Source organism: Sphaerisporangium sp. NPDC049002 (assembly GCF_040649355.1).
Taxonomy (GTDB): Bacteria; Actinomycetota; Actinomycetes; order Streptosporangiales; family Streptosporangiaceae; genus Sphaerisporangium.
In genome coordinates this window covers 1-56,977 of sequence record NZ_JBEZFH010000009.1, presented here as the reverse complement: position 1 = coordinate 56,977, position 56,977 = coordinate 1, and the positions used below count along the sequence as shown (strand labels likewise).

The following is a 56,977-nucleotide window of genomic DNA, read 5'->3' as shown; positions in this document are numbered from 1 at the left end:
CGTTCCGTCAAGGACTGGCGTTCCCTGGTACGAGGCCTATTGTGGCCATTGCCCGGCTATTTCGCTCGTTAATAACGATCTTTAGTATTTGAACGGGTACCCGCGCTCGTGATGTTTCCGGGTTGTGTGTCAACCAAAGAGACGCAACGGCCGTCTGTTATCTGCACGGTCTGGCAGGAGCAGGTCAGTGGTAGGGGTAGGTAGGCATGAGGGTGGGGTTGGAGGAGCGCGGTGCCGCGCTTCTCGAAACGGGCCCGCTGACGGCGTCCAGCATTTGGACGCGCTCCTATATGCGGGCTCTTCTCGCGGGCGACATGGCATGCGCCATGATCGCGTGCGAGGCGGTAATGGGGTTCAGGCTCTGGGTGGGCGCCTTCATCCCCTGGTCGGAGTTGCTGTTCGGGTTCGGCCTCGGACTCGCCTGGCCCGGCGCCATGGCACTGGCCGGGGTCTACCGTGAGAGGAGCCACGGAGAGGGAAGCGAGGAGTTCCGCGCGGTCTTCGACGGCGGGGTGGGGCTGACGGCCGCCGTGGCGATCGGCGCCTATGCCACCCAGACCATGATCGCGCGCAGCTACGTCATGGCGATGCTGCCGCTCGCGACGATCCTCACCCTGGTGTTCCGCCACCGCATGCGAAAGCGCCTGCACCGGCGCCGCGCCGAGGGCGAGTATCTGCGCCGCGTGCTGGCCGTCGGTCACAGGACCGCCGTGCTCGACCTGGTGATGCAGTTCCGGCGCCAGCCGTACCACGGCATGCGGGTCGTGGCGGCGTGCCTGCCGCCCGGGCAGTTCCCGGGCAACGGGCTCGACGTCGACGGCATCCCGGTCTACGGCGACTTCGGCGACGTCGCGGCCGTGGCCGACAAGGTCTCGGCGGACGCGGTGGCCGTGCTGGCCTGCCCCGAGCTGGACGGCGCCGCGCTGCGCCGCCTCGCGTGGAGCATCGAGAGCAAGGGCACCGAGCTGTTCGTCGCCCCCGCGCTCATGGACGTCGCCGGCCCCCGTACGAGCATCCGCCCGGTCGCGGGGATGCCGCTGCTCCACGTCGAGCACCCCGAGTTCGACGGGACGCGCCAGGTCGTCAAGAGCTTGTTCGACCGGCTCGTGGCGACGGCCGTGCTGACCGTGCTCGCGATCCCCATGCTGGTGATCGCGGTGCTGGTCAGGACCACCAGCCCGGGTCCCGCGCTGTTCAAGCAGACCCGGGTGGGCCGCGACGGGCGCGAGTTCAGGGTCTTCAAGTTCCGCACGATGGTGCGGAACGCCGAGAAGCTGAAACTCGACCTCGTCGAGGACAACGAGTTCGACGGCGTGCTCTTCAAGATGAGGAACGATCCACGGATCACCCGTGTGGGCGGTTTTTTGCGGCGTTACTCCCTTGACGAGCTGCCGCAGCTGCTCAACGTCCTACGCGGTGAGATGTCGCTGGTCGGGCCGCGCCCGCCGCTTCCCGACGAGGTCGCGCAGTACGGCACCGACGTGCGCCGGCGGCTCGTGGTCAAGCCGGGCATGACAGGTCTGTGGCAGGTGAGCGGCCGGTCCGACCTGTCGTGGGAGGAGTCGGTACGGCTCGACCTGCGCTACGTCGAGAACTGGTCCCTCATCCTCGACCTGCAGATCCTGTGGAAGACCTGGTCCGCCGTCACCCGTGGCGGAGGGGCTTACTAGTGAAGGCGCTCGTGCTCGCCGGCGGGTCCGGCACACGGCTCCGGCCCATCACCCACACCTCCGCCAAGCAACTGGTGCCGGTGGCCAACAAGCCCGTGCTGTTCTACGGCCTGGAGGCCATCGCGGCGGCGGGCATCAGCGAGGTCGGCATGGTGGTCGGCGACACCCACGCGGAGATCGAGGGCGCCGTCGGCGACGGGTCGGCGTTCGGCCTGGAGGTGACCTACCTGCGGCAGGAGGCGCCGCTCGGGCTGGCCCACGCGGTGCTGATCGCCCGCGACTACCTTGGCGAGGATGACTTCGTCATGTACCTCGGCGACAACTTCATCGTCGGCGGCATCGAGCCGCTGGTGAGGCGGTTCCACGAGGAGCGTCCCTCGGCCCAGATCATGCTCACCCGCGTCGCCGACCCCCGGCAGTTTGGGGTGGCGGAGCTGGACGCCGCCGGGCGGGTGGTCGGGCTGGAAGAGAAACCCCATTCGCCCAAGAGCGACCTCGCGCTGGTCGGGGTCTACCTCTTCACTCCCGCGGTTCACGAGGGGGTCTCCGCGCTCAAGCCCTCCTGGCGCGGCGAGCTGGAGATCACCGACGCGATCCAGTGGCTTCTCGACGCCGGGCACCGGGTGGACTCCACCCTCATCTCCGGCTACTGGAAGGACACCGGCAACGTCACCGACATGCTGGAGGTGAACAGGATTCTCCTGGAGGAACTGGACCAGAGGCTCGACGGCACGGTGGACGACGCCAGCGAGATCATCGGCAGGGTCGTCGTCGAGGCGGGGGCCGAGGTCGCCCGCTCGCGCATCGTCGGGCCGGTCGTCATCGGCGCAGGCGCCGTGGTGAGGGACTCCTACATCGGGCCCTTCACCTCCGTGGCGGAGGACTGTCACGTAGTGGACAGCGAGATCGAGTACTCGATTCTGCTGCGGCGTGCGTCCATTCACGGGGTTCGCCGGATCGAGGCGTCCCTGATCGGGCATGACGTCGAGGTCACGCCCGCTCCCAACACACCCAGAGCCCACCGGCTGGTGCTCGGCGATCACAGCAAGGTGCAGATCAGCTCATGAGGATTCTCGTAACCGGCGGCGCCGGTTTCATCGGGTCGCACTATGTCCGCACGCTGCTCTCGGGAGGCTATCCGGCGTTCGCAGGAGCGAGCGTCACGGTGCTGGACCTGCTCACGTACGCCGGAAATCTCGCCAACCTGGAGCCCGTCGAGGGGCGCTACGACCTCGTGCACGGTGACATCTGCGACGCCGCGCTGCTCTCCAAGGTCGTTCCAGGCCACGACGTGGTCGTCAACTTCGCCGCCGAGTCGCACGTCGACCGGTCGATCGACGGTCCCGCCGCCTTCGTGCGCACCAATGTGCTCGGCGCGCAGACGGTGCTGCAGGCCTGTCTGGAGGCGGGCGTGCCGAAGGTGGTCCACGTGTCCACCGACGAGGTCTACGGGACCATCGACGAGGGCTCGTGGGCCGAGGACGCCCCCCTCCAGCCCCGCTCGCCGTACGCCGCCGCCAAGGCGGGCAGCGATCTGATCGCCCGGGCCTACGCCGTCACCCACGGCCTGCCGGTGTCGATCACCCGCTGCGGCAACAACTACGGGCCGTACCAGTTCCCCGAGAAGGTCGTCCCGCTCTTCGTGACTAACATTCTCGAAGGCCTGAAAGTCCCGCTTTATGGTGATGGCGGCAACGTGCGCGACTGGGTCCACGTCGACGACCACTGCCGGGGCATCCAGCTCGTGGCGGAGCGGGGCGAGCCGGGCGAGGTCTACCACATCGCCGGCACGGCCGAGCTGACCAACCTGGAGCTCACCCAGCGCATCCTCGACGAGCTCGACGCCGACTGGAGCGCGGTCGAGCCCGTGCCCGACCGCAAGGGGCACGACCGGCGCTACTCCCTGGACGATTCCAAGCTGCGGAGCATGGGGTACGCCCCGGGCACGGGCTTCGACGAGGGCATCGCCGCCACCGTCCGGTGGTACGTCGACAACCCCACCTGGTGGAAGCACCTCAAGGGTGATCAGTGAACCGGCTGCTGGTCACCGGCGCCGCCGGCATGCTCGGAAGCGCACTGGTGGCCGAGCTGGCGAACGACCCCGCCTCGCCGGACGTCCTGCCGTACGGCCGTGACCGCCTCGACCTGCGCTATCCCGACGGTGTGCGCGAGGTCGTCAGGCAGGAGAAGCCGGACGTCGTGGTCAACTGCGCCGCCTGGACGGCCGTGGACGACGCCGAGGAGCACGAGGCCGACGCCCTCGCGGTCAACGGCGGCGGCGTGCGCGCCCTTGCCACCGCCTGCGCCGAGGTGGGCGCCCGCCTGTTCCACATCTCCACCGACTACGTCTTCGACGGGACGGCGAGCGCGCCGTACGCCGAGGACGCCCCGACGCGGCCGGTCAACGCCTACGGGCGCGGCAAGCTCGCCGGCGAGCGGGCCGTACTCGGGCTGCTCCCCGAAGCCGGGTACGTCGTGCGGTCCGCCTGGCTCTACGGCGCGTCAGGGAAGAACTTCGTCCAGACGATGATCGCCTTGGAGGGCGGTCGCGAGACCGTCGGCGTGGTGGACGACCAGCTCGGCCAGCCGACGTGGACCACCGACCTCGCCGCTCAGCTCTTACGGCTGGCGCGTGCCGACGCGCCTCCCGGCGTCTATCACGGCACCAGTTCCGGCCAGGTGACGTGGTACGGCCTGGCCCGCGAGATCTTCAGGCTCCTCGGCGCCGATCCCGGCCGGGTGAGGCCCGTCGGCAGCGCGGACTTCGCCCGCCCGGCGGCCAGACCCGCCTACAGCGTGCTCGGCCACGACCGATGGGCCCTCGCGGGCATGCCCCCGATCCGCCACTGGCGCGACGCGCTCCACGAGGCATGGCCCTCCATGGTCGGAGGCCCGGCCTGATGTACCTGTCGGAGACGCGCCGGGCCGACTCCCAGAAGCGGCCGTCGCCGGGCGCATCGGGCGAGGACGGCGGATCCCCGCCGAGCGGAGGCGAGGGGCCCCACGGCCGGGGCTCGGGCGGGGTGGGACGCGTCCTCACGGGCAACGTCGTCGCGCTCGGGGCGGTCAGCCTGTTCACCGACGTCTCCTCGGAGATGGTGACGGCGATCCTGCCGCTCTACCTGATCTACCAGCTCGGGCTCAGCCCGATGCAGTTCGGCTTCCTGGACGGCGTCTACACCGGGGCGACGGCCGTGCTCCGGCTCGTGGGCGGGCACGTCGCCGACCGCTTCCGCCGCCGCAAGCTGGTGGCGGGCGTCGGGTACGGCCTGTCGGCCGTCTGCAAGCTCGGTTACGTGCTCGTGGGCCGTTCCGTGCCGCTGATCGGCCTGGTGATCGGCCTCGACCGGGCGGGCAAGGGGCTGCGCACCGCTCCCCGGGACGCGATGATCTCGCTGAGCGCCCCGCCGGAGGCGCAGGGCCGCGCCTTCGGGCTGCACCGCGCCATGGACACCGCCGGCGCGCTCATGGGCCCGCTCGCCGCCTTCGGCGTGGTGGCGGCCGTCGGCAGCGCCAACGACTACGACCCGGTGTTCGTGGTGAGCTGCTGCGTGGCCATGGTGGGCGTGCTCATCATGGTCCTTTTCGTCCACGAGCCTGGCGGCCCGGCGGGCGGACGTACACCGCCCGCGGCGGGTGAGGATTCAGGGTCCGACGGGGGCGCTTCACGGGGCGACGGGGGCGGGGCTTCACGGGCCGACGGGAGTGGGCCTTCACGGGCCGCCGGGGGTGGGCCTTCACGGGCCGGTGGGCGTGAGCGGCCGAAGGTGTCGCTGCGGGGGGCGCTGGAACTGCTCAGGGAGAGGCCGTTCCGCCGCGTGCTCTTCGCGATGCTGCCGCTGTCGCTCGCGACCATCAGCGACTCCTTCCTGTACTTCATGTTGCAGAGCAGGCTCGACATCGAGGCGAGCTGGCTTCCCCTGTTCCCCGTCGGCGTCTCGGCCGCCTACCTCGTCGCCGCCGTGCCGTTCGGGCGGCTGGCCGACCGGGTGGGGCGTTCCACGGTCGTGATCGGCGGATACGTCGCCCTGCTCGCCTGTTACGCGCTGCTCCTGCTCCCGCCCGGTCCTGCGGTCCTCGTCGCGGCGCTGGTGCTGCGCGGCCTGTCGTACGCTTCCACCGACGGAGTGGTCAGCGCGCTCGCGGGGCCCCTGCTGCCGGAGGAGCGGCGGGCCACGGGGCTCGCGGTCGTGCAGACCGGCCAGGCGCTCGGCGCGATGGCCGCCTCGTGGGTCTTCGGCGTGCTGTGGACGGCGCGCGGGCCGCAGGCCGCCGTGGTCGCGATGGCGGCGGGCCTCGGCGTCGCGCTCGCCGTCGCCGTTCCTCTGCTGAGAAGGGCACGCGCGTGAAGCTGTCTGTGATCATCGTCACCTACCGCAGCGCCGGGTACATCGCCCGCTGTCTCGCGGCGGTGGAGAGCGCGGCCAAGGCCACGGACGCCGAGGTGATCGTCGTCGACAACAACTCCCCGGACGACACGGTGGAGGTGGCGAGGGCCGCCGCGCCGTGGGCCAGGGTCGTCGCCCGTGGTGTGAACGGCGGGTTCGCCGAGGGATGCGTGGCCGGAGCGGAGGTGGCGGCGGGCCGGTACCTCGTCTTCGTGAACCCCGACGCGGAGGTCTGGCCCGAGGCGTTCACGCGGTTGCTGGAGTGCGCGGAGCGCCATCCCCGGGCGGGGATCGTCGGCGGGCGCTGCGTCACCGAGACGGGCGAGAACGACCCCCGTTCCTGGTGGGGGAGGCCCACGCCGTGGTCGGTGTTCTGCTTCGCCTCGGGCCTGTCCACGGTCTTCCCGGGCCGCGCGCTGTTCGACCCCGAGTCCCCGACGACCTGGACCGGTGAGCGACGGGTGCCCATCGTCACCGGGGCGATGATGCTCGTCGCCCGCGACGTCTGGGACGAGGTGGGCGGGTTCGACACCGCGATCTTCATGTACGGGGAGGACGCCGACCTGTGCCTGCGGGCCGGGGCCGCCGGTTACCGGCCGATGGTGACAGACCGCGCCGTGTTCGTGCATCCCGGAGGCATGTCCTCCTCCAGCCTGAACAAGCTGGTGCTGCTGTTCACCGGAAAGATCACGGTGATCCGGCGCCACTTCCCGCGCGGCCTGCGCGGACTGGGCGCCGCCATGCTGCTGTTCGGCGTCTGGCTCAGGGCGGCGCTCAGTCGTCGCGTGGCACCTCCGGACACCGATCGGCAGGGCCGTCCCACGGCCGAGCGCGGCGACTGGGCCGAGCTGTGGGCCGCCCGCGGCAGGTGGCGCGGTGGCTGGGATGCCTGAAAACCATGACAATGCCGTCTTCTACTGATCACAAGTTTGGGGGGTGAGCGATGACTCGCCATGAGGGTCGTCTCGGTGCGCTCGCCGAAATCGACGCACCCGCGGCCGCGCTCGTCGACCGCATGGTCGACCTGTCGGTCCGCGGGCTTCCTCCCGGTTACGCCAACGGTGAGTTCGTCTTCACCAGGCGCGGCAGGCGCGGCGACGACGGGCGCTGGACGGCCGTCCCCGAGGGGCGGAGCGTGCGCTACAGCGCCATCGTGGCCCTCGGCGTGGCCACCCTGCCGGAGGGCACGCAGCGAGCCGCCCTGGCGGGGGACACCGTCGTCGATCTGGTCGGAAACCTGATCAAGGGGCTTCCCGACATCGCCAACCTCGGCGACGTGGCCCTCATCACGTGGGCGGCGGCCGAGACCGGCCACCCGGAGCTCGACAGGGGCCTCCACCGGCTGGCGGAGCTCGAAGGCGCGCTGAACACGGGCGACCCGGTTTACACGGTCGAGGCGTCGTGGGCGCTGGCCGCCCTGACCGCCGCGCACCGGGTGCAGGCGGGGGCTCCAGAGCTGGAAAGGCGGCTGGAGCACGCCGGGCAGAGGCTGCTCACCGGCCTGGGGGACGACCGGCTCTACCGGCACGTCCTCGGCCCCGCCTCCTGGTACCGCGCCCACGTCGGCTGCTTCGCTGACCAGGTCTATCCCCTCCAGGCCCTCGCGCGCCTGCACGCCCACACCGGCGACGACGCGGCGCTCAGGGCGGCCGAGCAGATCGCGGCGGGCATCTGCGCGGCGCAGGGGCCGGAGGGCCAGTGGTGGTGGCACTACGACGCCCGTACGGGCGGGGTGGTCGAGGGCTACCCGGTCTACAGCGTCCACCAGCTCTCGATGGCCCCGATGGCCCTGCTCGACCTCGCCGACGCCGGCGGCACCTCCTATATGAAGGACATCGCCCTCGGCCTCCACTGGATGACCTCCAGGCCCGAGATCGACGACGAGCTGATCGTCGAGGAGCTCGACCTGACGTGGCGCAAGGCCGCCAGGGACGACCCGAAGAAGATCGTCCGAGGCGTGCGCGCCGTGGCCACCGCGATCAACCAGGGCTCGCGCATCGGGGTGCTCGACCGCATCTACCCGCCGCTCGCCGTCGACCGCGAGTGCCGCCCGTACGAGCTGGGGTGGCTGCTCTACGCGTGGCTGTTCTCGCTGCCCCGCGACACGCGCGGGAAGCACGGGTGAACGGCGCCGCCCCGCCCCGCAGGGCGCTGCTGGGGCTGTCGCTCGACGCTCTCACCATGGAGCAGACCGTCGCCCGGTGCGTGGCGGCGGTCGACCGACGGGAGAACCTCACCATCGGCGTGGTGAACGCGGCCAAGGCCGTCCGCATGAGCGAGGACGAGCTGCTGCGCGACTCGGTGACCTCGTGCGACCTCGTCGTGGCCGACGGGCAGGCCATCGTGTGGGCCTCCCGGTTCCTCGGCCGTCCGCTGCCCGAGCGGGTCGCAGGCATCGACCTGTTCACCTCCCTGATGGAGGAGGGCGCGAGGCGGTCGTACCGCGCGTACTTCCTCGGGGCCAGGCCCGAGGTGCTCGAACGGGTGGTCGCCGAGGTGCGCGCTCGCTATCCGGGGCTGGAGGTTGCGGGGGCGCGCGACGGCTACTTCACCGACGAGCAGGCCCCCGAGGTGGCGGCGCGCATCGGGGAGGCCAAGCCCGACCTGCTGTTCCTCGGCATGACCTCGCCGAAGAAGGAGATCTTCCTCGCGCGGTTCGCCGAGGACGTCCAGGCAGGGGTGATCCACGGCGTCGGCGGCTCGTTCGACGTCTTCGCTGGAAAGGTGCGCCGGGCCCCCGTCCTGTGGCAGAGGCTCGGCCTGGAGTGGTTCTACCGGTTCCTCCAGGAGCCCCTCCGGCTGGGGCCGCGTTACCTGTCGACCAACACCCGGTTCGCCTGGATGGTGGTGAAGGAGTACGTCCAGGGCCGCAGGCGGGCCTGACAGCTCAGGTCCTGCTGCTCTCGTCCCGCAGCCAGGTCGTGTAGTCCTTCGCCCGCACGGCGCGGCGCGCCCGGGCGCGGGCGGCCACCGTGACGGCGAGGAACACCCCGAGGTGCGGCAGGAGCCAGGGCGCGCGTGCGCCGATGGCGATCAGGTCGCGAAGGCCCGTGCGGGCCTCCTGCCCCGCCATAGGGCCCTGCTCGATCTCCGCGACGACCGTCACGGCGCGCACCCGGCGCCGCATCAGGTCGCCGAGGGTCCTCGGCGGGTGGATGACCGCGTGCGCCGTGCGCACCACCTGCCGCTCGGCGGGCGTGAAGGCGAGCGAGGCCGCGAGGTCGTCGCCCATCACCGGGGGAAGATCCATGATGCGGCGGTTGCCCTCCTCGGACACCGCGATCACGCCCCTGCCGAACAGCCCCTCGCGCACGGCGGGAAGCCTGCTCCACACCGCGTAGTAGGCGCGTACCGTCCACGGGCGGTCGCGCAGCACCAGGGCCCTCTCGGGCGCGGCGGCGAGGCTGCCGCCCAGGAGGGCGTCGCGGAGGGCGCGGACGTCGGCGGTGCCCATCTCGACGTCGCCGTCCACGTAGACGCGGGGATGCGCGCGGGCGGCCTCGTCGCCGAGCCGCAGGGCCTCGCGCTTGGAGGGCACCGGCGTCTCGATCACGGTGACGCCAAAGCCGCGCGCGACCGACGCGGTGTCGTCGTCACAGCCGTTGGCCACGACCACGATGTCGAACTCGCCGGGGGCGGCCTCCTCCAGGAGGCGCGCGAGGAGCCGGCCGACTACGCGGCCCTCGTTGTGCGCCGGGATGATGACGCTCGCGCTTGGCATACTTCCGAAGTATTCACCCTCAATGGGAGCTCCCGATGACCGAACCGCGAATAGCGCCCACCGCCGACGTGGACCCGAGCGCCAAGATCGGCGCGGGCAGCCAGATCTGGCACCTCGCCCAGGTCCGCGAGCAGGCCGTGCTGGGCCAGGGGTGCATCCTCGGGCGGGGCGCCTATGTCGGGCCGGGCGTCCAGATCGGCGACCGGGTCAAGCTACAGAACTACTCCCTGGTGTACGAGCCTGCGGTGCTGGAGGACGGCGTCTTCGTCGGGCCCGCCGCCGTGCTGACCAACGACGTCTACCCTCGCTCGACCGACGTCGACGGCGGGTTGAAGCGTGACGGCGACTGGACCGCCGAGGGCGTGGTCGTACGGGCGGGCGCCTCCATCGGGGCGCGGGCCGTGGTCGTCGCGGGGCGCACGATCGGGCGGCACGCGCTGGTCGCGGCCGGGGCCGTGGTGACCCGGGACGTTCCCGACTTCGCCCTGGTGGCGGGGGTCCCCGCGCGCCGGATCGGCTGGGTCGGCCGCGCGGGCGTGACGTTACGGCAGGACGCGCCCGGCCTGTGGCGCTGCCCCGAGACCGGCGAGACGTACACCGAGATCGACGGCCACCTGAGTGGGCCCGCGTGAACGTCTCGGCGCTGTCCGGGCGCGCGCGGGTCGTGATCCTCGTGGTCGCGGTCCTGCTGTTCGGCGCGGTCGGGGTGGTCTACGTCCTGCGGGCGAGGCCGGAGGTGCAGGCGCCCGAGCGGGCCGCGGCGAGCGCCGGCCCGGCGCTCCGGCAGACCTCCCTGGAGCCGGGCGAGCTTCTCATGGTGCGCGCGGGCGCCTCGCCGGACAGCGGTACGGTCCTCGCGGTGCCCGCGAGCGGAGAGGGGCAGCCGCGCTCCACGGGCCTGCGCTGCAAGCGCTTCTACGCGGCGGCGGGCACCGGACTTTGCCTGCGCGTCACCAACGGCGTGGTCACCAAGTCGGAGGCCATCGTGGTCGACGACCACCTGCGCGAGGTGCGGCGGATCTCGCTCTCGGGCATTCCGAGCAGGGCGCGGGTCTCGGCGAGCGGGCGCATGGCGGCCTGGACCTTCTTCGTGGCGGGTGACTCCTATCTCAGCGTCGGCTTCTCCACGCGCGCGGGCATCCTCGACACCCGTACGGGCACGCTCGTCAAGAGCCTGGAGGACCTGACGCTTGAGAAGGACGGACGCGTCTTCAGGGCACCCGACCTGAACTACTGGGGTGTCACCTTCGCGGCCGACGACAACCGCTTCTACGCAACGGTGTCGAGCGAGGGCAGGACCTACCTGGTGCAGGGCGACTTCGCCGAGCGCCGGATGCGCGTGCTCCGCGAGAACGCCGAGTGCCCGTCGCTCTCACCGGACGGCACTCTTGTGGCGTACAAGAAGAGGATGGGCGGCAGCGGCGATCCGTGGCGGCTGTACACGCTGGACCTGCGATCGGGCCGGGAGACCGCGCTCGCCGAGCCCGCGAACGTGGACGACCAGGTGGCCTGGCTCGACGCGCGCACGGTGATGTACAGCAGGCTGCGGGGCGACAGCTCGGACGTGTGGACGGTGCCCTCCGACGGCTCGGGACGTCCGCGGCTCCTGCTGCGGGACGCCTACTCGCCCGCCGCGACGTGAGCCTGGTCCGGTCAGGGGGCGACGGGCTCGCCGGTGGTCTCCCACACGTTGCCCTCGAAGCGGTTGCCCTTGCCCTTGGTGTCGAAGTAGGTCAGGGGCCCCCAGAAGCCGCCCTTCGGGAACAGGCGCCGGGTGAAGACGTTGCCGATGATCCGGATATCGGTGGGAGTGCCGAACTTGCCGGCCCCGCCGTAGATCGCGTAGCCACCGCCGCCGAGCAGGTTGCGCTCGATGAGCACGTCGTGTGCCCTGCTGAAGTCCTGATAGATCGAGATGGCGGAGGTCTGGGCGATCTGGTTGAGGATGGTGTTGTGGCGGATCGTCAGGGTCAGGCCCTTCTGGGGAGACCCGTTGATCTGGGGCCCGGTCACGTGGTCGCCGGGATACTCCTTGAAGTCGTGCATGTAGGAGTCCTCGATGAGACCGTGGTCGGTGCCCACGGAGTTCGAGACGGTGTGGATGTTCGCGCGCCGCACCGTGATGTCGCCACCCTGGTTCAGCACGCCCCACTGCGCCTTGACGACGCCGTCGCCGGAGATCTCGCAGTCCTCGACGACCGCGCCGGAAGCGCCCTCCGCCTGGATGATCGACCAGTCGCCCTCGCCGATCACCCGCACGTTGCGGACCGTCACGTTGTCAGCCTTGATGTTGAGCTTGCCGTGCACTTCGAGGTTCTCGACGACGGCCCCCGGTTTCATGACGGTGACCTCGCCGACCTTCTTGAGCGGGCTCCCGGGCCGCACCCCCGTGGTCGCGGCGGAGGGGAAGCCGTTGTTCTCCGGGGAGGGCCGGACCTCGGGCTGGGGAGTGTGCCCGGGGATGGGCTCGCGCCCGTCGTCCGCCGTGCCGCTCGCGCCGCAGCCGGCCGCGGCAACGCCGCCGATCACGAGGGAGACGACGAGCGGGGCACAACGGCGCGGCAGCGATGAGGACACCGAAAGCTCCAGGTCATAGGTCTTCGGAACGCTCCACAGCGGGCTCGCGGGAAGCGCTGTCACCTTTCGTGGATCTCAACTACAGATTGGTGCCGGCCCCGACGCGGGACGGCCGTGCTCGTCTCACAGGGCCTGGAGAGGCCGTCGGGCGTGGTGCGGGTGACGTGCCGGGCGAGCCGCCACTGCGGTCACGGGTGAGGGACATGGCCACGACCGACATCAGGACGGTGATGAGGCCGATGCCCACGGTGGCACGGCTCTTCTGGAGGCCCTGCCGCTCCGGTCCGATGATGCCGCCGATGGGCTCATACTTGATCATCACCCGCCCCGTGGCTCCCGCCGAGGTCTGCAGGCGCTGGAGTTTCTGGGTGAGAAGTTGGAGCGCCAGGTTGAGCGTGTCGATCGACTCTTTGGGGTTGTCGGACAGGGCCTGCATGGAGGCGTACGGCTGGCCGTACACCGGGAGCTCCTCGTTGCCCCAGTGCGCCACCGCGTAGTGGAAGGAGGCGGTGCCTCCCATGGAGCGGAGCCGCTCCTGGGTGCTGGGGTTGTCGAAGAAACGGGCCGTGGCCAGGGCCATATAGATGTGGTTGTCGGTGAAGTGGTCGTAGACCTCACCTTGAAAGTGGTTGGTCTTGGTTATGAAGGCGACCGTGACCGAACTCTGGTAAAGAGGTGACCTATAACGGACCCACAGCACCGCACAGGCGGCGACCAGGAAGATCAGCGCCAGGCAGCAGCTCCGCACAACCACTCGCCTTCGCACCGACACATCGTGGCACAGGCGTATGGAGTTTTGGGACGGGCCTGGTAAAGAAAGCACTCAGAGGAAACACTTGAGGGCGATGACAACGCGCCGATGTGTTCGCGCGTCCTACCTCGGCGACTCGGCGGGGTGGGAATCACAGATGTGGCCGGCCGGGCGGGGGTGAAGGGACACTATGGACCTGCTTGATTCGCTGCGTGCGCTGCTCCGGCGGTGGCCAGTGACGCTGGCATTGCTGGCCGTCACGATCGCGGCGACGGTCGGGGCGCTCATAGCGATTCCCTGGCAGTACGAGTCGAAGGCCACCGTGGTCTTCCTGTCGTCGAGGAAGGGCTCTCAGCCGGTGGGAGGCAACCCCTGGCTGGCGTTCGACGCCTCGCTGACCATCACGGCCGAGGTCATCTCCCGTGGCATGAGCGACGAGCGCACCCTGCAGAAGCTCAAGGACGAGGGCAAGACCGCCGACTTCACCGTGGGCCTCGCGCAGGACTCGCGGGGTCCGCTCCTCGACATCACGGCCACGGGGGCCGACCCCAAGGTCGCCCAGGCCACGATGGAGACGCTCGCGACGCTCAGCCAGGAGCGGCTGACCGAGATGCAGCAGAAGTCGTCCATCCTCCCGGACGCGACGATCCGGGCCGAGCTGGTCACCTCCAGCGACAAGGCCGAGCTGACCCCTGAGAAGAAGATCCGCCTGCTGGTGATCATCTTCGCGGGCGGCATGCTGCTGACCATCGGGGTTCCGCTGTTCCTGGAGTCGGTGGCGCAGAAGCGCCGCCGGTCGTCCCAGCCCGACGTGGTGACCGCCAGGGCCGGGCAGCCTCCGGTGGGCCCGCCTCAGCAGCGCGTGCAACGTTCCGCCGGCGGCGCCCCTCAACGGCCCGCGAACGGCGTCGCGCCGCGCAGCAGGCCCCCGGCGCGGCCTCCGAGGCCCATCGAGCCGCCCGAGCCGCGCTTGCACGACCGGCGCGCGAACTCCGCGTCCTCCTCTGCCAAGCCCGGGTCGCCCTCCGAGCCCCGCGACCCCTGGGCGCACCAGCACAGCATCGACGAGGGCTACACCGTCCCGCTCCCGGCCATCAAGGTCGACGACGACCTCTATGTCTGGTCCGACGACAAGGATCGTCCGAGGGGCGCCCCTCCCTCGGGCTCGGGGTCCCCGTCGAGGGACGCCGCGGGCAACGGCGCCAGACAGGGGCGGCCCGTCGGTCAGGCGCCTGAGTCCAACGGGCTGCGTTCCCGGCAGACCCCCGGCTCGCACTCCGCCGGGGGTGACTCCGACGACGAGCCGTACGTCGTGTTCGACCCCACCAGGCCAGGTCGGTGACCAGCACGTCGGAGGCCGCGCGGGTCCGCCCCCCCACCCGCCGGCCGCCTGAACGCCGGTCCATCCTGCCGAAGGCGCGCGTCGACCCGGTGACGATCATGACGTTCTTCTTGATCGTCCTGTTCGTGATGCCCGCCCGGTACGTGGTCGGCCCCCTCGGCGGAGCGGGCTCGCCCTCCTCGATGGTGGCCGTGCTGCTGCTGGTCTGGTACCTGCTGTCCACGCTCTCGCCGCGGTGGACCCCGATCCGGGGGCGGCAACCGGTACGTCCGGTCATCGTCTTCTTCGCCCTGGCCGTCCTCGCCAGCTACGTCGCGGCGGCCACCCGGCCGCTCTCGGCGGACGAGGTGAACGCCGCCGACCTCGGCCTCGTGCTCGTCGGAGGCTGGGCGGGCATCTCCCTGGTCACCGCCGACGGCGTCAACAGCATGGAGCGCCTGGAGACGCTGCGGCAGCGCATCGTGCTGGGGGCGTCTTTTCCGGCGTTCGTCGCGATGATCCAGTTCTTCACCGGCATCGAGGTGACCCGCTACCTCGCCCTGCCGGGCCTCGTCGAGAAGGGGTCGGCCGTGCTGTTCGAGCGCGAGGGCTTCTTCCGCCCGGCCGGCACCGCCACGCACCCCATCGAGCTCGGCGTGGTCCTCGCCGCCGTGCTGCCGCTCGCGCTGCATGGAGCGATCTACTGCCGCATCCCCGAGCAGCGCCGCAAGCGGTGGCTGATGGTCGCGCTCATCGCCAGCGCGCTGCCGATGAGCGTGTCGCGCTCGGCCATCCTCGGCCTGTTCGTCGTGATGGTGGTGCTGCTGCCGACCTGGCCTTCCGAGTGGCGGCTGCGGGCGATCCTGATCTTCGGCGTCGCCTCGATCGTGATGCGCCTGGTCATCCCCGGGCTCATCGGCACCGTGCTGAACCTCGTCTCCGTGATCGGCTCCGACGAGAACTCCACCACGCGCACCGGCGACTACGACGCGGTCGTCCAGGCGGTGACGCAACGCCCGCTGTTCGGCCAGGGCTTCGCGACCTACCTCCCGCGCATCTACCGCGTGATCGACAATCAGTACCTGATGTCGGCCCTGGAGACCGGCCTCGTCGGCGTGCTGGCCCTGATCGTGTTCCTGCTGTCCGGTTGGGTGCTCGCCCGGCAGGCGAGGAAGGCCGCGACCGACGAGGAGACCCGCCACCTCGCCCAGTGCTTCGCCGCCTCGATGGCCGTGGCCATCTTCGGCTTCGGCACCTTCGACGCCTTCAGCTTCCCCATGATCACCAACGTGATGTTCCTGATCCTGGGCTGCTGCGGCGCCCTGTGGCGCCTCCAGACCCAGCCGGCCCGCGAGCCGTACGAGCCGGGAATCTAGCGAGATCGCATCCTGTGGAACAAGCCTGGCCCCTGCCAGCCGGAAATATCGGCAGTTTAACTGTTAAGTTGAACTGTGTACTCTGGTGGCGTGGTTGACCAAGCGCAGGCGGAGACGGTGGCCGAGGAGTTGCGGACGGCGCTCGGCCGGGTGGTGCGCCGCCTCCGGCGAGAGTCGGGCATGCCGTACCAGCACGCCACCGCGCTGGGGTGGCTACGACGCGGCGGCCCCATGACGGCGAGTGGTCTCGCGGCCGCCGAGCACATCACGCCGCAGTCGATGGCGGTCACCCTGGCGGCGCTGCACGAGCAAGGACTGGTGGAGCGCGCCCCCGACCCGGACGACCGGCGGCAGATCCTCTGGTCGGTCACTCCGCGCGGGCAGAAGGTCATCGCCGAGCAGCGCGCCCGGCGGGCCCGATGGCTCGTCACCGCCATCGAGGAGCTCAGCGACGAGGACACCTCGCGGTTGCGCGAGGCGGCCGGTCTGCTCAACGACATCATGGACAGGAGTGAGGCAAATGGCGCCTGAACGATCCGCCTCCGGGTGTGCGGCTCCGGCGGAGCGCCGCCGGAGTGAGACGATCCACTCCCAGAGCGAGACGATCCGCCGCCGGCGTGGGACGATCCGCCGCCGGCGTGGGACGGTCCGCCTCGGGAGTAGGACGGTCCGCGCCCACTTCCGCGACCTGTGGTGAGCGGCGACCGCTACAAGTGGATCGCCCTGTCGAACACCACCCTGGGCGTGCTGATGGCCACGCTGGACGCGTCCATCGTGATCATCTCGCTTCCGGCGATCTTCAGGGGGATCGGCCTCGACCCGCTTGATCCGGGGAACATCGGCTATCTGCTGTGGATGATCCTCGGCTACCTGCTGGCGCAGGCGGTGCTGGTCGTGGCGCTCGGGCGGCTGGGTGACATGTTCGGCCGGGTCCGGCTGTACAACCTCGGCTTCGCGATCTTCAGCGTCGCCTCGCTCGCGCTGTCGGTGGACCCCTTCACCAAGAGCGGCGGAGCGCTCTGGCTGATCGGCTGGCGCTTCGTCCAGGCCTTCGGCGGCGCGATGCTCACCGCCAACTCCGCGGCCATCCTGACCGACGCGTTCCCGGCCTCGCAGCGGGGCATGGCGCTCGGCGTCAACCAGGTCACCGCGCTGGCCGGGCAGTTCCTCGGCCTGGTCGCGGGAGGGCTGCTGGCCGTGATCGACTGGCGGGCGGTGTTCTGGGTGAGCGTGCCCTTCGGCGTCCTCGGCACCATCTGGTCGTACCGCAGCCTGCGCGAGGTCGGCAGCCCGAAGAGGGCCAGGATCGACTGGGCGGGCAACCTGACCTTCGTGGCGGGCACCAGCGCGATCCTCGCCGCGATCACCTACGGCATCCAGCCGTACGGAGGGAGCCCGACCGGCTGGGGCAACCCGCTGGTCCTCACCGGGCTGGGCGCGGGGATCCTGGTGCTCGTCGTCTTCTGCGTGGTCGAGACCAAGGTGGCCGAACCCATGCTGGACCTTCGGCTGATGCGGATCCGATCGTTCATGGCCGGCAACCTCGCCACGCTGCTGACATCGATCTCTCGGGGCGGGCTGCAGTTCATGCTGATCATCTGGCTGCAGGGCATCTGGCTGCCGCTGCGCGGGTACGACTTCGAGGACACCCCGCTGTGGGCGGGCATCTACATCCTCCCGCTCACCGTCGGCTTCCTGATCGCCGGACCGCTTTCGGGCCACCTGTCCGACCGGTACGGCTCGCGGGTCTTCGCCACCGGCGGGCTGATGATCACAGCGCTGTCCTTCGTCGGGCTCATGCTGCTGCCCGTGCGCTTCACCTACCCGCCGTTCGCCCTGTTGCTGCTGGCCTGCGGCATCGGCATGGGGATGTTCTCGGCGCCGAACACCTCCTCCATCATGAGCAGCGTGCCGCCCGGCCGGCGCGGGGTCGCCTCGGGCATGCGGGCCACCTTCCAGAACTCCGGCAGCGCCCTGTCCATCGGCGTCTTCTTCTCCCTGATGGTCGCGGGGCTGTCGGGCACGCTGCCCGGGGCCCTCACCTCGGGCCTGGAGAGCCACGGTGTGCCCGCCTCGGCCGCCGCCCACGTGGCGAGCCTGCCGCCGGTGAGTACGCTGTTCGCGGCCTTCCTGGGTGACAACCCGATCGGCCACCTGCTCTCCTCGACCGGTGTGATGGGCACGCTGCCGGCGCAGGACGTGGCGGTCCTCACCGGGAAGCGGTTCTTCCCTGAGCTGATCTCCGGTCCGTTCCACCATGGGCTGGTGACCGTGTTCATCAGCGCCGCGGTGATGGCCACCATCGCCGCCATGGCCTCCGCCCTGCGCGGCGGCCGGTACGACTACACAGACCAGGCTCCCGTGGAGCACAAGGAGGCACGCATATGAACGACGCGATATGGGCAGGCACGGTCTCCGTCGCCGGGCACGAGGGGGCCGAGCTGGAGGCCTATCTGGCCCGGCCGCTCGGTGAGGGTCCGCGCGGCGGTGTGGTGGTCATCCACCACCTGCCCGGGTACGACCTGGCGACCAAGGAGATCGTGCGGCGGTTCGCGGTGAACGGGTACGCGGCGATCTGCCCGAACCTGTACTCGCGGGAGGGAGCCGGGGTCAGCCCCGACGACCAGGCCGCCGCCACGCGGGCGAAGGGCGGTGTCAAGGACGAGCAGCTCGTCGGCGACGTCGCCGGGGCCGCCGCGTACCTCAACTCGCTCGACCACGCCAACGGCAAGATCGGCGTGATCGGGTACTGCTCGGGCGGCCGGCAGGCGTTCCTGGCGGCCTGCTCGCTCCAGCTCGACGCGGCGGTCGACTGCTACGGCGCCTTCGTGGTGAACGACCCGCCCGCGGAGTTCCCGCTCAAGGTCTCTCCGCTGATCTCCAAGGCTCCCGGCCTGTCCTGCCCGCTGCTCGGGCTGTTCGGCGAGCAGGACTCGTATCCGGGGCCGGAGGAGGTCGCGGTGCTGGCCGCCGAGCTGGAGAAGCTCGGCAAGGACCACGAGTTCCACCTCTTCGCGGACGCGGGGCACGGGTTCTTCTCCGTCGACCGGCCCGCCTACCGCCCGGCCGCCGCGACGGAGGGCTGGAAGAAGATCTTCAACTTCTACGGCCGTCACCTCAGCGCCTGACAGGAGAGATCAGTATGTGCACCTACCTCACCGAGAAGATCGAGCTCGACGGCGCCGGCAAGGGAAGCACCGGCTGGTTCACGGTCAGGGAGGGCCTGGTCTACGTCGACCACCCCTTCCACGCCTGCCACGAGCACACGGTGAACATCGACTTCACCAACCCGTCCGAGGGCCCCTCGGCCCGGGTGGCGGTCGAGCTCACCGAGGAGTCGGCCCTCGCCCTGGTGGAGGCCATCCAGAAGGCCCTCGCCGCGGCTCCACCCGGCCTCGCCTCCGCCCGCCCCCGCTAAAGCTCGCGAAGGACCTCGCCGGAAGCCGCGACCACCTGGCCCTGGTAGACGGGGCCAGGTGGCGCGAGGTGTCCGCACCCGGTCGAGCAGTAACCGGTCCGCAGGAAGCCTCTTTCCGAGGGCTGGCCGAGGTCCAATTCGATGTCGATGTGGCTCGGGAGCGCGTCGAAGTTCATGTTCGGCACGATGAACTCCCTGCCCGTGTACTTCTGCCGTACCGACTGCTTGAAGGCGGGTGCGCAGACGAACGGATTCGCATAGGTGTTGTAGCCGAGCGCGACGCCGGTGTTGAGGAACCCCAGGTCCTGACATTGGTACAGCACAGCCCGCATCGCGGCTGCGTTCCTCGGGCCGTGGTATCCCGAGGCGAAGTTCTGGAAGCACGACCTCGACTCACCGGTTTCGTAAGGAGAAGGCCCGGCGGCCGCCAGCGCGCGAAGGAAGGAGGCGTCGCAGCCGATTCGCGCCGACGGCTCCTTCCCCTTGAGCAGCGCGGACCGCCTGCAGCCGGTCACGGTCTGGAATGCTCCGACGACGTCCTCGTGCGGGCCGAGACGGGAGTACGCGAGAACAAGGTCGACCTGGGCCGAGAGCGGGTAGGCGGCGGAGGCGCCGAATTCCTCGTCGAGCAGGCGGAACCACGTCTCAAAGCTCGGCACCCGGGCCTGGACGCCGGCCGGGAGGGTGTACACGGCGAGGTCCGTCGGGATGGACCAGTCGTTGAGGCCGGGATACCCGGCATAGGAGAGGATTCCGATGCCGACCTTCGGAGGCTCGTCGCCGTAGGCGTCGCGCAACGCCAGGTAACGCTCAAGGTTGGTGCTGGAGCCCGCCCACGCGTACCAGAAGCCGCTGGGATAAGGCGAAGTGCTGCCGCGGGTGTGCGGCAGGCGGCGGCGCTGGACATGACCGGGACCGGGCCGGTCCGGGTAGACGCGGGCTGGCGTGCCTGCTCATGACTCCTGTTGTGCGCGGTCTTCGCAGCCAGGGAGTGACAGCCCGCCGAACACCTCTTGTTTCGAACGTGTGGTCTACTCCGTACGACGTGCGGACCGCGGCCGGCGGAGAACGCCTATCCACGGAGATCGTTCCGGACGGCCCCCCGGGGTCCATCCCGCCGGTGGAGGGGCCGGTCTCGCCGGACGGGAGTACGCCCCCGACCTCGGGCAAGGTGTTCTTCATCGGCAGCGACCTCCAGCCGCACTGGTGTACCGGCACGGCTGTGCAGACGCGCTACCGGAACATCGTCGCGACGGCGGGTCACTGCCTGCTGGACACCGAGGCCCCGGCCGGCCCGCTCTTCAAGTGGGTCTTCGTCCCCGGCTACTCCGAGGGCACGACTCCCTTCGGCCTGTACGTCGGGAAGCAGGCCGTCGTCCACTATGCCTTCGACGACGTCCGGGACCACGACCGCGACTACGCCTTCGTCAACGTGTACAACGGTGTCGTCTCGTCTGCTCCGGACGTGCTGACCAATGTCGGGAGGCTGGCCGACAACGTCGGCGGCCAGGGGCTTGAGTTCAACCAGCCGCTCGCGCCCACTGTCGACGTCCTCGGCTATCCCGCCGGCCCCAACCCCGACGGCAGTCTGCCCTACACGGGGGAGACCCTCGAACGGTCGACCGGATCGACGTTCGCGATGAAGGTCACGGGCCTCCCCGCCGACCGGCCCATCGGCGTGGACTCACCGTTCACCGGTGAGGGCTCTCTCGGATCCTCGTGGCTGACCCATTACACGAGCGACAGCGGCCTGGGCTATCTCAACGGCATCACGATCAGCGTTTCCGACACCGATGGCGACGATCGGTACGATGCCGGCGTCTCACCGTACTTCGACGGTGAGTTGTACGCGATCTACCGGTCCGCCGCCGGCCTCTGGACCGGCTCCATCGCCTAGACGGCCCCGTTTCCCGCCGCGTCCGCCCACCGGCATCCGGTCAGAGTTGGCGGAGGACCTTGTCCAACGTCTCGGCGACCTGTTCCTGCTGGGTGGGCGTCAGGTGGGGGTGCATGGGGAGCGAGAGGATCTCGGTGGCCGCCCTCTCGGTCACCGGGAAGTCGCCGGGACCGTGGCCGAGGTGGCGGAACGCCGGCTGGAGGTGGACCGGCACCGGGTAGTGGATCTGGGCCTGCACCCCGGCCTCCTGGAGCCCGGCCACCACCTTGTCGCGTTCGGGCACCCTGATGACGTACAGGTGCCAGACATGGACGTTGCCCGGCGCCGTGCGCGGCAGCCGTACCCCTTCGATGCCGGACAGGAGGGCCTCGTAGCGGTCGGCCGCCGCGCGGCGCAGTTCGTTCCACCGGGCCAGGCGCTTCAGCTTGGCCCGCAGCACCACCGCCTGGAGGGTGTCCAGCCGGGAGTTGAAGCCGAGTGTCTCGTGCTGGTACTTGACCTCGCTGCCGTGGCTGGTCAGCAGCCGGACGGAGCGGGCCGACTCCGGTGAGGAGGTGAGCACGGCTCCCGCCTCGCCGTACGCTCCGAGGTTCTTGCCCGGGTAGAAGCTCGTCGCGGCCAGGCCGACCGGCGGGCGTCCCGCCTGGTCCGAGCCCTGGGACTGCGCGGCGTCCTCGACGACGGTGAGGCCGTGCCGCTCGGCGAGCCGGCGCACGGCGGCCATGGGGGCCTGCTGGCCGTACAGGTGGACCGGGAGGATCGCCGAGGTGCCGGGGCCGGCGACGGCGGCCGCGGACTCGGGGTCGAGCAGGAGGTGGTCGTCGTCGCAGTCGGCCAGGACCGGTCGCAGGCCGGCCCGTACGACGGCCTCGGCGGTGGCGACGAAGGTGTTGGCGGGGAGCACGGCCCCGGAGCCGGGCGGCAGGTCGCACGCCCGCAGGGCCAGCTCGATGGCGTCGGTGCCGTTGCCCACGCCCACGCAGTGCGGCACACCGGAGAAGGCCGCGAACTCCTTCTCGAAGGCGGCGACGTCCGGCCCCTGGACGAAGGCGGTGTTCTGGAGAACCCGGTCGAAGCCCTGGAGCACCTCCTCGGCCACCTCGGCATGGGCGGCTTTCAGGTCGACGAACGGGATCATGTCAGTGCTCCATCATCAACGGTGCTTGCTCGGATGAAACGGGCGGGTACGCCGGCCCAGATCTCATGGGCCGGGATGTCCTGGAGGACCACGGAGCCCATGCCGACGAGGGCGTAGGAGCCGATGGTGAGGGTCTCGCGCACGAGGGCGCCGGAGCCGACGTAGGCCCCGCGTCCGACGTGGACGCCCCCGGCCAGCCGGGCGCCCGCGGCCAGCGTGGCGTAGTCGCCGACCACGTCGTCGTGGGTGAGCGTCACGTGGGGCATCACGCTCACGTGGGCCCCCACCGTGACCGAGGCGGTCAGCACCACCTGGGCGAGCACGACCGATCCCGGGCCGATCGCGCACGACCGGGACACGCTCGCGCCGGGGTGGACCAGGGTCGCGTACCGCTCCGGGGGCAGGCCGAGACGGGCGACGATGCGCGCGCGGCTGGCGTAGTCGCGGGAGTTTCCCGTGCAGACCACGATGCGCGCGTCGTCGCGCTCCAGCGCCTCGCCGGAACCGCCCAGTACGGGCACGCCGTCCACGACGGTGCCGTGCCTGCGGGGATCGTCGTCCAGAAAGCCGAGCAGCTCCCAGGTGGGGGAGACGTCGTTGACCGCGTGGACGGCCTGCGCGGTCTCGCGGGCGAAACCGCCGGCCCCGACGATCAGCAAGGGGGCCATGCGATCTCCCTGATCATGCGATCTCCATGGTCATGCCGTCTCCTTGATGTCCTGCAGCACCCGGCGCTTGCGGTAGCCGTACAGGGCCACGACCAGCATCCCGACCGTACCGGCGGCGGCGAGCACCCCGAGGTCGGGGCCGATGGCCCGCCGCGCCAGCACGGCGAAGCCGCCGACGGCGAGCGCGGCGAGCAGGGCCGGCCACAGCTCGCGCGCGAGGTCGGCGACGCGGACGCCGGAGCGGCCGAGCTGCCACAGATAGGCGGGCAGGACCACGACACCCGCGACGGCGACCAGCGCGATGGCGGCGCCCCGCAGGCCGTCCGCGTTGACGCCGATCCACATCGCCGGGACGAGGGCGACCAGCCAGAGGCCCTGTACGGCGAGCACCGCGCGCGACCGTTCGAGGACCACGAGGTAGTCGTAGACCAGCTCGAAGAAGATCCGTAGGCCGACGAGGACGCCCAGACCGGCGAGGGCGATCGCGGCGGGCTCCCACTGGTCCCCGTAGACGAACCGGATGATCGCGGGCGCGGCCCCGCTGAGAAGGAGGCAGACCGGAAGCGTCAGGCCGACGAGCAGCGCCGCGACGGCGACGAACGACCGGTTGAGCGTGGGGCGGTCATGCTGGAGCCGCGAGAAGGCGGCGGGAGCGACCGCGCGCACCGGCTGGGAGAACACCGCCACCGGCCACCCGGACAGGTTGACGGCGAGGACGTAGAAGCCGAGGGCCGTGGACCCGAGCACGTGGCCGACGACGATCTGGTCCGCGTAGCCGACGGCGAAGACCAGCAGCGACGCCCCGGCGAGCGGCAGGCCGAACCTGACGAGCCGCCGCGCCACCTCACGGTCGAAGCCGAACCGCAGCCGTTCGGGCGCGAAGGAGACCAGCAGGATCCCGCCCGCCAGCGAGCCGCAGACCCGCCCGACCGCCAGGCTCATCGCCCCCCACCCGAGGAAGGCGAGCGTGAGCGAGATCAGCGCGCCGAGCCAGTTGTCCACCTGGTCGGCGATCATCTTGCGGCCCTGCATGAAGTTGCGCTGCATCAGCGCCGCCGAGGTCGAGACCAGGCCGTTGGTCACGACGCTGAGGGCGAGCACCCGTACCGGGCCGGTCGCGGCGGGGTTGCCCATCGCCTCGGCGAACGCGGGGGCGCCGAGCATGAAGCCCGCGCAGACCAGCACGCTGAACCCGGCCGAGAGCGTGGCGACCGTGGGCACGATCGCGCGGGGGTCGTCGGGCCAGCGGACGATGGCGAGGCTCACGCCCAGCTCGTTGATGCTCAGCATGGCGAGCAGCGCGACGAGCGCGACGGCGAACGTGCCGAACTCGGTGGGACCGAGGACCCGGGCCAGCGTGATGCCGATCGCCAGCGTGCCGAAGCGGGCGGCCAGGGTGCTGATGAAGCTCCACCCGAGCGCCCTGCCCGCCTTGGCCCGCAGCGAGGAGGTCTCGACGTCGGTCACGATCGACTCCCCGTCACAGCGCCGAGGCGGTGGCCTGGGTGTCTCGCGGTGCCGGCATGGGGACGGCGGTCTGGGCGGGTCATCCGCGGGCCTTGGCGACGGTGTTGAAGTCGTCGCGGGCGTGGGTGCCGCGCAGGCGGTCGTAGCGGCGGCGGAGTTTGTAGTTCAGGACGCCCGCCGCGGTGCCCAGGGCGTCGAGGGCGGCCGGGCGTTCGGTGACCGCCCGCTCGTAGATCTCCACCTGGACGCGTGCCGCGCGCTCCAGGCTGAAGCGTTCCACGACCAGGCGCCTGCCGTACTCGCCCAGCTCGTGGCGCAGGCCGGGGCCGGCGTGCAGTCTGCGGAGCAGGGCCTCAAGGCGGGGCCCGCCCGTCTCGCGCCCGTCGCCGAGGCCGTACCAGCCCTGGCCAAGGAACGTCTTCTCGGTCTCCGGCGTCAGCAGCTCGAAGAAGCCGTGCTCGCCCTGCACGATGAGGGGCTTGGCGAACGCCAGGGACCGCAGCGCGGAGCCGCCCATGCCGAGGCAGACGGACGCCGCGGCGTAGGCGGGTCTCGGGTCGAGGAGCTGCCCCGTCAGCACGACCACGCGGCGCCCGGCCGCCGCGTTGGCCGCGGCGGCGCGCTCCTCCACCTCGGCCCTCGCCGGGCCGTCGCCGACCACGACGAGCCGCACGTCCAGCTCGCCCGCCAGGCGGCCGGTCACGTCGATCGCGGTGAGCAGCCCCTCCAGCTTGAGCTCCGGCACCAGCCGCCCGACGACGACGACGTCGAGCGGACCCTCGCCGAGGACGTGGCCGGAAAGGCCGAACTCGTGGCGGAAGGCCTCCACCGGATGGCCCGGGGCGTTGGCCGCCACGTCGACCGGCGGCTCGATGAGGTGGACGTGCCGCCGACCGGGGGCGGCCCGCTCCTGGATCTCACGGGTTCCCACGACCAGGGGCAGCGAGGACGGCAGGAACGGCGCCACCGACATCGACATGATCGTGCAGACGGCGGCGGCCGGGCCGCGCAGGCTCGCGTAGAAGGCCTCCACCCCCGGCGGCCACTCGTACCCGTGGACCACGTCGAGACCGCGCTGGACGGCGAGGTCGCGCAGCAGCCGTACCGTCGTGGGGGACGGCCTCCGCCGCTCCGGGCTCAGCGGCAGGTGCTCCAGGCCCGCGTCAGTGACGTGGCCGACGAGCGGGCCCGGCTCGCCGATCACGCTCACCTCGTGGCCCAGCCGCTGGACGGCGGCGGCCAGCTCGACGGCGTTGAGCTGGCTGCCGCCGACCTCCATGGCGTGGGGGTACACCAGAATGCGCACGGTCAGGTCTCCATGGCGAGGGGATGCACCGGTCAGAGTGCCGCGGCGGTGTGCAGGGCCTCGACGACCTGGTCCTGCTCGGACTCGGTCATCGCGTGGAAGAGCGGGAGGATCAGCGAGTTGCGGGTCAGCCACTCGGTCGCCGGAAGCTCGGCGGCCAGTACGTCCGCGTAGGCGGGCTCCAGATGCGCGGCCATGATGCCACGGCGGGCCGAGATCCCCCGCTCGGCGAGGAAGCCCAGCAGCTCGTTGCGGCCCATCGGGAAGTCGTCGGGGAGCGCGATCCAGAACGACTGGAAGTTCGACCTCCCGTACGCGGGGTCGCGGACCGTGGCGAGGCCAGGGATGTCGGCCAGCAGCTCCTGGTAGCGCGCCGCCAGCGCCCGGCGGCGGGCGATCAGCTCGGGGAGCCTGCGCAGCTGCACGAGCCCCACGGCGGCCTGCAGATCGGTCATCCGGTAGTTGAACCCGACCTCGGTGTACTCCTCGGGCGCGGTGGAGCCGCTGGCGTGACGCTCCGCGGCGCTCACGCTCATGGCGTGCTCGCGCAGCCGGCGCGCCCGGGTCGTCCACTCGGGATCGTCGGTGGTGAGCATCCCGCCCTCGCCGGTCGTGAGCAGCTTGCGCGGGTGGAAGGACCAGGCGGACACGGCCGAGCCCGCGCCCACGGGCCGGTCGCGGTAGATCGAGCCGGCGGCGCAGGCGGCGTCCTCGACCAGCGTCAGCCCCTCGTGGGCGGCGCGGATCTCCTCGACGTCGGCGGGCACGCCCGCCTGGTGTACGACGATCACCGCACGGGTGCGGGGCGAGCGCGCGGCGTCGACGGTCTTGGCGGTGAGGTTCCCCGTCGCCGCGTCGACGTCGGCGAACACCGGCGTGGCGCCGGTGTACCGGACCACGTTCGCGGTCGCGATGAACGACAGCGACGGCACCACCACCTCGTCGCCCGGCCCCACACCCGCCAGCACCAGCGCGAGGTGCAGGGCGGTCGTACAGGACGAGGCGGCCACCCCGTGACCCGCCTCGACGCTCGCCGCGAAGGCCCGCTCGAACTCGGCCACCTTCGGCCCCTGCGCGACCCAGCCGGAGGCGATGACCTCGCCCACGGCGGCTTCCTCCTCCGGGCCGAACCACGGCCGCATCACCGGGATCATCGCCCGGCCACCTCCTTGATCTCCAAGTCGAGAAGGCCCGCCAACCGGCGGACCCTTTGGGTCCAGTCGTGCCGCGCCGCGAAGGCCCGCCGGCGCTCGGCGAGCGCGGCCGTACGGGGAGCGCGCAGCTCCGCCGTCACGGCGGCGGCGAACTCCTCAGGGGTCCTGGCGACGGGTATCAGCGGCCCGGCGTCCAGCCAGGCGGTCGCCGGCAGCTCCGTGGAGACCACCCCGCGCCCCGCCGCGAGGTACTCCAGCGTCTTCAGCGGGAAGCTCGCCCTGTTGAACGCGCTGTCGGCGTACGGCGTCAGGCCGACGTCGATGAGCCGCAGGTAGGACGGCAGCTCCTCGTAAGGCTTGCGCCCCACCCAGTACACGTTGGGCCGCCCGGCGAGCCGGGGCCACCGCTCGGGCTCGTAGTCGCCCGCCTTAGGGCCGACCAGCACCAGCGGCACCCCGGTGCCGGCGACGGCCTCAAGAAGGGCGATGTCGATGCGGGCGTTGATGTGCCCCACGAACCCGGCGACCGGTGTCCCCGCCAGCTCGGCGGGAAGATCGGCGGGAAGCGGCGCGCCGTCCACGGCGGCGTACGCCGCGACGTCGCACCCGTTGGGCACCAGGGTCGCCGCGCGCCCGAGCCCCGCGACGCGCTCCACCAGGTCGGGGGAGACGACGGCGACCGCGCCGGCCCGGGACGTCATGCTGCTCTCGGCCCGTGCCAGCCGTGTGGCCGACATGCGGATCAGCGAGGCGCCCGCCACCAGGTCGTCGGTGACGTACCTCAGCGTCCGGGCCCCCCGTGCCACGTCCAGCAGGTCGGTCGTGCCCGCCACGACGACGGCCGTGATCGTGCCCCCGGCCTTCCTGGCGGCGGCCCGTACGGCCTGACGGGCGAGCGCCGCGGTGACGCGGTCGACCCCCGGACGGTACGCGGCGGGCGGGGCGACCGGACTCAGCCGCCACAGGCCGGTGCGGACCCGCCGCAGCACGTGCCCGGCCTCACCGGTCTCGGGGTCGCGAATCCCGGAGCGCACGGGGCGCGGCGGGTCGACGTAGAGCACGTCGAGGTACTCGCTCAGCCGGTCGGCCATGTGCCGGTCGGTGCCGCTCACCCCGTCGTAGCGCGTGCCCGCGCCGTACACGAGCAGGTCGTTCACCGGGTCTTCTCGGCGCGCCACCAGGCGACGAGGCGGCGCAGGCCCTCTTCGAGGTCCACCTCGGCCTTCCAGCCGAGCCGCTCGGCCGCCGCGCCGACGTCGGCCAGGCGGCGGGTCACGCCGTTGACCGCGCGCGCCGGGCCGAACTCCAGGCCCAGCTCGGTCGCGTCCATGACCGACATCAGGGTCTCCGCGAGCCCGCGCAGGCTGGTCTCGGTGGAGCTGGCGATGTTGAAGACCTGGTCGGTGACGTCGCTCGACGCCGCCAGCAGGTTGGCGCGGGCGATGTCCTCGGTGTACACGAAGTCCATGGTCTGCAGGCCGTCGCCGAGGATGAGCGGCGGCTGACCTGCCTCGATGCGGTCCATCCAGCGGATCAGCACCTCGGTGTAGAGGCCGTGGATGTCCATGCGGGGGCCGTAGACGTTGAAGTAGCGCAGGGCCACGTAGTCGAGCCCGCGCATGGCGTGGAAGCTGCGCAGCAGACCCTCGTTGAAGGTCTTGGCCGCGCCGTACAGGGTGTCGTTGTCGTACGGGTGGTGGTCCTCGCGCGTCGGGAACTCGGTGGCCAGGCCGTAGACCGAGGCGGAGGACGCGGCGATGACCTTGCGCACCCCGGCGTCGGCCGCGGCCTCGACGACCTCGTACGTGCCGTCGACCAGCACTTGGAGGGCGAGCCGGGGCTCTTCGGCGCACTGCGTGATCCGGATGGCGGCCTGGTGGAAGACCAGGTCCATGCCCTCGGTCACCGAGCGGACGAGCGCGGTGTCGCGGATGTCCCCCTCGACCACGCGCAGGCGGCCCTCGGCGATCTCCTCGGCCCTGGCCAGGTTGGCCCTGCGGCCCCGGACGAAGTTGTCGAGCACGACGACCTCGCCCGCGCCCGCCGCGAGGAGCTGGTCCACGATCGTGGAGCCGATCGTGCCCGCGCCCCCGGTCACCAGACAGCGGCTGTTCTCAATCATCGAGCGGATCCCCCCAGGTCGATTCGTCTGCCGTCATTCTGGATGCTCCGCCCTGCCGCTTCCAGCAGAGCGAGCACGCGGAGCCCCGACCGGCCGTCGGTCAGCGGGGCCCGTCCCTCCTTGATCGAGGCCGCGAACTCGTGCATCACGCCCCTGAGCGCCTCCCGCTCGGGCAGGGCCGGTACGACGACGTCACCGGTCCGATAGGAGATGAGGGCCGCCCGGCGCACGTCTTCCCCGGCGGTCGCGAGGTCGACCCCCCGGTCGTACACCGCGAGGCGCTGGGCCGGGTTCACGTCGTCCCACACGATCGTGCGGCGCGACCCGCCGATCACGGTCGTACGGATCTTGGTCGGGCTGAGCCAGTTGACGTGGACGTGGGCGATGGCCCCCGACGACAGCCACAGGGTCAGGTACGCCAGGCACGGCCGCCCCGCGCCGATGGGGTCGGAGGTGTGCGCCGCCACCGCCACCGGGGTGACGCCCTCGGGCAGCACGAAGTCGAGGATCGACAGGTCGTGCGGCGCGAGGTCCCACAGCACGTCCACGTCGGGCTGGACCAGGCCCAGGTTGATGCGCACCGAGTCGACGAACTGCACGTCGCCGAGCTCGCCCGAGGCGATCAGGTCGCGGATCCTGCGCACCACCGGGGTGTAGCAGAAGGTGTGGTCGAGCATGAGCACCCGGCCCCGCTCCTCCGCGAGGGCGACGAGCTTGGCGCCCTCCTCGTAGGTCGGGGTCAGCGGCTTCTCCACCAGCACGTGCTTGCCGGCGTCCAGGGCGGCGCGCACCAGGTCGAAGTGGGTCCGCGCCGGGGTGGCGATCGCGACCGCCTCCACCGCCGGATCCTTCAGCACCTGCTCTACCGATGACGTCGCCCTCACCGTGGTGTACCGGCCGAGCACCGCCTTGGCACGCTCCTCGTCGAGGTCGCACAACCACTCAAGGCGCAGCTCCGGGGTGGCCATCGCGTTCCGCACCAGGTTCGGGCCCCAGTAGCCCGCACCGATCACGGCAAGGCCGATCGACGTCACACGGATCTCCTTTTTCTGCTCTTGTCTACCAAGGCGGTTCGACCACCTCGGCTGAGGCGATCGAACCGCACGCGGATGAAGGGACTAACTCGCCGGGGTGAACAGCACGTCCACCCAGTAGTTCGCGCCGTTGTAGGTGGCGGTCGGGAAGCCCGAGGACGTCCCGTACCTGTAGACGCCGTTGCCGCCCGCCGGGCCCCCGTTGGCCAGCGCGTGCAGCGGCGAGTTGTCGTACGGCCCTGAGTTGAAGTAGCCGCCGTCGCCCGCGTAGTGCCCGTCGGGCGCGAGGTAGGAGGCGACGTACACCTGGCCGGCGGTGACGCTCACCGGAGCGGCGAAGGTCAGCGTCTGCCAGCCGGAGGCCGTCTCGCCTGCGAACGTGCCGGTGGCCAGCAGGGTGCCGGTGGAGCTCCACAGGTTGCCCACGTGGGTCCCGGTGTTGCCGGCGCCCTTGTAGAAGCGGACGCCGGTGACCGCGCCGTCCATCTCGGCGGTGAACTTCACGCCCAGCTCCACCGCGTCGGGGTCGTTGACCGACGGGTTGGCCGGGGTGGCGTTGCTGGCCCAGATGGTACACGGGCAGCTCATCGTGCCGCCGGTGGTGAACGACCATGATGTGGTGACCATGGAGTTGTCGGCGTCGTCCTGGGCGCCGGTCACCGTCACCGTGTACGTGGTGCTCCCGGCCAGCGGGCTGTCCGGGGTGAAGGTGAGCAGCGTGCGCGCCCCGTTGAGTGAACGGGTGCCCGCCACCGCCTGGTTCGCGGCGTTCTTCACCGTGATCGTCGCGGTGTTCTCCTTGATCGGCTCGCTGAACGTCGCCGTCACCGCTGTGCCGGTGGCCACGCCGGTGCCGCCGTGGTCGGGCGACTTGAGCGTGATGTACGGCGCGGTGGTGTCGGCGAGCCTGCTGAACACCACGTCCACCCAGTAGTTCGTGGCGCCCCACGAGTCCGTCGGGAACGACCGCGCGCCGTACTTGTAGACGCCGTTGCCGCCGCTCGACGCGCTTGGGAGCGTCTGCAGCGGGGTCGCCGTCACGGCCGAGGCGAGCCCGTTGGAGGTGCCCGCGTAGTGCCCGTTGGGGGCGTGGTACGACGCGACGTACGTCGTGTTCGCGGTCACCGGCACCGGGGTGTTGAAGTACACCTCCTGCCAGCCCTGGGTCGACTCGTCGGTGAACGTCGCCGTGGCCAGCTCCTGGCCCGCCGCGTTCCATAGGGTGCCGCTGTGGGTGCCGGTGTTGCCGGCGCCCTTGTAGAACCGGATGCCCTCGACGAAGCCGTCCGTGGTGGCCCGGAACTTCACGCCCAGCTCAAGCGAGCCGGTGTCGTTGACGCTCGGCACGTCCGGCACGGTGACGTCGGGCCACAGGCTGCACGGGCAGACGCCGGCCGTCCAGGTCTTCGCCGTGGTGAAGGCGAAGGTGTACGGCTGCGTCATCGTGTTGCCGGCGTCGTCCTTGGCGCCGGAGACCGAGACCGTGAACCGCTCGCCCGGAGCCAGCGGAGCCGCGGGCACGAACGTCAGCGAGGTGCGGCCGGCGTCGAGGGAGGCGGTGCCGGCGACGCTGGCGTTGGTGGCGTCCTTGAGCGTGAACGTCGCGGTGCCGGCCTGGACGGGCTCGCCGAAGGTGACCTTCGGCTGGACCGTGGTCGGCACGCTGGAGGAGCCGGGGACCGGCGTGGCCGAGGTGGCCGCGGGCGGGTAGACGTCGTTGATGGTGAACACCACGTCGACGTAGTAGTTGCCGCCGTTGTACGACTGGTTGGGGAAGCCCGCGCCCGAACGGTAGAGGCCGTTGCCCTCCGTCTCGGTGGCCTTCGGCGCCGTGAGCGGCGCGTTGACCGTGGGCTGGTAGCGGTAGAAGTTCGCGTCGGCGGCGTAGTGGCCGTTCGGCGCGTAGTAGGAGGCCACGTAGCCGGTGTTGGCCGTGATGTGGACCGGCGAGGCGAAGGAGAGCGTCTGCCACCCGCTGGAGCTCTCCCCGGTGAAGGTGCCGGTGGCCAGGGGGCTGCCGTCGGCGCCCCACAGGGTGCCGGTGTGCGTCCCGGTGTTGCCGGTGCCCTTGTAGAACTTGACGCCGGTCACGTAGCCGCTGACCGCCGACTTGAAGCGAACGCCGAGCTCCAGCGCGCTGCCGTCGTTCTCGGACGGGTTCGCCGGGACGGCGGAGGAGGTGAACAGGCTGCACGGGCAGGCGACGGTGACGCTCCTCGACGTCTCGGCGCCGACGTTGCCGCTGTCGTCGGCCGCGCGGACCTTGATGGTCGTCGCGCCGACCCCGTTGACCTTCCACGAGTAGGTCCAGCTTGCGCGCCCGGTGGCCGGGTGCCAGGTGGTGCCGCCGTCGGTGGAGACCTCGACGCCGCCGACCTGGCCGCCGACGTCGGCGGCGGTGCCGCTGACGGTGACGGTCGAGCCGTTGTTCACGCCGGCGTTCACGGCCGGGGAGGTGATCGCCGCGGTCGGCGCCGTGGTGTCGGCCGACTTCGTCGCCGCGTTCAGCCCCGAGGTGAGCGACTTGGGCTGCACGCCCATGTCGGCGAACAGGTTGACCGTCGCCTGCTTGATCCGGGTGTCGCTGTAGTCGGTCTCGTTGTAGCTGTCGTGCTCGCCGTCGAGCCCCCACGTCCACTGCACCGTGCCCGCGCTGAACACCAGGGCGCCGCTCGGCGCGCGGTAGAGCGTGATGCGGTGGGTGGCGCTCTTCTGGGCGACGTTGGTGCCGTAGTCGATGAGCACCTGCTCGGCCGTGGCCGTGCTGGTCGACATCGGCACGAGGCCCTTGGGCCGGAAGCCGTTGTCGACGTCCTCGTCCCACTCGTAGCCGACGAGACCGGGGATGCTGATCGATCCGGAGAACTGCGAGGCCACGGACGTGCCGCGCCAGAAGCGCATCTTGCCGTCGGCGGCGGGCACCGTCAGCGGCATCGCCGCGCAGCCGTCGTTGGAGGTGGTGCAGTTGACCGTGAACAGGGTGCCGGTGAGCGCGTTCTCCGGCTTGCCGCCGTCGGCCGGAGGGCTGAACCGCGGGTCGCGCCAGGTGCCCGTCCACACGTTGGGGGTCGGGTCGATCTTGGCGTTCGCGTGCGTCTCCTTGTACGAGACCAGCGTGCGGTAACCGTTCTCCCAGCGGGTCTTCCAGTAGACCTCGTTGCCGCTGAAGAACGCGAGGTTCACGCCATGGTCACGGGCGGCCTCGAAGGCGGTGCGCTCCTCGCCCGACCAGTACTCGTCGTGGCCGACCGACAGCACCGTCTTGTGGCTGAGGAGGCTGGACGGCGCTCGCGCCGCGTCCAGCGACGACATGTACGACACGTCGTAACCGTTGGCCTCCATCCAGCGGACCATGGGGTACTCGTTGGCGAACACGAAGTCGCGGCCCCACGGGGTGGACTCGCGGGTGTTGAACGGCCGGTTGTAGCTGACCTTGGCGGCCCTTCCCGGCGTCACGACGCTGTCGCCCCGGTAGAGGCTGTTCAGCATCTTGTTGGGGTTGTCCTCCGTGGCGGGGATGTCGCCCCAGGAGTTGTACGCCTGCCAGGTGGTGTCGGAGGTCCTGAAGAGCACGTCGGAGGCGCGGGCGTCGTCACGGACCACGAAGACGATGTGGGTGTCGTCGTTGGTGTCGGTGCGGATCACGTGGGCGAAGTAGATGCCGGAGACGGCTGTGGCGGGAACGGTCCAGCTCGCGACGGTGCCCCAGTTGCAGGCCACCTCCCCGGTCGTGGTGTTCTCGGGGCAGCTCGGCTGGTTGCGGGACACCGAGGTCGTGGCGGGGACCGATATGATCTTCCGGGCGCCGTTCCCCTGGTAGTAGCCCATCCGGTAGATGTCCACCTGGAGGTTCAGCGCGGCGGACCGCACCTTGAAGTTCACCGTCTGACCGACGTTGACGCTCATCTGGTCGCCGTAGCCCTCGACGGTGCCGTGCGGGTTGGTGTCCCACTCCGTACGGTCGTTGCCCGTGAGGCTGTTCTCACAGGTGATCTTGTTGCCGCCCGCGTCGCACGGGCCCATCGCCTGCGCCGGCGTGGCGGGGGCCGTCAGTAGTGCGGCCAGCGTGAACGCTGCTGCTGCGATTGCCGACCTGTGTCGGCGCGCGGCCCTGCGCGGTTTCATGAAGCTCCCACGTGACTTGAGAGGGTCGGATGCCCCGGTGGTGCTCACGCAGAGAGCGTGGTCCCGACGAATCGACGTCCAGGCGATGAGCTCGGTTTACGTGACTACACCAACTGGCGCATCAGTGGTCACAGCAGTAAGGGGTGGACGGTGAGGCCGGGGAGCGGGAGTCGTGACGCTGGGGAGCCGTCGTGTCGCGAAGTGTGATGGTCGAGGCATCCGGGCGCCTGTCGCACATATTCGCTTCGGCTGATATTTCGAGAAATTGAATGGCGGGGAAAGGCACCGTGTACGGCGCCTTTCGCGCTACTTCTCCTTGATGGCGAGCACGGACTTCACCAGCCCGGCCAGCCGTTCGAAACGTATTTCCGACGACGGGAAGTAGTGCCGCATCTCGGTGATGCTGAGCAGTTCCACCTCCATGACGATGTTGCGCGCGGCATCCCGGTCGGAGGTGGGGGTGTGGACCAGCGGCCAGCGGCGCAGGAGGGCCGTACGTGCGGCGATGGGGAGATATTGGAACCCCGGGAACAGGAAGTGCGGCTCCACGGGGAAGTAGCGGTACGGCGTCTGCACCCAGTGGCGCTCCGCCAGCCGGTGGACCGCGTCGGCGAAGAGCTGACGGCGCAGGTGCCCCCCGACGTGCTCGATGACCGCGTTGGAGAACACCAGGTCATATTGGGTGTCGAGGATTCTCGCCGACAGGTCGCAGGCGTCGGCCACGTCGGCCCTCAACCACCCGGGAAGGTCGGCCGGGGGCGTTTCCAGGTTGACGATCTGCACGTGCGCCGGCTGCACGGGCGCCCGCAGCCAGGCGCTGGCCGTGCCGCCGAGGTCGATGACCGACATGCTTCCGAGGTCGGGGAAGCTCTGCGCGAACCAGTCCCAGCGCCGGGCCCGGGCCTTGGCGCCGAGCGAGTCGGGGGCGTCGACGAAGCGGCTCCGGAGAGCGTTCAGACGGCTCATGCTTCTCCTTGGCGGGGAGTTCGTGGGGGCACGGCGGCTGGTGGCCGTGGATCTGCCGGATTCGGCACGTTCCAACGAGACCGCCCAACTATCGCAGAACGCGTCCGGCCACAGTGGGCACTGGTGCCATTCGATAGCGCACTGAGATGAGAGGTGCGACCCTTGGCACCGTGGAGCAACTGAGCATCGAAGACGCGTATCTGTACACCCCGGCCGTCCACGAAGACGACAGAGGAACGTTCCTGGAGTGGTTCCGGGCGGACGAGCTGTCCTCTGTCACCGGCCACGGGCTGAACCTCGCCCAGGCCAACTACTCGGTCTCCCGGCGTGGCGTCCTGCGCGGCGTGCACTTCGCGGACGTGCCGCCGGGCCAGGCCAAGTTCGTCACCTGCGTAAGCGGCAGCGTGCTGGACGTCGTGGTGGACGTCCGGGTGGGGTCCGCGACCTTCGGCCAGTGGGAGGCCATCGAGCTCGACGACGACAACAGGCGCGGCGTCTACGTCAGCGAGGGGCTGGGCCACGCGTTCATGGTGCTGAGCGAGCAGGCCACCGTGATCTACGTGTGCTCCGAGCCGTACACCCCCGCGCGCGAGCACGGGGTGGACCCGCTGGACCCGGAGCTCGGCATCGCCTGGCCGGCGGAGCTGGAGCCGCTGATGTCCCCCAAGGACGTCGCCGCCCCGACGCTCGCGCAGGCGATGGAGAAAGGTCTCCTGCCGCGGTACGAGGACTGCCAGGCGTACTACGCGGGGCTGCGCGTCCGCTGACCTGTGAGGCCGCACACGGTGTGATCATGGTGTGACGCGGGGTTTTGGCCGCGATGGATAGTCTAATTGTGTTGCCTAAATCAAGGTTTCCATACTGTATTCGGCCGATTAACCGGATAAAGGGCTGGATCGGGTTGTCTCATCGTTTCCCAACCGCAACAATAGCCTCGCACTGAAACATGATAGGAGTCCGGCGCCCGGGCGCCGGAGGTGGAGGCTTGGGCCAGTGAGCAACTCCCGACATTCGGACGGACCGCGCCGCCGGCGCCGGTCGGCGTCCGCTGAAACAGGGTCCGCGGGGTCTTCCCGGTTCCCCGTCGTGGGACGGGTGTCGTTGCTGGCCGCCGCCGTGCTGCTGGGGGCGACCGTCACGGTGGTGGTCGTCAACCGTGGGTCCGACGCTCCCGCCCCGACCACGAACGCCGCGCCCGTCGCGGCCGAGGTGACCCTGGAGTCCAGTCTCTGGAAGTCGCAGAAGGCCGTGAAGGGCAAGACCCAGGCCGAGAACACCCCGCTGGAGCTCGGCACCCGGTTCAAGGCCAGCCGTGACGGCGAGGTCGCCGGCGTGCGGTTCTACAAGCCCGCCTCCGAGCGCGGCGCGCACCGCGGAAGCCTGTGGGACGCCGACGGGAAGCTCCTCGCCAAGGTGACCTTCACCGGCGAGAGCCGCAGCGGCTGGCAGCAGGCGCTGTTCTCCGAGCCGGTGCCCATCGTCGCGGGCCGGGTCTACACCGTCTCGTACCACACGAAGAACGGCGGGTACGTCGCCGCTCCCGGAGCCCTCGAAGACCCCGTCACGGTGGGCCCGCTCACCGCCCAGGCGGGCGTGTTCGCCCCCACCGCGAAGGCGGCCTTCCCGTCCCGGCGGCACCGGGCGCACGTCAACTACTGGGTCGACGTCGTCTTCCGGCACCGGGAACGCCGCAACATCCCCCGGCCGACCCAGCAGCCCACCGACGGCGTCACGGCCGGCCCGACCGTGACCCCCACGACGGGCGACCCGAGCGTCCCGCCGACGTCCCAGCCCGACGGCTCCGCGACCCCCACGGTCAGCGAGTCAGGCGGGCCGTCCGACGGCGTCACCTCGACGCCCACGGCGTCCGGCCCGGGCACCCCGACGGCGACCCCGACCAGGACGCGCACGTCGAGCCCCAGTCCGTCGCCGAAGCCGTCGCTCACCGCGAACCCGACGAACCAGCCGACCAAGGACCCCACGCCCACGGCGAAGCCGACCCAGACGACGACGCCTCCGCCCACCGGTGGCTTCCCCGGAGCCTCCGACACCGGCGTGCCCTCCGGCACGAACCTCAAGCAGAGCAAGTCGATCACCGTCACCAAGGACGGCACGGTGATCGACGGCATGGAGGTCAGCGGCGAGATCAACGTCGAGGCCGACAACGTGACGATCAAGAACACCCGCCTGGCGGCGTCGCCCGGCGACTGGGGAATCATCCAGCGCCAGGGCCACAGCGGCCTGACGGTGGTCGACAGCGAGATCTTCGGCAACGGTAAGGACCGCACCCAGTTCGCCATCCTGAACCAGGGCGGCGACCTGACGGTCAGGCGCGTCGACATCCACACCATCAGCAACGGCATCCTGACCGAGCAGGGCCTGGTGGAGGACTCCTACCTCCACGATCCGAAGTACTTCTCCGGCGACCACACCGACATGATCATGTGTACGAGCGGGCCGCCGTCGGGCAAGACGCTGGTGATCCGCGGCAACACGGTCATCAACACCCTGGAGCAGACGGGTGCGATTGCGCTCTTCCAGGACTTCGGGGTGGTCCGCAACGTGACCGTCGAGGGCAACTTCCTGGCCGGCGGAGGCTACTCCCTCTACGGCGGCGCGGGTAGCAAGGGCACCTCGTCCAACATCAAGGTCATCAACAACGTCTTCAGCCGCGACGTGTGGGCCAAGGGCGGCTACAACGGCCCCGTGGCCTACTGGGACAAGGGCGCGCCGGGAAACGAGTGGAAGGGCAACGTCTGGGAGGACGGCAAGGCCGTACCCGAGGGCGGCTGAGCCCGGCCGTAGTTCACAGCGCATGAGGAAGCCCTCCACGGATCTCCGTGGAGGGCTTCCTCATGCGGCGATGTTCAGGCTTTCAGCCTGGCCAGGCTGTTTCAGCCCACGCTCCAGGTGTCGCCGCCGCGCAGCAGGTCGCTCAGCCGGCCGGGGCCACGCTCGGCCACGGCCTCGTCGAGCTGCTCGGCCATCAGCGTGTCGTACGCCGGGCGGTCGACGGACCGGAAGATGCCGATCGGCACGTGCTCGAACGCGGGCTCGTCGAGCCGCGACAGCGCGAACGCCAGCGACGGGTCGGGGTTGTGCGCGTCGTGGACGAGGATCTCGCCCTCGGGCACGCTCGCCCGGTCGACGACCTCGATGCCGCCGTTGGCCGCGCGCCGCACCGCCTTGGAGGCGGACACGATCGGCAGGCCGTGCTCCAGGCGCAGCGTGATGTCGTCACGCTGCTCCGGGTCCTTCAGCGGCTCGAACGCGTTGTCGTTGAAGATGTTGCAGTTCTGGTAGATCTCGACCAGGCTCGTGCCCCGGTGGGCCGCCGCCTCGCGCAGGACCGACTGGAGGTGCTTGCGGTCGGAGTCGAGCGTGCGGGCCACGAAGCCCGCCTCGGCGCCGAGGGCGAGCGAGATCGGGTTGAAGGGCTTGTCGAGCGAGCCCATCGGCGTCGACTTCGTGATCTTGCCGACCTCGGACGTCGGCGAGTACTGGCCCTTGGTCAGGCCGTAGATGCGGTTGTTGAACAGCAGGATGTTCAGGTTGACGTTGCGGCGCAGCGCGTGGATCAGGTGGTTTCCGCCGATCGACAGCGCGTCGCCGTCTCCCGTGATCACCCATACGGACAGGTCGGGGCGGGACGCCGCCAGGCCGGTCGCGATCGCCGGGGCCCGGCCGTGGATCGAATGGAACCCGTAGGTGTTCAGGTAGTACGGGAATCGGGAGGAGCAGCCGATGCCCGAGACGAACACGATGTTCTCGCGCTTGAGCCCCAGCTCGGGCAGGAAGCCCTGGACCGCGGCGAGGATGGCGTAGTCACCGCAGCCGGGGCACCAGCGCACCTCCTGGTCGCTCTTGAAGTCCTTGAGGGTCTGCTTCCCGTCGGCCCGGGGGATGAGGGCGAGCCCGGTGCCTGCCCCCGCGACCGTGCCGGTGATGAGCCCGTTCGTCGCGATGTCACTCACTGTCGATCACTTCCTGGATCACTCCGGCCAGCTCCTCGGCCTTGAAGGGAAGACCGCGCACACGGTTGTAGCTGATGATGTCGACCAGGAAGCGCGCGCGGAGCAGCAGTGCGAGCTGGCCGAGGTTGATCTCCGGCAGCAGCACCTTGTCGTACGAGCGCAGCACCTCGCCGGTGTTGGAGGGCAGCGGGTTCAGGTGGCGGAGGTGGGCCTGCGCGACCTTCGCGCCGGTCTTCCTGACCCGTCGCACCGCGGCCGCGATCGGCCCGTACGTCGAGCCCCAGCCGAGGACGAGCACGCGGGCGTCGCCCTCGGGGTCGTCGACCTTCAGCTGCGGGATGTCCTGCGCGATGCCGTCGATCTTGGCCTGGCGGAGCCGGACCATGAGGTCGTGGTTGTTGGGGTCGTAGGAGATGTTGCCCGTGCCGTCGGCCTTCTCGATGCCGCCGATGCGGTGTTCGAGCCCCGGCGTGCCGGGCACGGCCCACGGCCGCGCCAGCGTCTGCGTGTCGCGCTTGAACGGCAGGTACGTCTCGCCGTCGTCGCCGTTCGGCTCCACCGTGAACTCGATGGAGAGATCGGGCAGGTCGTCGATCTCGGGCAGCCGCCACGGCTCGGAGCCGTTCGCGAGGTAGCCGTCGGAGAGCAGCATGACCGGAGTGCGGTACTTCACGGCGATGCGCGCCGCCTCCAGCGCCGCGTCGAAGCAGTCGGACGGTGTCGCGGGCGCCACGATCGGCACCGGTGACTCGCCGTTGCGGCCGTACATCGCCATGAGCAGGTCGGTCTGCTCGGTCTTGGTGGGCATGCCCGTGGAGGGCCCCGCCCGCTGGACGTCGATCACCAGCAGCGGGAGCTCGGTGGTGACCGCGAGGCCCACGGTCTCGGCCTTGAGCGCCACGCCCGGACCCGACGTCGTGGTGACGCCGAGCGCGCCGCCGAACGCCGCGCCCAGGGCCGCGCCGACGCCCGCGATCTCGTCCTCCGCCTGGAAGGTGCGGATGCCGAACCGCTTGTGCTTGGACAGCTCGTGCAGGATGTCGGAGGCCGGGGTGATGGGGTAGGAGCCGAGGAACAGCGGCAGCTTCGACTGGACCGAGGCCGCGATCAGCCCGTAGGCCAGGGCCTGGTTGCCGGAGATGTTGCGGTAGAGACCCGCCGCCAGCTTGGCCGGCTTGATCTCGTACGACACCGAGAAGGACTCGGTGGTCTCGCCGTAGTTCCACCCGGCCTGGAAGGCCGCGACGTTGGCCTTCGCGATGTCGGGCTTCTTGGCGAACTTGGCTTCGAGGAACTTGACCGTCGCCTCGGTGGGCCGGTGGTAGAGCCAGGACAGCAGGCCGAGCGCGAACATGTTCTTGGCGCGCTCGGCGTCCTTCTTGGAGACGGCGAAGCCTTCGAGGGCCTTCACCGTCAGCGAGGTGAGCGGGACGGCGTGCACGCGCCACTCGGCGAGCGAGTCGTCGTCCACCGGGCTCTCGGTGTAGCCGACCTTCTGGAGGTTGCGCTTGGTGAACTCGTCGGTGTTGACGATGATGTCGGCCCCGCGCGGCAGGTCGCCGAGGTTGGCCTTCAGCGCCGCGGGGTTCATGGCGACGAGGACGTTGGGGGCGTCGCCCGGGGTCAGGATGTCGTGGTCGGCGAAGTGGAGCTGGAAGCTCGACACGCCGGGGAGCGTGCCTGCGGGGGCGCGGATCTCGGCGGGGAAGTTGGGGAGGGTGGAAAGGTCGTTCCCGAACTGCGCGGTCTCCGCCGTGAAACGATCACCGGTCAGCTGCATGCCGTCGCCGGAGTCGCCCGCGAAGCGAATGATCACGCGGTCGAGTTGCTGAACCTGCTTGGTCACAGCTCGGTCCTCCTCGACGCGCTCAGGCGCCGTCGCTCGTGGCACGTATTCTTTTCCATGCTAGATCCCTTGGGGCTGCGCGGGCTTCTTGACGCATGCGCGCCGAAGGAGTGTGACCTATCTCCCTGCGACGGCAGCGATGTCTTCGTCGGCCGCGTCCGCGGGGGCATCGGGGGCGATGCCCGCGGCACGCGGTGCGCCCTGAGGCCGGGGCGGCTCAGGTCGAGACGCGGTCGGCTCAACTCGGACGCGGTTGGCTCAGATCAGGACGCGGTTGGCGACCGACGCCGAAGGCGTGGTCACGACCGGAGACGGCTCCGCGTACACAGCCCTGCGGCAAGCCTGCACAGGTCAACGTGCAAGCGGGAGTAGAGCACGTTTCGGGTCACGGTGACTAACTATATGTCCCTCGGGCCCATGGATCCGAGAGCCGCACTCCGGATCCCACTAGTGCGGCGGCGCCGCGGCGTAGACCTGACCCGGCTCCATCCCGCGCGAGCCGTACAGCTCGGGGACCGTCACGAAGGCGTAGCCGCGCGACGCCAGAGCCTTGAGCGTCTTCGGCAGGGCCCGCAGGGTCGCGGAGCCGCCTTCGTGCATCAGGATGACCGATCCGGGCCGCGCCCCGTCGATCGCCCGGCGGGCGACGGCGGCGGGGTCGGGGTCCCTCGCGTCCCCCGTGTCCAGGGTCCATCCGACGATCGAGAGCCTCAGGGCGCGGGCCACGGTCACGACCTGAGGGGTGAGCCCGCCGTACGGAGCCCGGAGCAGCGCAGGCGCGGGGCCGGTCGCGCTGAGCATCATCTGGGTGCGGCCCAGCTCGTCGGAGATCTTGCGCATGTCGAGGGTGGCCAGGTCGCGGTGGGACCAGGAGTGGTTGCCTATCAGGTGGCCCCCGTCGGCGATCCGCCGCAGCAGGGCCGGTTGCGCCTCGGCGTTCGCGCCCACGGTGAAGAAGGTGGCGCGGGCGCCGTACTCGGCGAGGATGGACAGCAGCCGGTCGGTCTGCGGGCCGGGGCCGTCGTCGAAGGTCAGCGCCACGCACCTGGTGGCGGCGCAGTCCACGGAGTGCCCGGCGCCGGTGGTGCCGGGAACGGGGGTCGACTCAGGCGGCGGGCTGTTGGGGATGGAGTCCGGGGTGGCGGAGTCCACGACCTCCATGGTCCGGCGGCCGAAGTCCGACAGCAGCGGCGCGGCCTCCTGCTTGGGGACGGCGACCGCGATCCGGCCCATCCGCGCCGGGGCCACCTGGCCGTCGTCGAACTCGGCCACGAGATCGCCGTGCGGGTTGAAGTTCAGCGAGTCGAACATCGCCCGGTCGGGCTTGACGGCGTCGACCTTCGTCCCCTGGCCGAGGGCCCAGACGCGGTTCTGGACGATCTCGGCCAGCGTTGAGAGCGCCTTGGCGTCCTTCAGGAGGTCGGCGGAGTCGTGGACGCGCCGGGCGGCCTGGTCGTACCACAGCGTGCTGAGGGAGTTCCGCCATTCCGTCCCGGTGAACAGGCCGGTGCGCATCCGTACCCCGAACACGCCGCCGGAGGCCGCCGTCAGCTGCCATCCGACGTTCAGCTCGGGGGGCGTGCCGCCCTTGGGCCGCGCGCGCCTGTCCTGGGAGAAGCGGCGTATGGCGGCCGAGGTGGTCTGGCGGAGCCTCTCGGCGAGTTCGGGGGCCGAGGCGGGGGTGGGATAGCTGACGAAGACGTGGTGGTCGGCGGAGTCGTCGGAGACCGTCCGCACCGGCAGCTCTCCGATCTCGGAGGGGGCGACGAAATTGATCGTGGTCGGCTGCGCGGGGAGCGTGGTCGGCTCGTCCTCGAAGCTGAAAGGCAAGGTGACTCCGCACCCGGCGGTGACCGCGATCAGAACCGCGATTCCTCCGGAGCGAAGCAGGCGGGACATGGCTGCCAGACTAAGCACGCTATATGCGGATTTACTTGTATTTTGCGGGATGAGAGACTGGCTTTTGACCGCGACGGGTAGTCCTTGGGTGACGGAAAGCGATTTCCCGACCAGGGGTCTCGCCCCTTGGGAGCCGCACTCGGCAGGGCTACCATCAAGGCGCCGGTTCTGCCGGGTGAGCATCGTCGCCGCGCTCGCGTCGCGCCGGCCGCATGGGTGAGGAGGCTGTATGAGCGGATATTTCGGTTCTTACGCTGTCGTCGCCGTGCTGCTCGCCATCGGGGCCGCGATCTTCGGCGGGGCCCTGTTCGCCAACCGGATGCTCCGCCCGAGCCACCCCACCCCCGAGAAGTCCCTGACCTACGAGTGCGGGGTCGACCCCGTCGGCGAGGGCTGGGCGCAGTCCCAGATCAGGTACTACGTCTTCACCTATCTCTATGTCGTCTTCGCCGTCGACGCCGTTTTCCTGTTCCCGTGGGCGACGGTGTTCGCCGCGCCGGGCTTCGGCATGGCCACGCTGGTCGAGATGTTCGTCTTCCTGGCTTTCATCGCCATCGGCATCCTTTATGCCTGGCGCAAGCGCGTACTCGCCTGGACCTGACGGAGAGGGGAGAATGGCTCCATGGCCGCCAGCGATCTCCCGATGCCCACCGTGGGGCCGGCGTCCCGGCTCGCCCCCAAACCGATGCGCTTCATACTCAACTGGGGGCGGCGCTACTCGCTGTGGGTGTTCAACTTCGGGCTGGCCTGCTGCGCGATCGAGTTCATCGCCACCTCGATGGGCCGTCACGACTTCATCCGGTTCGGAGTGATCCCCTTCGCCAACGGGCCGAGGCAGGCCGACCTCATGATCGTCTCGGGCACCGTCACCGACAAGATGGCCCCGGCGGTCAAGCGCCTGTACGAGCAGATGCCCGACCCCAAGTACGTCATCTCGTTCGGCGCCTGCTCCAACTGCGGCGGCCCCTACTGGGACTCCTACTGCGTGACCAAGGGCGTCGACCAGATCATCCCGGTCGACGTGTACGTGCCGGGCTGCCCGCCACGGCCCGAGGCGCTTCTGCACGGCATCATGAAGCTCCAGGAGAAGATCGCCGGGGAGTCGCTCGGCGAGCGCTACGCCTCCCCGGAGCACCGGCCGGACGTGAACCGGTGAGAGCCGCGATCGAGGAGCGGTACGGCTCGCGCGCCGAGGTCTCCGAGGCGTTCGGGGAGACGACCGTCGACGTCGGCACCGGCGACTGGATCGACCTGCTGACCTTCGCCCGCGACGACCTCGGGTGCGTGTTCTTCGACTGGCTGACCGGGGTCGACGACCCCCCGGGCGGGTTCTCCGTCGTCGCCCACGTCTTCGACCCCGTCGAGCACGCCCATCTGCTGCTCCGCACGCGGGTGCCGCGCGAGGACCCCCGGCTGCCGAGCGCCACGGGCGTCTACCGGGGCGCCGACTGGCACGAGCGCGAGACCTTCGAGATGTTCGGGGTGATCTTCGAGGGCCATCCCCACCTGGTGCCCCTGCTGCTGCCCGACGGGTTCGAGGGCTTCCCGCTCCGCAAGGACTTCATCCTCGCCTCACGGGTGGCCAAGCCGTGGCCGGGCGCCAAGGAGCCCGGTGAGTCGGGCCAGGGCTCGCCCAGCCGCCGCAAGACCCTGCCGCCCGGCGTGCCCACCGACTGGGGGCCCTCGGCGGCCACGCCGCCACCGGTCCGCGGCCCCCGCGCCGTACGCGACCCCCAACCGGAACGGCCCGCGCGGCCGGAGCAGCCCGTACGTCCGGAGCAGCCCGTACGTCCGGAGCAGCCGGCGCGGCCGGAGCGGCTCGTGCGGCCGGAGCCGCCGGAGCGGGGGGAGGAGGGCGATGGCTGAGGTGCTCGATGTCGCCGTCCGCCTCGTGGTGATCGTCATCGCGTTCCTGACGCTGCCCCTGATCGTCGGGCAGACCGAGCACAAGGCCATGGCCCACATGCAGTCGCGCCTCGGCCCCATGTACGCCGGCGGGTTCCACGGCTGGGCCCAGCTCATCGCCGACGGCGTGAAGTTCGCCCAGAAGGAGGACGTCATCCCGCTGGCGGCCGACCGCCGGGTGTTCTCCCTCGCACCGGCCGTGGCCCTGGTGCCGTACCTCGTCGTGATGGTCGTCATCCCGGTCGGCCCCGGCCTGTTCGGCGCCGACCTGGACGCCGGGCTGTTCTTCGTGCTCGCGGTGATGGGCATCGGCGTGCTGGGCTCGATCATGGCGGGCTGGTCGTCGGCCAACAAGTACTCCGTGCTCGGCGGCATGCGCTCGGCGGCCCAGCTCATGTCGTACGAGCTGCCGCTCGTCCTCGCGGCGTCGTCGGTCGCGATGGCGGCGGGCACGCTGTCCCTGCCGGGCATCGTGGAGGCGTGGCGGTGGTGGTGGCTGCCGTGGCAGGCGATCGGCGCGGTGGTGTTCTTCGTCGCCGGCCTCGCCGAGCTGCGCAGGCCGCCCTTCGACATGCCGATCGCCGAATCCGAGATCATCATGGGCCCGATGACGGAGTACACCGGCATGCGGTTCGCGCTGTTCATGCTCGCCGAGTACGCCGGCATCGTGGTGCTCTCGGCGCTGACCACCGTGCTGTTCCTCGGAGGATGGCACGGGCCCCTGCTGCCCGGCCCCGTCTGGACGCTGATCAAGATCTTCGTGCTGGCCTTCGTGGTGATCTGGGTCCGCGTCAGCTTCCCCCGGCTCCGTGCGGACCAGCTGCAGAAGCTGGCCTGGATCGGCCTGGTGCCGCTCGCGCTGTTCCAGCTCGCCCTGACCGGGGTGGTCAGGGTCCTCGCCGGCTGAGGGGACGCCGCGACGTCAGCGGCCCAGCATCGTGCCGCCGTTGACGTGGAGGATCTGACCCGTGACGTACGCGGCCTCGGGGGAGGCGAGGTACCTGATGGCCGCCGCGACCTCGCCCGGCGTGCCCGGCTTGCCGTGCCTTCCAAACACGATCTCGCAGGGCCACGATCCTCGCGGACGCGGCTCGGTCGGGTGGGGCCGGTCAGTGGACGATGGCGAGCATGACGTCGGAGGCGGTGGGGCGGTCCTCCGGGCGCTTCTCCAGGCACTTTCCGACCACCTGGGCCAGCGAGTCGGGCAGTGCGGACAGATCAGGCTGCTTGGTGAAGATGCGGTTGAACACCGCCGCGATGTTGTCCTCTCCGAAGGCCGGGCTGCCCGTCGCGGCGAAGATCATCGTTGCGGCCCAGCTGAACACGTCGGACTCCGGTCCGACGCGCTCTCCCGACACCTGCTCGGGGGACATGTAGGCGGGGGTGCCGATCACACCGCTGGAGGTCGCGGTGGCGTTGTCGAGCACGCGGGCGATGCCGAAGTCGACCACGCGGGGGCCGTCGGCGCCGATCAGGACGTTGCTCGGCTTGAAGTCGCGGTGCACGATGCCGGCGCGGTGGATCGCGGCGAGGGCGCCGACCGTTCCGAGCGCGAGCCGTACCAGGCCGTCGTGGCCGCGCGGCCCGCGCTCCCGTACGAGCTGCTCCAGCGACGAGCCCTCGACGTACTCGCTCACGATGTAGAGACGCTCGCCGGCGATATCGGCGTCGATCACGCGGGCGGTGGAGAACGGCGCGACCCGCCGGGCGGCCTCGACCTCGCGCAGGAACCGCTGCTGGGCCCCGGTCTCCGCGGCCAGGCGAGCGTGCAGCACCTTGATCGCGACTCGGGTGCCATCGGGCGCCTCACCCAGGTAGACCGCGCCCTGGCCGCCTTGCCCGAGGCTTCCGATCAGGCGGTAGCGCCCGATGTGGTCGGACTCCCCGGCGGGCAGCGGTCCGGGCGCCTGTGTGGGCAGCGTCGAAGCGCCCTGCACGCTGGCGGGTGTGTTGCCCGAGGCGGAGCCGGGAAAGGTCGCCTGGCTGGGTGCGGGCGGGCCCGTGGTGATCGGGTTCGGCACCAGCCGGTGATCCTGCCGGGGCCCCTGCTGGTACCGCTCCTGATCCTGAGGCGGCCGCTGCTGGCCGTATTGCTCCTGGGAGTGGTGTTGCGGGTGAGGCTGTGCCGGAGGCCGCGGTGTGGCATGCGGATGCCGTTGCGTGGCCGGTTCGGGCCGCTGATGGTTCGGAGGCCCGGTGAGGTGCTGCTGGTTCGCAGGGCCGCCCGTGTGCTGCTGGTTCTGGTTCTGGTTCTGGTACGGGGGCGCGGGCTCGTGAGGGGGGTACGGCCCCGACGGGTAGGACGCCGGGCGGTAGGCCTGCGGCGGGGACGGCGGGAAGGACGCGGGGCGGGGAGCGCCCGGTGCGAAGACCGCCGAGCGGATCGCCAGGGAGTGGATGAGCCCGCCGATCCAGATCGTGAACAACCCGAGGACGACGAGGAGGCTCGCCCACTCGGGGAACGTCGGCGCGTTGCCGTAGGCGACAACGAGCACGCAGAGCACGAACAGGCTGAGGAAGTACAGCAGCGCGGCCACCGCGAGCATCGGCGAGCGCTTGCGGAAGGCCGCGTAACCCATGGTGAACGGCGTGGCGATCCCGCAGGTGAACAATGGAGCCAGTGCCCAGACGAGGCTGATCGCGGTGTTGGGCTGGGAGGGCCTGGCTAGCTGCATATCGCGAAGAATACGGAGATAGCCCGCGTTACGCATGTTTTTGCCGCCACAGTGATACCGCCGAGACCCCCGCAGCGGCCAGGGGCCCGGGCCGGATCTCACGATCCGAGACCGGGCCCCTGGCCGGACGGCACGAAAGCGAGGTTCGATCCGGCGACGCGGTCCGGTGCGTGTGCGGTCCGGCCGGGGAAAGAGGGCGTGCGGGCGGTCAGGGAAGGTAGATGGTGAGTTCGACCAGGTCAGCGGTGATCTGCGGGGGAAGGTCCACGGCGATGGACACATCTTCGGCGGAGATGAAGCCCCCGACGCCGGCCCTGGCCTCGACCACGCGTCGCGCCAGCTCGGTGGTCATCCCCGGCAGGCTCGCGATCACCTCGGCCGGCGCGTGGTTCATGTCCACCAGCCCGCCGTCGTCGTACTGGCGCGGGAGGTCGGGGCGGCCGATGCGCAGCTCGCGGGCCAGCGCGGGGTCGCGTTCCACGAGGTCGCGGGCCTGCTGCCTGAGCTCGCGACGATGCTGGGCGTGGGCCACGGCATGGTCGTTGGGGGATTCCGAGCGGTCGAAGACCTGCTTGCGGATGATCAGCGACTGGATCGTGCCTCCGAGCCAGCTCCCGCCCGACCCGAGCATGGCGGCAAGCACCAGCCACGCTGGTGAAGGGCCAGGGCCGTCCGTCACCACGGCGACCACGAGGGTGAGCATGCCGATGGCGTAGATCGCCGCCGACAGGCCGATCATCGTGCTCCGCAGCTTCGCCGCCGCGTACCCGAGGGTGAAGGGCGTCGCGACACCGCACGTGAGCAGTGGTGCGAGGGCCCAGAACACGCTGGCCGCGCCGGGGCCGCCCGGGGGCTGAGGCGGAGGAACGTGAGGCGGGAACGGCGGCGGCTGGGGGAGGTGCCCGTGGGGATCACTCGGTGTCCGCGGTTCGTGCGGCCCGGGAGCCGGCCGGTTGTACGGCGCGAGACCGTGCTGGCCGGGATGCGGGGGAAGGAACGGCCCGTTGCCGTTCCGGGGATCCTGCGGCGCGTAGGGGGGACGGCTCTGCTCCTGGCCGGGCCGGCCGTACGGAGAACGCCCTTGCCCGGGGCCTGGCCGGCCGTGCGGCGACCGGCCCTGCTCGGGCCCACGCTGGTTGTGCGGCGCCGGCGCGCCGTGCTCGGAACGGGGGGCCGTATGGGGAGTGGGTCCCTGGTCCTGGTGCGGCCGGGCCTGAGGGGCCGGGGTCGTGCCCGGCAGCGGCCGGCTCGTCTGGCGAGGCCGTGGAGCGGTCGGACCGTTCGGATCACCTGGCTCAGGGGGAGGGCCTCCCGGCGGCCCCGATCCCGGGCCCCCGTGGCCGTTGGTCGGGTGCATAACGCGAAGGATACGGGCTTCCCCAGAGTGCCGCATCGGCCAAAGGGACCACATGTTGGGGTGATAAATCCCCCAAAATCGTGACTGATTTAGGAAAACCGGGAGCCGGTGAGGGCTCGCGCATTCACGAGGACGCCCATGTAGGCCATGATGTTGAACCGTGGCTCGTATACCAGGAGAAGGGCTGGCGAAGGGTCTGGCCGTCACCCTTCGCCACATGCTGAGCAGGGCGGACACCCAGCAGTACCCCGAGGTTCGCCCTGATCTGCCACCCCGCGGTCGCGGCGTCATCGCCCTGGTCGAGGAGAACTGCACGGTCTGCATGCTGTGCGCCAGGGAGTGCCCCGACTGGTGCATCTACATCGACTCCCACAAGGAGACGGCGCCGGCCCCCGAGGGCGGGCGTCCGCGCGCCCACAACGTGCTCGACCGGTTCGCGATCGACTTCTCGCTGTGCATGTACTGCGGGATCTGCATCGAGGTGTGCCCGTTCGACGCGCTCTTCTGGTCGCCGGAGTTCGAGTACGCCGAGTACGACATCCGTAACCTCCTTCACGAGAAGGACAGGCTCGGCGAATGGGTCCAGACGGTCCCCGTTCCGCCCCCGCACGAGCCGAACGCCGAGCCGCCCAAGGAGGTCGCGGCGGCCTCCCGAGGCGCCGCCCGTCCCGCTCGCGACCGTCAGGACCCGGAGCGAGGTACGGCGAAGCCCGCCCGCCCGGCCACCCCCGAACGCCCGGGAACGGCCGCCCCCGAACGCCCGGAAGCGGCCGCCCCCGAAAGACCGGAAAGGCCAACCCCCGAACGCCCGGAAACGGCCCCTCGCGAAAGACCGGAAAAGCCCACCCCTGAACGCCCGGAAACGGCCATCTCCGAACGTCGGGAGACGGCCGCCCCCGGACGCCCGGGTACGGCCCGCCCGAGTGGTGGCGCGGCGGCCGTTCGGGCGATCCGGCCCCCCGGCGCGCTGCCGAAGAAGCGGGCCCCTGCCGAACCACCCGCGGGACCCCCCGAGCCGTCGAAGGATCCGGGGACGGGGAAGGAGCCGCCAGAGTCGTCTGGGACGGTGGCGGAGTCGTGAGGGTGGGGGAGTCGTGACGTCGGCGGTGCCGGGCCTCTGGCCGCCGACCGCGCAGGAGGTCGTCTTCCTGCTGCTCGGTGTGATGGCGGCGGGGACGGCGCTGCTGGTCGTCACCACCCGGCAGATCGTGCACGCGGCCCTGTGGCTCGTCGTCTCGTTCGGCGCGCTGGCCGGGTGCTACCTGGTGCTCACCGCCGAGTTCGTGGCCTGGGTCCAGGTCCTGATCTACGTCGGGGCGGTCGTGGTGCTGCTGCTCTTCGGCATCATGCTGACCCGTGCGCCCATCGGCCCGTCCACCGACCTGAACTCGGGTAACAGGGTGGCGGCCCTGGTGGTCTCGGTGGCGACGGCGGCCGTTCTCGTCACCACCGTGATCGAGGGCTTCCGCACCGCCTACACCCCGCTGGAGCCGGGTGGCGGCGCCGCCTCGTCGCTCGGGGCGAGCATCTTCAGGGACTGGGTGCTGCCCTTCGAAGCGCTTTCCGTGCTGCTGCTCGCCGCGCTGATCGGCGCGATCGTGCTCTCCCGTACCGACATCGGCGGAAAGGACTGACGTGCACGTCGTCTATCCCGCCGTGCTCGCCGCACTGCTGTTCTCGATCGGCGTGTACGGCGTGCTCGCCCGGCGCAACACGATCCTCGTGCTGATGTCGGTGGAGCTGATGCTCAACGCGGTCAACGTGAACCTCGTCGCGTTCGACGTGTGGCTCAGGGACAGGCTCCACGGGGGCCAGGTACTGACCCTGTTCGTCATCGTGATCGCCGCCGCGGAGCTCGGGCTGGGCCTGGCGATCGTCCTCGCGGTGTTCCGCAACCGGCGGACCGTCGAGATCGACCACGTCCGCGATCTCTCCGAACCCGCCGACGCCGAGCCCGAGGCAGCCGCCGACGCCGTGCCGGTGAGGGACGGTGCGCTGTGACCGGGGTGGCAGGCGCCGTCGTCCTGCTGCCGTTCCTGGCGGCGGTGGCGGGGCTGCTGGGTACGCGGCGGCTCTGGGGTGGCGGCCCGCCCGGGTCGATCGAGCCCGCCGTCTACAGGAGGGCGGCGTGGATCGCCGTCGTGCCCACCGCGATCTCGGCCGCGCTGGCGATCTGGCTCCTGACGTACCTGGCGACCACACCACGCCGGTTCACGTCCTTCGTGGAGCACCCGGCCGGGACGGGCCGGCTCCCCGCCGCCGTCCAGGGCACGCTCACGGTGATCGACACGGGCGCGATCCCGATCACCGCGGGTCTTCGCGTGGACGACCTGGCGGCCCTCGTCGCCGTCCTGGTGACCGTGGTGGCGCTGGCGGTGCAGGTGTATTCGATCGGATACATGCGCCACGAGCCGCGCTACCCCTCCTTCAGCGCCTTCATCAGCCTGTTCACCAGCGCCATGCTGCTCGTCGTCTACGCCGGTGACCTGCTGGTCCTGTACGTGGGCTGGGAGATCATGGGACTGTGCTCGTACCTGCTGATCGGCCACTGGTGGGAGGACCGGGCGAACTCGCGGGCGGCGGTGAAGGCGTTTCTCGTCACGCGCCTCGGTGATGTCGGCTTCCTGTTCGGCATCTTCACGCTCGGCTTCGCCGCCGGCGGCTTCCGGATCGACGACGTGATCGCCAAAGTGCCCACCATGTCCACCGGCACGCTGGTGACCGCGACGATGCTGCTCCTCCTCGGAGTCGCGGGCAAGAGCGCCCAGGTGCCGCTGCACACCTGGCTGCCGGACGCGATGGCCGGTCCCACGCCGATCAGCGCGCTCATCCACGCCGCCACCATGGTCGCGGCCGGCATCTTCGTCGTCGCCCTGCTCTACCCGGCCTTCCTGGGCGCCGGGCCGACCCTCGACCTGCTCGCGGTGCTGGCGTCCGCCGGGATGCTCGGCGCCGCGCTGGCCGCCCTGGCCCAGGACGACCTGAAACGGGTGCTCGCCTACTCGACGATCAGCCAGCTCGCGTACATGGCGGGAGCACTGGCCGCCGGCTCCGACCAGGCGGCGATCTTCCACCTGGTCACGCACGGGGCGTTCAAGGCGCTGCTGTTCCTCTGCGCGGGCGCGGTGATCCACGTCGTCGGGTCGAACCTGATGAGCGACATGGGCGGGCTCCGGCGCTCCATGACGGTCACCTTCCCCGCCATGACCATCGGGTTCGCCGCCCTGATGGGGCTGCCCCCGGCCAGCGGCTTCTTCAGCAAGGACGCCGTGCTGGCCGCCGTCGAGCACGCGGCGGCAGAGGGGGCGCCGCTGACCGACGCCGCGGCCTGGCTGCTGTACGGCTGTGCGCTGCTCACCGTCGCCGTGACCGGCGCGTACGCGGCCCGCGCCTGGCTGCGGACCTTCTTCGGCGAGAGCCGTGTGCGGCAGGTCGCGCTGCCCGAGCCCGAGCCGGGGGTCGCGCACGTCTGGGACGGTCGTGAGGCCCCGGCGTCGATGCTGTGGCCGATAGGCGTGCTGGCCGTTCCCGCGCTGCTGCTCGGGTTCGCCGGGGTGGGCCTGGTCGACTGGTCGTCCGCGGTGATCAGCCTCCTCGTCGCGCTGCTCGGCGCCGGTGCCGTGTACGCGGCGTGGCGCGCCGACCCGGCGGCCGATCCCGCTCGCCTGCTGGGACCGCTGCGGGTGCCCTGTGAGCAGGCGTTCTACGTGGATTCCGTGTACTACAGGGTCTTCGTCGTCCCGGTCCTGTGGCTGGCCCGCCTGGTGGCCCGTACGGATGACACGGTCGTGGACGGCGCGGTCCGCGGTTCGGGCGGTGTCGCGATCGGGGTCTCGGGGCTGCTGCGGCGCCTGCAGACGGGCAACGCCCAGCTCTACCTGACGGGCGTCCTCGCCGGCGTGCTGATCATCGCGGTGGGAGCGGTGGTGCTCGGATGAGTGCGATCATCATCGGGCTCCTCGCCGTCCCCCTGGCCGGCGCGGCCGTTCTCCTGCTGCTCACCCGGCCCGCGCGGCTTCTGCGGTGGTACGGGCCGGCGGTCTCCGGGGTCACGCTGGTGCTGGCCCTCGTGCTGGCCGGGTCGTTCGACTACGGCCGGGCGGCGCGGGCGCAGTTCGAGATCGACCATGCGTGGATCCCCGGCCTGGACCTGCGATTCCACCTGGGCGTGGACGGGGTGTCGCTCCCGCTCGTGGTCCTCACCGCGCTGCTGACGTTCCTGTGCTTCCTGTACCTCGTCCGGCACCGGCCGGAAGGCGGCAGGTCCGGGGCGCTGGCCTTCACGCTGCTGGTGCTCGAAGTCGGCATGATCGGGACGTTCCTCGCGCTCGACCTGCTGCTGTTCTTCGTCTTCTTCGAGATCGTGCTGATCCCGATGTACTTCGTGATCGCCATCTGGGGCGGCAAGGAACGCAGGGGGGCGGCGGTCAAGTTCATCCTGTACACGCTGCTCGGCTCGGCCGTACTGCTCCTCGGACTGCTCCTGATCTGGGCCCACACCGGCACGCTGGACATGGTCCGGCTGGCCGGGGCGCACGGCGCCGGGATACCGAGGGCGGCGCAGATCCTGGCGTTCCTCGCCGTGGGCGCGGGACTGGCCGTCAAGGCGCCGATGTGGCCGCTGCACACCTGGCTCCCCGCCGCCCACACCGAGGCCCCGACGGTCGGATCGGTGCTGCTCGCGGGCGTGCTGCTCAAGATGGGCACGTACGGCTTCGTGCGCATCGCGATCCCCGTCCTTCCCGAGGGGGCCGCGGTGCTCGCCCCCTGGCTGGGGGCCTTCGCCGTCGTCGGGATCGTGTACGGCTCGCTGGCCTGCCTGGCGCAGCGCGACCTCAAGCGCATGATCGCGTACTCGTCCGTGGGGCACATGGGGTTCGTCCTGCTGGGCCTGGCCACGCTGACGCCTGTTGGGATGAATGCCGCATTGTTCGGAAATATCGCCCACGGGCTGATCACCGGGCTGCTGTTCTTCGTCGCTGGGGCGATCAAGGAGCGGTACGGCACGTCGGAGATGTCCCGGCTGGGCGGGGGCATGCTGGCCCGCCTGCCGTACCTGGGATCCCTGCTGACGTTCGCCTGCGTCGCCTCGCTGGGACTGCCCGGGCTCGCGGGCTTCTGGGGGGAGATGCTGGCACTGCTCGGCGCCTTCCACCCGGCTCCCGGCCTGTCCCGGCCGCTCTTCCTCGTCTTCATGGTCGTCGGCGGCATCGGCACCGTGCTGACGGCCGCGTACTTCCTTCTCATGCTCTCCCGTGTCACCCACGGCAGGCCGGACGAACCCGTCCCGCGGCTGGGCGATGTGAGCCCGTACGAGCTGGCCGCCTGGACTCCCTTGGTCGTCCTCACGGTGGCGCTGGGGCTCTGGCCGAAGGCGCTCCTCGCCGTGACCGATCCCGCCGTCCGGGCCTTCCTGGGGGCGCCATGACCCAGTCCATCGACTACGCGGCGATCGCGCCACCCCTGATCCTGGCGGTGGCGGCCGGGCTTGTGCTCCTGCTGGACGCCTTCCTGCCGCGCACGCCCCGTACCCTCCCCACGCTCGGCCTGGTCACGCTGGCGGGCGTGCTCGCCGCGCTGGCGGCCGTCGTGGCGCAGGCCGCGCGGGGCGCCCGGCCGCGCACGTTCTGCGTGCCCGCCGATGCCGCGGGCGGGCGGCCGTCGTGCTCGTTCGTGGTCGACGACCTGACGCTCGTCTTCGGCGCCGTCGTGCTCGCCACCGCCGTGGTGGTCGTCCTCCTGTCCTGGACGCAGCTCGCCGAGGGCGGCATCCCGGCGGGCGAGTGGTACTTCCTGCTGCTGTGCACGCTGACCGGCGCCGTCACGCTTCCCGCGTCCCGCGATCTGATCATGTTGGTCGTCGCGCTGGAGCTCGTCTCCCTTCCGGTCTTCGCCCTGACGGCCCTGAAGCGCTACGACGCGCGCGGCTCCGAGGCGGCGCTGAAGCTGTTCCTGGTCTCGGTGATCTCCACGGCGGTCATGCTCTTCGGCGTCTCGCTCCTGTACGGCCTGACCGGTGCCGTCCATCTCGACCGCGTCGCCGCCAGGCTCGGCGGCTCCCCACCAGCCGCGCAGTTGGCCTCCTTGCCCGCGGGCGTGCCCAGCGGGGTGCTGACGGTCGCCGTCGTGCTCGTGCTCGCCGGGTTCGCCTTCAAGGTGGCCGCCGTCCCGTTCCACTTCTGGGCGGGAGACGTCTACCAGGGCGCGCCCGTGCCGGTGGCGGCGCTGCTCTCGGTGATCTCCAAGGCCGCCGGGTTCGCCGGTCTGATCGTGGTACTGACGATCGCGCTGGCGGGCCACGCGGCGCTCTGGGCGCCGATCGTGGCGGTCCTCGCCGTGCTGACCATGACCGTCGGCAACCTGCTGGCCCTGCGGCAACGCCATGCCGTACGGCTGCTGGCGTGGTCGTCGGTCGCGCAGTCCGGCTACATCCTCGCTCCGCTCGGCGTGGCGGGGAAGTCGGCCGCCTCGGCCTCCATCGCGTACCTGGCGATCTACGCCGCGATGAACGCCGGCGCCTTCGCGGTCGTGATGCTGGTGAGCCGTACCAGGGAGCGCGACGAGCTGGACGACTATCGGGGGCTGGCGTTCCGGAGCCCCGCGGCGGCGCTCGCGCTCGCGTTCTTCCTGATCTGCCTGGCCGGGCTGCCGCCGGGGCTCGCGGGGCTGTTCGCCAAGGTCGTCGTCTTCCGGGAGATCGTCCACGGTGGCCTCGGCTGGCTGGCCGTGGTCCTGGCGGTCAACACGGTCATCGGGCTCTACTACTACATCGCCTGGACCGCCCGCCTGTTCGCCCCCGCGCCGCTGCCCGTGCCAGGGCGAGGTGTCCCCACGCGGCCGGTGACGATCGCCGTCGCCGTGGCGCTCCTTGTCTCCCTGGCCTTCTCCGTCGCGCCGCAGCTTGTTCTGTCCGCCGTACGCTGACGTGCGCACTGACCCTCGTCTGACCAGGGATGGGAACGTTTGAGCAGGCCGCGAACGTTGCCAGGGAAGAGCGCAGCATCCGAGAGGGGGAAGCGTGCACAACAACGGCCTGCGAACCGCCGTCCTTCTGGGCGCCCTGTCCGCGGCGATCCTCGCGGTGGGAGCGTGGCTCGGAGGCGGCCGAGGTGTGCAGCTGGCCGTCCTCATCGCTCTGCTGACCAACGGCGTCGCCTACTTCTTCTCCGACCGCATCGCCCTGTCCGCCATGCGGGCGCGTCCGGTCAGCGAGGTCGAGCAGCCCGCGTTGTACCGCATCGTCCGGGAGCTCTCGACGGACGCGCGGCAGCCCATGCCGAGGCTCCACATCTCGCCCACCATGCAGCCCAACGCCTTCGCCACGGGGCGCAACCCGCGCAGGGCGTCGATCTGCGTCACGTACGGCATCCTGCAGCTGCTCAACGAGCGGGAGCTCAGGGGCGTGATCGCTCACGAGCTGTCCCACGTCTACAACCGCGACATCCTGATCTCCTCGGTCGCGGCGGCGCTCGCCACGATCATCACGTACTGCAGCTACATCGCCGTCTTCTTCGGCGGCTCCGACGACGACGAGGGACCGGGCTACATCGGCGCCCTCCTGATGATGATCCTCGGCCCGGTCGCGGCCGGCATGATCCAGATGGCGATCTCCCGGTCCAGGGAGTTCCACGCCGACGAGTCGGGCGCCATGCTCACCGGTGACCCCCTCGGGCTCGCTTCGGCGCTGCGCAAGATCGAGCTGGGAACGCGCAGCCTGCCGCTCCCCGAGGAGAGCCGCCTGACCTCGGCGTCCCACCTCATGATCGCCAACCCCTTTCGCGGAGCGGGGGTCGGACGGCTGTTCTCGACCCACCCCTCCACGGCCGCCCGCGTCGCCCGCCTCGAAAGCATGGCCGGCTACCGCCGCTAATGGAAGCTACCGGGTCGGCTGATCGGGCAGACTCGGTGCCTGGTAGCCGCGAGTGAGTGAGTACTTCCAACCGCTGGACCGATCTTGAGTCCTGGGGTCAGACCGTGCCCTCACCCGTGGTCGGGGGCCTTGATCACTGATGGGATGTCGTGCCCGCCCCTATGGGGGCGTGAGTACTGGTCCATTAGCACGCCGACCGGCTCCTGCAGGCTGCTTGATCGTGTAGTCGAGGGGTTGGAGGATCGGGTGCTGTTCGTCGGTGATGACTGGGCTGAGGACCATCACGACGTGGAGGTGCAGGACGAGCAGGGCCGGGCGGTCAAGCGGGCCCGGCTGCCCGAGGGCGCTGCCG

The 56,977-nt window shown here is 70.7% G+C and carries 51 protein-coding genes; 30 read left to right on the top strand and 21 right to left on the bottom strand.

Translation table 11 applies throughout. The features are described from left to right. The first annotated feature begins 206 nt into the window (after positions 1-206). From AB0B89_RS03910 to AB0B89_RS03875, 8 genes are read left to right on the top strand one after another with little or no spacing between them, the layout of a single operon-like run. On the top strand, positions 207-1,670 hold the full coding sequence (locus tag AB0B89_RS03910) for a sugar transferase (RefSeq protein ID WP_358547692.1): 1,464 nt from the start codon (positions 207-209) through the stop codon (positions 1,668-1,670). Further along, complete coding sequence (locus AB0B89_RS03905) at positions 1,670-2,737, top strand: glucose-1-phosphate thymidylyltransferase (RefSeq protein ID WP_358547689.1); 1,068 nt, start codon at positions 1,670-1,672, stop codon at positions 2,735-2,737. Before AB0B89_RS03910 ends, AB0B89_RS03905 begins: the two co-directional genes overlap by 1 nt. Continuing rightward, the gene (gene rfbB, locus AB0B89_RS03900) at positions 2,734-3,702 is read left to right on the top strand and encodes a dTDP-glucose 4,6-dehydratase (protein WP_358547686.1); all 969 of its coding nucleotides are present in this window, start codon (positions 2,734-2,736) and stop codon (positions 3,700-3,702) included. The genes AB0B89_RS03905 and rfbB overlap by 4 nt, the downstream gene beginning before the upstream one ends. After that, positions 3,699-4,571: a dTDP-4-dehydrorhamnose reductase gene (gene rfbD, locus AB0B89_RS03895; RefSeq protein WP_358547684.1), complete on the top strand. Its 873-nt coding sequence runs from the start codon at positions 3,699-3,701 to the stop codon at positions 4,569-4,571. Before rfbB ends, rfbD begins: the two co-directional genes overlap by 4 nt. Continuing rightward, entirely contained in the window at positions 4,571-6,019 is a 1,449-nt protein-coding gene (locus AB0B89_RS03890; protein WP_358547681.1) for an MFS transporter, read from the top strand. The genes rfbD and AB0B89_RS03890 overlap by 1 nt, the downstream gene beginning before the upstream one ends. Beyond that, positions 6,016-6,951, top strand: coding sequence for a glycosyltransferase family 2 protein (locus AB0B89_RS03885; protein ID WP_358547678.1), 936 nt, complete (start codon positions 6,016-6,018; stop codon positions 6,949-6,951). The genes AB0B89_RS03890 and AB0B89_RS03885 overlap by 4 nt, the downstream gene beginning before the upstream one ends. 50 nt (positions 6,952-7,001) lie before the next feature. Further along, positions 7,002-8,183, top strand: coding sequence for a hypothetical protein (locus tag AB0B89_RS03880; RefSeq protein ID WP_358547675.1), 1,182 nt, complete (start codon positions 7,002-7,004; stop codon positions 8,181-8,183). Beyond that, positions 8,180-8,941, top strand: coding sequence for a WecB/TagA/CpsF family glycosyltransferase (locus AB0B89_RS03875; RefSeq protein WP_358547672.1), 762 nt, complete (start codon positions 8,180-8,182; stop codon positions 8,939-8,941). Before AB0B89_RS03880 ends, AB0B89_RS03875 begins: the two co-directional genes overlap by 4 nt. A gap of 4 nt (positions 8,942-8,945) precedes the next feature. Here the strand turns inward: AB0B89_RS03875 and AB0B89_RS03870 are convergent, their stop codons facing one another. Next, positions 8,946-9,779, bottom strand: a complete 834-nt coding sequence (locus AB0B89_RS03870; protein ID WP_358547669.1) for a glycosyltransferase — start codon at positions 9,777-9,779, stop codon at positions 8,946-8,948. A gap of 35 nt (positions 9,780-9,814) precedes the next feature. Between AB0B89_RS03870 and AB0B89_RS03865 the strand changes: the two genes are divergently transcribed. Next, positions 9,815-10,411: an acyltransferase gene (locus AB0B89_RS03865; protein WP_358547666.1), complete on the top strand. Its 597-nt coding sequence runs from the start codon at positions 9,815-9,817 to the stop codon at positions 10,409-10,411. Next, entirely contained in the window at positions 10,408-11,421 is a 1,014-nt protein-coding gene (locus tag AB0B89_RS03860; RefSeq protein ID WP_358547663.1) for a hypothetical protein, read from the top strand. Before AB0B89_RS03865 ends, AB0B89_RS03860 begins: the two co-directional genes overlap by 4 nt. Before the next feature lie 11 nt (positions 11,422-11,432). On the opposite strand, the gene AB0B89_RS03855 is transcribed toward AB0B89_RS03860, so the two are convergent. Beyond that, entirely contained in the window at positions 11,433-12,419 is a 987-nt protein-coding gene (locus tag AB0B89_RS03855; protein WP_358547660.1) for a hypothetical protein, read from the bottom strand. A 16-nt stretch (positions 12,420-12,435) separates the two neighbouring features. Further along, entirely contained in the window at positions 12,436-13,122 is a 687-nt protein-coding gene (locus tag AB0B89_RS03850; protein WP_358547657.1) for a hypothetical protein, read from the bottom strand. A 175-nt stretch (positions 13,123-13,297) separates the two neighbouring features. On the opposite strand from AB0B89_RS03850, the gene AB0B89_RS03845 reads away from it, so the two are divergent. From AB0B89_RS03845 to AB0B89_RS03820, 6 genes are all read left to right on the top strand, one after another. Next, positions 13,298-14,449: a hypothetical protein gene (locus tag AB0B89_RS03845; protein WP_358547655.1), complete on the top strand. Its 1,152-nt coding sequence runs from the start codon at positions 13,298-13,300 to the stop codon at positions 14,447-14,449. Continuing rightward, positions 14,446-15,804, top strand: a complete 1,359-nt coding sequence (locus tag AB0B89_RS03840; RefSeq protein WP_358547652.1) for an O-antigen ligase family protein — start codon at positions 14,446-14,448, stop codon at positions 15,802-15,804. The genes AB0B89_RS03845 and AB0B89_RS03840 overlap by 4 nt, the downstream gene beginning before the upstream one ends. 90 nt (positions 15,805-15,894) lie before the next feature. Further along, positions 15,895-16,335, top strand: coding sequence for a MarR family transcriptional regulator (locus tag AB0B89_RS03835; protein ID WP_358547649.1), 441 nt, complete (start codon positions 15,895-15,897; stop codon positions 16,333-16,335). A 162-nt stretch (positions 16,336-16,497) separates the two neighbouring features. Further along, on the top strand, positions 16,498-18,192 hold the full coding sequence (locus AB0B89_RS03830; protein ID WP_358547647.1) for an MFS transporter: 1,695 nt from the start codon (positions 16,498-16,500) through the stop codon (positions 18,190-18,192). Further along, entirely contained in the window at positions 18,189-18,932 is a 744-nt protein-coding gene (locus AB0B89_RS03825) for a dienelactone hydrolase family protein (protein WP_358547645.1), read from the top strand. The genes AB0B89_RS03830 and AB0B89_RS03825 overlap by 4 nt, the downstream gene beginning before the upstream one ends. A 14-nt stretch (positions 18,933-18,946) precedes the next feature. After that, positions 18,947-19,222, top strand: coding sequence for a DUF6295 family protein (locus AB0B89_RS03820; protein ID WP_358547642.1), 276 nt, complete (start codon positions 18,947-18,949; stop codon positions 19,220-19,222). Here AB0B89_RS03820 and AB0B89_RS03815 read toward each other — a convergent pair. Beyond that, positions 19,219-20,019: a hypothetical protein gene (locus AB0B89_RS03815; protein WP_358547639.1), complete on the bottom strand. Its 801-nt coding sequence runs from the start codon at positions 20,017-20,019 to the stop codon at positions 19,219-19,221. The two genes, AB0B89_RS03820 and AB0B89_RS03815, sit on opposite strands and share 4 nt — an antisense overlap. 323 nt (positions 20,020-20,342) lie before the next feature. Here AB0B89_RS03815 and AB0B89_RS03810 point away from each other — a divergent pair, with 323 nt between their 5' ends. Continuing rightward, on the top strand, positions 20,343-21,119 hold the full coding sequence (locus tag AB0B89_RS03810) for a hypothetical protein (RefSeq protein WP_358547637.1): 777 nt from the start codon (positions 20,343-20,345) through the stop codon (positions 21,117-21,119). Between the two features lie 40 nt (positions 21,120-21,159). On the opposite strand, the gene AB0B89_RS03805 is transcribed toward AB0B89_RS03810, so the two are convergent. The 10 genes from AB0B89_RS03805 to AB0B89_RS03760 all read right to left on the bottom strand — a co-directional run bounded on the left by AB0B89_RS03805 (position 21,160) and on the right by AB0B89_RS03760 (position 35,099). Further along, positions 21,160-22,257, bottom strand: a complete 1,098-nt coding sequence (locus tag AB0B89_RS03805) for a DegT/DnrJ/EryC1/StrS family aminotransferase (RefSeq protein WP_358547635.1) — start codon at positions 22,255-22,257, stop codon at positions 21,160-21,162. Then, complete coding sequence (locus AB0B89_RS03800; RefSeq protein ID WP_358547632.1) at positions 22,254-22,925, bottom strand: acetyltransferase; 672 nt, start codon at positions 22,923-22,925, stop codon at positions 22,254-22,256. Before AB0B89_RS03800 ends, AB0B89_RS03805 begins: the two co-directional genes overlap by 4 nt. Positions 22,926-22,955: 30 nt before the next feature. Further along, positions 22,956-24,392: an oligosaccharide flippase family protein gene (locus AB0B89_RS03795; RefSeq protein WP_358547630.1), complete on the bottom strand. Its 1,437-nt coding sequence runs from the start codon at positions 24,390-24,392 to the stop codon at positions 22,956-22,958. A 79-nt stretch (positions 24,393-24,471) separates the two neighbouring features. Further along, entirely contained in the window at positions 24,472-25,698 is a 1,227-nt protein-coding gene (locus AB0B89_RS03790; protein ID WP_358547627.1) for a glycosyltransferase, read from the bottom strand. Positions 25,699-25,730: 32 nt separating this feature from the next. Further along, complete coding sequence (locus AB0B89_RS03785) at positions 25,731-26,852, bottom strand: DegT/DnrJ/EryC1/StrS family aminotransferase (protein ID WP_358547624.1); 1,122 nt, start codon at positions 26,850-26,852, stop codon at positions 25,731-25,733. Further along, the gene (locus tag AB0B89_RS03780) at positions 26,849-28,009 is read right to left on the bottom strand and encodes a glycosyltransferase (protein ID WP_358547621.1); all 1,161 of its coding nucleotides are present in this window, start codon (positions 28,007-28,009) and stop codon (positions 26,849-26,851) included. Before AB0B89_RS03780 ends, AB0B89_RS03785 begins: the two co-directional genes overlap by 4 nt. Then, entirely contained in the window at positions 28,006-28,974 is a 969-nt protein-coding gene (locus tag AB0B89_RS03775; protein ID WP_358547618.1) for an NAD-dependent epimerase/dehydratase family protein, read from the bottom strand. The genes AB0B89_RS03780 and AB0B89_RS03775 overlap by 4 nt, the downstream gene beginning before the upstream one ends. Further along, entirely contained in the window at positions 28,971-30,008 is a 1,038-nt protein-coding gene (locus tag AB0B89_RS03770; RefSeq protein ID WP_358547616.1) for a Gfo/Idh/MocA family oxidoreductase, read from the bottom strand. Before AB0B89_RS03770 ends, AB0B89_RS03775 begins: the two co-directional genes overlap by 4 nt. Positions 30,009-30,092: 84 nt before the next feature. Next, positions 30,093-34,133 carry a DUF4082 domain-containing protein gene (locus AB0B89_RS03765; RefSeq protein WP_358547613.1) on the bottom strand — a complete coding sequence of 1,347 codons (4,041 nt, stop codon included), beginning with the start codon at positions 34,131-34,133 and terminating at the stop codon, positions 30,093-30,095. 306 nt (positions 34,134-34,439) lie between these two features. After that, entirely contained in the window at positions 34,440-35,099 is a 660-nt protein-coding gene (locus tag AB0B89_RS03760; protein ID WP_358547610.1) for a class I SAM-dependent methyltransferase, read from the bottom strand. 170 nt (positions 35,100-35,269) lie between these two features. Here AB0B89_RS03760 and rfbC point away from each other — a divergent pair, with 170 nt between their 5' ends. Then, positions 35,270-35,866, top strand: coding sequence for a dTDP-4-dehydrorhamnose 3,5-epimerase (rfbC, locus tag AB0B89_RS03755; protein WP_358547608.1), 597 nt, complete (start codon positions 35,270-35,272; stop codon positions 35,864-35,866). Positions 35,867-36,194: 328 nt separating this feature from the next. Next, a complete protein-coding gene (locus tag AB0B89_RS03750; RefSeq protein ID WP_358547606.1) occupies positions 36,195-37,892 on the top strand; it encodes a DUF4082 domain-containing protein in 1,698 nt (565 codons plus the stop codon). 101 nt (positions 37,893-37,993) lie between these two features. Here AB0B89_RS03750 and AB0B89_RS03745 read toward each other — a convergent pair whose 3' ends face one another. The 4 genes from AB0B89_RS03745 to AB0B89_RS03730 all read right to left on the bottom strand — a co-directional run bounded on the left by AB0B89_RS03745 (position 37,994) and on the right by AB0B89_RS03730 (position 42,818). Then, on the bottom strand, positions 37,994-39,064 hold the full coding sequence (locus AB0B89_RS03745; RefSeq protein ID WP_358547754.1) for a 2-oxoacid:ferredoxin oxidoreductase subunit beta: 1,071 nt from the start codon (positions 39,062-39,064) through the stop codon (positions 37,994-37,996). A 1-nt stretch (position 39,065) separates the two neighbouring features. Next, entirely contained in the window at positions 39,066-40,919 is a 1,854-nt protein-coding gene (locus AB0B89_RS03740; RefSeq protein WP_358547603.1) for a 2-oxoacid:acceptor oxidoreductase subunit alpha, read from the bottom strand. Between the two features lie 299 nt (positions 40,920-41,218). Further along, positions 41,219-41,296 carry a putative leader peptide gene (locus AB0B89_RS03735; protein ID WP_358547751.1) on the bottom strand — a complete coding sequence of 26 codons (78 nt, stop codon included), beginning with the start codon at positions 41,294-41,296 and terminating at the stop codon, positions 41,219-41,221. Positions 41,297-41,366: 70 nt separating this feature from the next. Beyond that, a complete protein-coding gene (locus AB0B89_RS03730) occupies positions 41,367-42,818 on the bottom strand; it encodes a polysaccharide deacetylase family protein (protein WP_358547600.1) in 1,452 nt (483 codons plus the stop codon). Between the two features lie 229 nt (positions 42,819-43,047). On the opposite strand from AB0B89_RS03730, the gene ndhC reads away from it, so the two are divergent. The 4 genes from ndhC (at position 43,048) to nuoH (ending at position 45,630) form a co-directional block, all read left to right on the top strand. Further along, positions 43,048-43,419, top strand: a complete 372-nt coding sequence (gene ndhC, locus AB0B89_RS03725) for an NADH-quinone oxidoreductase subunit A (RefSeq protein WP_358547597.1) — start codon at positions 43,048-43,050, stop codon at positions 43,417-43,419. A gap of 84 nt (positions 43,420-43,503) precedes the next feature. Further along, on the top strand, positions 43,504-43,974 hold the full coding sequence (locus AB0B89_RS03720) for an NADH-quinone oxidoreductase subunit B family protein (protein WP_358547748.1): 471 nt from the start codon (positions 43,504-43,506) through the stop codon (positions 43,972-43,974). Beyond that, positions 43,971-44,684: an NADH-quinone oxidoreductase subunit C gene (locus tag AB0B89_RS03715; RefSeq protein ID WP_358547594.1), complete on the top strand. Its 714-nt coding sequence runs from the start codon at positions 43,971-43,973 to the stop codon at positions 44,682-44,684. The genes AB0B89_RS03720 and AB0B89_RS03715 overlap by 4 nt, the downstream gene beginning before the upstream one ends. Continuing rightward, a complete protein-coding gene (gene nuoH / locus AB0B89_RS03710) occupies positions 44,677-45,630 on the top strand; it encodes an NADH-quinone oxidoreductase subunit NuoH (protein WP_358547591.1) in 954 nt (317 codons plus the stop codon). Before AB0B89_RS03715 ends, nuoH begins: the two co-directional genes overlap by 8 nt. Positions 45,631-45,645: 15 nt before the next feature. Here nuoH and AB0B89_RS03705 read toward each other — a convergent pair whose 3' ends face one another. From AB0B89_RS03705 to AB0B89_RS03695, 3 genes are all read right to left on the bottom strand, one after another. Beyond that, on the bottom strand, positions 45,646-45,780 hold the full coding sequence (locus AB0B89_RS03705; RefSeq protein ID WP_358547588.1) for an SDR family oxidoreductase: 135 nt from the start codon (positions 45,778-45,780) through the stop codon (positions 45,646-45,648). A gap of 52 nt (positions 45,781-45,832) precedes the next feature. Beyond that, complete coding sequence (locus AB0B89_RS03700) at positions 45,833-47,398, bottom strand: protein kinase (protein ID WP_358547586.1); 1,566 nt, start codon at positions 47,396-47,398, stop codon at positions 45,833-45,835. A 208-nt stretch (positions 47,399-47,606) separates the two neighbouring features. Beyond that, a complete protein-coding gene (locus AB0B89_RS03695) occupies positions 47,607-48,224 on the bottom strand; it encodes a helix-hairpin-helix domain-containing protein (protein ID WP_358547583.1) in 618 nt (205 codons plus the stop codon). 748 nt (positions 48,225-48,972) lie between these two features. On the opposite strand from AB0B89_RS03695, the gene AB0B89_RS03690 reads away from it, so the two are divergent. The 7 genes from AB0B89_RS03690 (at position 48,973) to htpX (ending at position 56,625) form a co-directional block, all read left to right on the top strand. Further along, positions 48,973-49,836: a 4Fe-4S binding protein gene (locus AB0B89_RS03690; protein ID WP_358547581.1), complete on the top strand. Its 864-nt coding sequence runs from the start codon at positions 48,973-48,975 to the stop codon at positions 49,834-49,836. A gap of 13 nt (positions 49,837-49,849) precedes the next feature. Then, on the top strand, positions 49,850-50,389 hold the full coding sequence (locus AB0B89_RS03685; protein ID WP_358547578.1) for an NADH-quinone oxidoreductase subunit J: 540 nt from the start codon (positions 49,850-49,852) through the stop codon (positions 50,387-50,389). A 1-nt stretch (position 50,390) separates the two neighbouring features. Further along, positions 50,391-50,756 carry an NADH-quinone oxidoreductase subunit NuoK gene (nuoK, locus tag AB0B89_RS03680; protein ID WP_358547575.1) on the top strand — a complete coding sequence of 122 codons (366 nt, stop codon included), beginning with the start codon at positions 50,391-50,393 and terminating at the stop codon, positions 50,754-50,756. Then, the gene (locus AB0B89_RS03675) at positions 50,753-52,693 is read left to right on the top strand and encodes an NADH-quinone oxidoreductase subunit L (protein ID WP_358547572.1); all 1,941 of its coding nucleotides are present in this window, start codon (positions 50,753-50,755) and stop codon (positions 52,691-52,693) included. Before nuoK ends, AB0B89_RS03675 begins: the two co-directional genes overlap by 4 nt. Continuing rightward, a complete protein-coding gene (locus AB0B89_RS03670; RefSeq protein ID WP_358547569.1) occupies positions 52,690-54,183 on the top strand; it encodes an NADH-quinone oxidoreductase subunit M in 1,494 nt (497 codons plus the stop codon). Before AB0B89_RS03675 ends, AB0B89_RS03670 begins: the two co-directional genes overlap by 4 nt. Beyond that, positions 54,180-55,679 (top strand): NADH-quinone oxidoreductase subunit N, encoded by a 1,500-nt coding sequence (locus AB0B89_RS03665; RefSeq protein ID WP_358547566.1) that lies wholly within the window; start codon positions 54,180-54,182, stop codon positions 55,677-55,679. The genes AB0B89_RS03670 and AB0B89_RS03665 overlap by 4 nt, the downstream gene beginning before the upstream one ends. Before the next feature lie 94 nt (positions 55,680-55,773). Further along, the gene (gene htpX, locus AB0B89_RS03660; protein ID WP_358547563.1) at positions 55,774-56,625 is read left to right on the top strand and encodes a zinc metalloprotease HtpX; all 852 of its coding nucleotides are present in this window, start codon (positions 55,774-55,776) and stop codon (positions 56,623-56,625) included. The last annotated feature ends 352 nt before the right edge of the window (positions 56,626-56,977 follow it).

What these genes read in the sequence shown, in the direction of transcription:
- AB0B89_RS03720 (WP_358547748.1), top strand. Translation starts at nt 43,504, where the DNA reads ATGCGCTTCATACTCAACTGGGGGCGGCGCTACTCGCTGTGGGTGTTC.
- AB0B89_RS03760 (WP_358547610.1), bottom strand. Translation starts at nt 35,099, where the DNA reads ATGAGCCGTCTGAACGCTCTCCGGAGCCGCTTCGTCGACGCCCCCGAC.
- AB0B89_RS03845 (WP_358547655.1), top strand. Translation starts at nt 13,298, where the DNA reads ATGGACCTGCTTGATTCGCTGCGTGCGCTGCTCCGGCGGTGGCCAGTG.
- AB0B89_RS03820 (WP_358547642.1), top strand. Translation starts at nt 18,947, where the DNA reads ATGTGCACCTACCTCACCGAGAAGATCGAGCTCGACGGCGCCGGCAAG.
- AB0B89_RS03880 (WP_358547675.1), top strand. Translation starts at nt 7,002, where the DNA reads ATGACTCGCCATGAGGGTCGTCTCGGTGCGCTCGCCGAAATCGACGCA.
- AB0B89_RS03870 (WP_358547669.1), bottom strand. Translation starts at nt 9,779, where the DNA reads ATGCCAAGCGCGAGCGTCATCATCCCGGCGCACAACGAGGGCCGCGTA.
- nuoH (WP_358547591.1), top strand. Translation starts at nt 44,677, where the DNA reads ATGGCTGAGGTGCTCGATGTCGCCGTCCGCCTCGTGGTGATCGTCATC.
- AB0B89_RS03730 (WP_358547600.1), bottom strand. Translation starts at nt 42,818, where the DNA reads ATGTCCCGCCTGCTTCGCTCCGGAGGAATCGCGGTTCTGATCGCGGTC.
- AB0B89_RS03690 (WP_358547581.1), top strand. Translation starts at nt 48,973, where the DNA reads ATGCTGAGCAGGGCGGACACCCAGCAGTACCCCGAGGTTCGCCCTGAT.
- AB0B89_RS03865 (WP_358547666.1), top strand. Translation starts at nt 9,815, where the DNA reads ATGACCGAACCGCGAATAGCGCCCACCGCCGACGTGGACCCGAGCGCC.
- rfbB (WP_358547686.1), top strand. Translation starts at nt 2,734, where the DNA reads ATGAGGATTCTCGTAACCGGCGGCGCCGGTTTCATCGGGTCGCACTAT.
- AB0B89_RS03665 (WP_358547566.1), top strand. Translation starts at nt 54,180, where the DNA reads ATGACCCAGTCCATCGACTACGCGGCGATCGCGCCACCCCTGATCCTG.
- AB0B89_RS03775 (WP_358547618.1), bottom strand. Translation starts at nt 28,974, where the DNA reads ATGATTGAGAACAGCCGCTGTCTGGTGACCGGGGGCGCGGGCACGATC.
- AB0B89_RS03890 (WP_358547681.1), top strand. Translation starts at nt 4,571, where the DNA reads ATGTACCTGTCGGAGACGCGCCGGGCCGACTCCCAGAAGCGGCCGTCG.
- AB0B89_RS03765 (WP_358547613.1), bottom strand. Translation starts at nt 34,133, where the DNA reads ATGAAACCGCGCAGGGCCGCGCGCCGACACAGGTCGGCAATCGCAGCA.
- AB0B89_RS03805 (WP_358547635.1), bottom strand. Translation starts at nt 22,257, where the DNA reads ATGATCCCGTTCGTCGACCTGAAAGCCGCCCATGCCGAGGTGGCCGAG.
- AB0B89_RS03700 (WP_358547586.1), bottom strand. Translation starts at nt 47,398, where the DNA reads ATGCAGCTAGCCAGGCCCTCCCAGCCCAACACCGCGATCAGCCTCGTC.
- AB0B89_RS03670 (WP_358547569.1), top strand. Translation starts at nt 52,690, where the DNA reads ATGAGTGCGATCATCATCGGGCTCCTCGCCGTCCCCCTGGCCGGCGCG.
- AB0B89_RS03910 (WP_358547692.1), top strand. Translation starts at nt 207, where the DNA reads ATGAGGGTGGGGTTGGAGGAGCGCGGTGCCGCGCTTCTCGAAACGGGC.
- AB0B89_RS03785 (WP_358547624.1), bottom strand. Translation starts at nt 26,852, where the DNA reads ATGATCCCGGTGATGCGGCCGTGGTTCGGCCCGGAGGAGGAAGCCGCC.
- AB0B89_RS03800 (WP_358547632.1), bottom strand. Translation starts at nt 22,925, where the DNA reads ATGGCCCCCTTGCTGATCGTCGGGGCCGGCGGTTTCGCCCGCGAGACC.
- ndhC (WP_358547597.1), top strand. Translation starts at nt 43,048, where the DNA reads ATGAGCGGATATTTCGGTTCTTACGCTGTCGTCGCCGTGCTGCTCGCC.
- AB0B89_RS03825 (WP_358547645.1), top strand. Translation starts at nt 18,189, where the DNA reads ATGAACGACGCGATATGGGCAGGCACGGTCTCCGTCGCCGGGCACGAG.